Genomic DNA, 57,261 nt, shown 5'->3' with positions numbered 1-57,261 from the left:
AGCAGCAGGCTGTCGGAGTAATTCATGCGAAAGAACACCTCGTTGGGTTCCAGGGCAATGGCCCTTTCAAGGGCGGCGCGCATGGTCTGCTCGCTGGCCCCGGTGGCGAGTTTGATCAGTGAGCCGAGGCCCAGCGCCTGCGCGTGCCACAGGCCCAGCCCCATCCAGGCCCGCGCCTGCCTGGCGTTCAGCTCAGTGGCACGCTCGAACAGCCGCCGGACCTCCAGACCCGTGCGGGTGGCCTGCACCACGCCCACCCCCTGAAGTTGCAGCGCCAGCGCGTTTGCCAGTTCCACGTAGCCGTCGGCGTTTCCGGCGTCGGCGGCGATGGCGGCGCGGGCGGTGGCCTCGGACGCGGCGAACAGCTTTTTCTTGTCGGCCATGCGGTCCATGAAGACCGACTGGCCCACGTACCCACGGGCCAGCAGGGCCAGCGACGGCGCATCCTTGCGGCCACTGAGCAGACGGACCGTGATGTCGGGCTGCCCATTGTTCAGCGCGGCCAGGGCGTCGTCCACGGTGGCGGCCCGCACAGGAGCGGTCAGCAGCAGGACGGCAAACACAGTTTTCAGAAGGTCAGAGGTGGGCATATCGGGTCTCCAGATGTTTGGCCAGCCGCGCCACCACGGACCCGGCGTCGGAGCCCGCCGAGCGGATGGTGCCGGACGCGGCGGTGCGCTGACCGGGCAGTCCAACGAAATATAACCCTGGAAGCGCGGTGCTGACGCCCAGGCGTTGCTGCGGCTCGCCGCGTGCGTCCAGCGCCGCGCGTGGCAGGTACTCACCGTTCCAGCGGTAGCCGGTGGCGTGGATCACGCTGTCCACGGCCTCCTCCTGCCCGCCGGGCCAGCGCACGCCGGTGGACGTGAATGCCCCGAATATGGGGCGGAGGTCAGGATTGCCGCTGTGCAGCGCCGCCCGCAGGCCCGGCACGGCGATCACCGGCTGCACGTCCGGCACGCGCCCGAACGCACCCAGGGGAATTTTCTCCAGACCGGACCAGCCCAGCCAGTCGGTCAGGTCCTGCCCCAGCGGGCGCTGCGCAAACAGTGTTGGGGCGCGGCGCGCGGCCAGCGTGACCCGCGCCACGCCCCCCAGCTCGGCGGCGATCTGCGCGGCGGAATTGCCCGCCCCGACCACGATCACGCGCTGCCCGGCGAAGGGTTCGGGGCGACGGTACTGCGAGGAATGCAGCACCTGTCCGGCAAACGCCGATTCTCCCGGAAGGTCCGGCCAGTTCGGCTGCCCGAAGGTGCCGGAGGCGCAGACCACCGCCCGCGCCCGCCACTCCCGGCCATCCTTGGCGCTGACGCTGAAGATGCCGCCAGTGTTCCGAAGTGACATCACCTCTGCTGCACGGTCCAGCGGAAAGCCGAAATGGGCCGCGTAGGTTTGCAGGTAGGCGATCATCTCACCGCGCGACGGGTAGTGGTGCGGGTCACCGCCGAATGGCAAGCCTGGCAACGCGGAGTGGTTGGCCGGGGTAAACAGGGTCAGACTGTCGTAGTACGCGGGCCACGCGCCGCTGGCGGTGTCGCCCGCCTCCAGCACAGTAAATGTTAGGCCGCACTGCTGGAGCCAGTACGCGGCGGCCAGCCCGGCGGACCCAGCGCCGATGACCACGGCGTCTAGCACATGAGCCACCATTCAGGCGGGCGCGTTCTGGCCCGGAGCGGCAGCTTTTGGTTCGTCTGCCCGCCCTTCAGCCCGCCCAGCCCGCCTCTTGCCGAAGGCCGGGCTGTCCACCAGCAGGCCCAGGTAACTCTGGCGCACCGCCTCGCCAAAAGTGGGGTACGAGACGGGCAGTAGCGCGAGCTTGAGCGGATGAACATTCAGGCGGGGCGACAGGCTCAGGGTCTGGATCAGCTCCCCCGCGCGGCTGCCCACCACCTGCGCGCCCACCACGCGCAATCCCACGGGAGAGCCGAACAGGCCCTTCAAGGTGACGAGCTTCACAAATCCCGCCTCATGCTCGGTGTGGGCGCGGTCCAGGTGGGCAAAGTCGTAGTCCACCACCACCACGCGCCCTGCATACTTCTTGACGGCCTGCGCCTCGGTCAGGCCCCAGTGGGCGATCTCGGGTTCGGTGTAGGTGACCCAGGGAATGTCCTCCACGCGCGCGGCGGGCGCTCGCACGGCGGCCACGCCCTTGCCCCACCAGGCCAGCGCACCCAGTCCGGCCAGCGTGCCGCGCTCGGTCGCGCCGTGCGTGAACATCGGCCCGCCCACCACGTCGCCCGCGCCCCACAGGTACGGGCAGGTGGTGGACTGCATGCTGGCTTTAACCTTCAGCCCCTTCTTGTCGAACTCGGCCCCGATGATTTCCAGGCCCAGCCCCTGCACGCGCGGCGTCTTGCCAACGGCGACGAGCAGGTGCGTTCCCTCTACCGTTTGCCCACCTTTGAGGTGCAGCCTGACGCCCTGTTCGGTGCGCTCGGCCCGCACGGTGTCGGCATTCAGATGGACGGTCACACCGTCATCCCGCAGGACCTCCAGCAGCGCCGCCGACGCTTCCGGCTCGTCCCTGTCGATCAGGCGCTCGCCGTGTTGTAGCGTCGTCACGCGGCTGCCCAGGCGCACGAACGCCTGCGACAGCTCGCAGCCGATCGGGCCGCCGCCCAGCACCAGCAGGTGCGCGGGGCGCTGCGGCACGTCGAAGATGGTCTCGTGGGTCAGAAAGGGAATGTCGCGCAGCCCGTCGATGTCCGGCACCGTCGCCTCCGAACCCGTCGCCAGCACGAACCGCTCGGCCATCACCGTGCGGGACTGGCTGTCGCGGGTCACTTCCAGCACATGCGGCGACACGAAGGCGGCCTGCCCGCCTACCACCGTCACGCCGCGCGCCTCGATGGATTCGGGTGAGTCCACGTCCCTGAAGCTGTCGATGACCCGGTGCAACTCGGCCTGAATGGTGGTCCAGTCCGGCTCGCCGCTGACCTGTAAGCCCAGCGCGGCGCTCTGACGGGCGGCATGGACTTTCCTGGCCATCGCCAGCAGCGCCTTGGACGGAATGCAGCCGGTAAAGGTGCATTCGCCGCCAGTCCGCTCACGCTCGATCAGGATCACGCACTGGCCGCTGCTGGCCGCCATCAGCGCGGCGGTCAGGCCGCCGGACCCCGCGCCGATCACGGCCACGTCGGCTTTCAGGGGCGTATTGCCAGATTTGGGCGGGATGGCCCAGCCGTACCGCTGCGGGTCTGGCGGATGGAACGCGGGATCGGGATTGGATGTCATGCTGCCTCCGGCCCCCAGTCTGTCTGCCCGATGGGCAGGCAATTGTCAAAGGAGGTGCTATCCCCCGGTACGCGGCTGGGCCGCGCAGAGGTTCAATCCGGCTGGGCCTCGCCATCCCTCTGGGCCACACCCCCGCCCAGGTCCACCTGAAAAATCTGTCCCAGCGGCTTGCGCGCCAGCCGTGGCACGGTGGCGTCCAAGGCCGGGTAGCCCACCGGCATGACCACCAGCGCCTCCTCATTCTTCGGACGCTCCAGCAGCTCGGCCAGGAAGCCCATCGGGCTGGGCGTGTGGGTCAACGTGACCAGTCCGGCGTGGTGCAGGGCGGCGATCAGCAGGCCCACCGCAATCGAGGCGCTCTCCACCGTGTAGTAATTCTTGGTCCGCGCGCCGTCCGCGCCCAGGCCGTACTTCTCGCGGAAGACCACGATCACCCACGGCGCGTCGGTCAGGTGGGCCTTGACATAATCGGTCCCCAGCGGGGCCAGCGCCGCGCGCCACTCTTCGGGCATCCGTCCGGTGTAGGTCTTGTATTCCTCGGCCTCCACCGCCCCCCGCAGCCGCGCCTTGAGGGCCGGGTCCTGCACCGCCACAAAGCGCCACGGCTGACGGTGAGCGCCGCTGGGGGCCGTTCCCGCCGTCCGCACGGCCCACTCGATGACGGCCTGCGGCACCGCGTCGCGGCTGAAGTGCCGGGTGGTGCGCCTCCCGTTCATCTCCCGGTAAAAGGCTTCGGCACGCGCCAGCGTCTCTTCGGGCGGCAGGCGGCGGAAATCGAGTGGCTCGAACTGCGGTTCAGGATGACCGGGATAGACCTCTGCAAAGGTGGGCGGCGCGCTGCCGTCGGGTGGGAATGACATGACCCATCATAGGGAGACCCGGCAGTGTCTCGTCTTGGGACGGGGTGCCTGACCACCGGGGAAAGCGGAAAGGCCTTAGATTCCGGGCGCTTTAAAGAAGGTAACTTTCTTACGCCGAAACGATGTGAGGAGACACCAGAAAGCCCGCGCAGACGATTGAAGCTGGGACGTTAGCCATTGACGCTCACCGCAATGGCCGCGCTGCTGACGGGCCTCGCGGCGTTCCTGACAGAGGAAGAAGTGACGCCCTCTCGCCCCCAATTGCATCCTGACGCCGCCCTTTGGCCGAATTTCTTATTCCAGGAGCTGGAGCGCCAGCCCCAGCAACTCCTCTGGCGCGTTGAAGTGATGACGGCCCGGCAGCAGTTGAACGTCACCCGTGACATCCGGCCATGCGTCGGCCAGTTGCTGGGACTGCCACACGAACGCCTCGGACTCGTCCGCACCCACCGCCACGATGAAGGGCGAGGCACTGACCGGGACCAGGAACGCCGGGCTGAGGGCACCGGCCTCCTCCTGTGAGAGTTGAAGATTCGGTTGCAACTCGGTGCGGCGCAGCGGTCCCAGATCGTACAGCCCGCTGATGCCGATGCCGCCGGTCAATTTCACCGCTGGCAGACCCTCGGCGGCCCAGTCGGTGGCGTGGAGCATGGCGGCCAGATGGCCCCCGGCAGAATGCCCGGCCACGATCAGCGGCCCCGGAAACCGGGCGGCCACAAACGCCGCGGCCCGCCGCGCCTGCGAGACGATCCGGGCCAGCGTCACGGCGGGCGTCAGGCCATAGCTCATGACGGCCACGCGGATTCCGGCGTCCAGCAGCGGCGGGGCCAGGTACGAGAAGGTGTCCTTGTATAACGCCTGCCAGTAGCCGCCGTGAATGAACAGCAGGGTGGCCCGGACCCCAGTTTCAGGCCCGAACATGTCCAGCCGCTCGTGTTGGCCGCTGCCGTAGGCCAGTTCCAGCGGTGGACGCGCCTCCCTCACGGCGGCGCTGTCCCGCTGCCACGCCGCGACAATCTCATCGGCGTGCCGCACCCGGCGGCTGGGCATGTACTCGTCGTTGATGGCGGCGTCGAACAGGTCAGGGGGACGGGTCATGCTTCGGTTCTCCGGGTGGGCAGAGGCTCAGATTCGGGGGGTGGCGAGAGGGCAGCGGAAACGCAGCACGCCAGATACTCTAGAGTCACGGGACAGACGGGAAGGGGGTCAGCTTATGGACGAATCACAGGACATGCAAACGCTCTTGGAGCTGACGGACAACTGGCAGGGCGGCGACGTGGGCCGCACCGACCTGGTCTCGGCCCTGCGCCGGGTGGGTGGCGATTCCGGGGAACTGATCCGCGCACTGATCACGCAGCTCAGCCAGGGCGCAAAACAGGCCGGTCAGGGCGAGGAACACCCCGAAAATACCGACGCCTGGCGGCAGGAGCTGATGGCCTGCCGCGCCCGCTCGTGGCCGTACCCGCACGGGGCCGGGCTGCTGGTGGGGCCGCACGTACTGATCCTGACCGACGGCGAACAGGGCGTGCTGCTGCGTGCGGGCCGCCTGCGGGTGCTGACCTCCAGCGTCAGCGCCTCCCTGCTGCTGCTGTGCCAGACCATCGTGATGGCCCAGCATTCCCTGGACGGCAAGGTCGTGGGCCAGGCCAGAACCCAGCGCATCGAATCGGCCTCTACCTCACTTTCAGAAATCGACCCGGTCCGGTAGGGCGGGGCCGGGGGACCCTGGCAGGCGGCGGGTGGAGTTTTCTCCCCGCCGCCTCTTTGCTGGGGAGGTGGCGAGCGGCTGGGCTGGCCGCCGACCCAGTGCCTATGCCGATGCCCTAAAATTTGCAGGCCAACCACCTGTCCGGACCACGCCCCGCAGTCCCCCCAAGGAGTCACGCCCATGCCCAGTTCCTCCCGCCCGCAGTACATCCTGGCCCTCGACGGCGGCACCACGTCCAGCCGCGCCATCGTGTTCGATCACGCGGGCAACGTGGTGGCGCGGGCGCAGAGGGAATTCCGGCAGCTCTTTCCGCGTCCGGGCCTGGTGGAACACGACGCCCAGGAGATCTGGAGCACGCAACTGGGCGTGGCGCAGGAGGCCATCGCCGGGGCGCGGCTACGGGCCAGCGACATCGCCGCCATCGGCATCACCAACCAGCGCGAGACGGTGGTGGTCTGGGACCGCGCGACGGGGCAACCCATTCACAACGCCATTGTCTGGCAGGACCGCCGCACCGCTGGCCTGTGTGACCGTCTGAAGGCCGAGGGCAGAGAGGAAACCTTCCAGTCCAAGACCGGACTGATCCTGGACGCCTACTTTTCGGGGACCAAAGTGGCCTGGATTCTGGACCATGTGAACGGCGCACGCACGCGGGCCGAGCGCGGCGAACTGGCCTTTGGGACGGTGGATTCCTGGCTGGTCTACAACCTGACGGGCGGCGAGCTGCACATCACCGACGCCAGCAACGCCAGCCGCACGCTGCTGTACAACATCCACAGCGGCGAGTGGGACGACGGGTTGCTGGCCCTGCTGAACGTGCCGCGCGCCGTGCTGCCCGAAGTGCGCTCGTCGTCCGAGGTGTACGGCGAGACCGCGCCGGGCCTGCTGGGCGCGCAAATTCGGATTGCGGGCATCGCGGGCGATCAGCAGGCAGCCACCTTCGGGCAGGTCTGCCTGGAACGCGGTATGGCAAAAAATACCTACGGCACCGGCTGTTTCATGCTGATGAACATGGGGGGCGAGGCCGTGCCCAGCCAGAACCGCCTGCTGACCACCGTGGCGTGGCAGTTGCCAGATCAACAGGGCCACGGCCAGCGCACCTACGCCCTGGAAGGTTCGGTGTTCGTGGCGGGCGCGGTGGTCCAGTGGCTGCGCGACGGCCTGGGCATCATCCGCAGCAGCGAGGAGGTCGAGGAACTGGCGACACGGGTGCCGGACAGCGGCGGGGTGTATCTGGTCCCGGCCTTCGTGGGGCTGGGCGCGCCGTACTGGGACCCCTACGCGCGCGGAACCATCGTGGGCATGACGCGCGGCACCACCGCCTCCCATATTGCCCGCGCCGCGCTGGAGGCGGTGGCCTTTCAGAGCGCTGAACTGCTCTCGGCCATGCAAAAGGACAGCGGAGTGACCCTGAAGGAACTGCGGGTGGACGGCGGAGCCAGCACCAATGACCTGATGATGCAGTTCCAGGCCGACGTGCTGGGCGTGCCCGTGGTGCGCCCGCGCGTGACCGAGACCACCGCGCTGGGGGCCGCCTACCTGGCGGGGCTGGCGGTGGGCTTCTGGCACGATCAGGCCGAGTTGCAGGCCATGTGGCAGGAGGACCGCCGTTTCGAGCCAGCGATGGACGCCGATCAACGCGCTTTCAGGCTGGGGCGGTGGAAGAAGGCCGTGGAGCGTTCACGCGACTGGGAAGACGCAGGAGGCTGAGGCGAAAGCAGTTGTGTCTCGCCGAGCGGGTTCACCGCTGAGATTTCCTCCCGCGTGAACTTCTGAGACGCACTTGGACAGACATCGTCCCAGACGGAATTTTTGCCTGTCACTTTCGTAAGGATGGCGGGCCTGGCCCGTCCTGCGGTCAGACGATGAAACGACTCGCAGCGATTCATCTTTACTTCTCCGCCTCGTGCACCAGACCAGTCCAGGCGGCGCAAGCCTACAGAAAGGTTCACGCCCTCCACAGCCGCGCGGCCCCTCCTGGCGGCACTCTGGGCCATGCCCTCGCCCACTGTCCTCGGTCCACCACCTGCCGGGCCGCCCGCGCCCACCCTTTCCCCCGGCTTCCAGTCGCTGTACTGGGGCGGGTTTGAATGCAGCACCCAGCGGCGTCCCTCGGGGCGACGCATCGATGTGATCGACGCCACCGCGCACGACCGCTTTGCCGCGCAGGACTACGCCAGGCTGGCCGCCAGTGGGCTGCTCACGGCCCGCGACGGTCTGCGCTGGCACCTGATCGAGCGCACGCCGGGCGAGTACGACTTTTCCTCGGCGCAGGCGCAGGTCACGGCAGCGCGGGAGGCCGGGGTGCAGGTGGTCTGGGACCTGCTGCATTACGGCTTTCCGGATTTCGTGGACCCATTCGCCCCCGATTTCCCGGCCACCTTTGCCCGCTACGCGGCGGCGGCGGCGCGTTTTCTGCGCGGACACACCGACGGCGCGCTGTGGCTGTGCCCGGTCAACGAGATCTCGTTTACCGCCTGGGGCGGCGGCGACGTGGGCTACCTGAATCCCTTTGCGCTGGGGCGTGGGCTGAGCCTCAAGGCCCAACTGGTGCGCGCGGTGATGGCGGGCATGGACGCGGCGCGGGAGGTGGACCCGGGGGTGCGCTTCTTGCACGCCGAACCGCTGATCGGCGTGCAGACGCATCCCGAGCGCCCGGAAGACCGCGAGGGGGCCGCCCAGAGCCACGCCTCGCAGTTCGAGGCGCTGGACATGCTGCTGGGCCGCCTGCTGCCGGAACTGGGCGGCGCGGAGAGATACGTGGACGTGGTGGGCCTGAATTACTACCCCTACAACCAGTGGTGGCACCACCCCGAGCCGCATCTGCGCCAGGTCATCGCGCGGGATCACCCGGACCACCGCCCGCTGCGCGCCCTGCTGGCCGAGGTCCACGCCCGTTACGCCCGCCCGCTGGTGATCGCCGAAACAGGAGCCGAGAACCAGGACCGCGCCCCGTGGTTCGAGATGATCGCCCGCGAAACGCACCTGGCGCGGGAGGCCGGGGTGCCGGTCCACGGCGTCTGCCTGTATCCGGTGGTCAACCACCCCGGCTGGGACGACGACCGCCACTGTCACAACGGGCTGTGGGATTACCCCGGCTCGCTGGGTGACCGCGCCGTCCACGCCCCGCTGGCCGAGGTGCTGGCCCGCGCCCAGACCTGGAGGCTGGGGGAACAGGAGGGAGCAGGCCCTGTTCTCCTGCCCGAACCCGCCCCCCTGAGCGCTGTGCTGGCCCGCTTCGCCCGCGCCGCGCCCGCCATTGCCGCCGAGGCCGCCGCGCGCGATCAGGACGGGGCCTTTCCCGCCGCCTCCTTCACGGCGCTGCGGGAGGCGGGACTGTTCGCGGCCAGCCTGCCCCCGGAACACGGCGGGCTGGGGGTCTCGGGCACGCGGCTGCTGGCGCTGCTGCGCCGGGTAGGGCGCGCCAGCCTGCCGGTGGGCCGGGTCTACGAGGGCCACGTCAACGCCCTGCACCTGATCCTGAGCTGCGGCACGGCGCACCAGGGGGGACGGGCCGCCGCCGCCGCCCGCAGCGGCGAGCTGTTCGGCGTCTGGAACACCGAGGACGGGCCGGGGCTGCGGCTGGAGCGGGCTGAAAACGGTACCGAGTGGACGCTGGTGGGCGGCAAGACCTTTACCTCCGGGGCGGGGTCCGTCACGCGCCCGCTGCTGCCCGCCGAACTGCCCGGCAGCGGGGGCCGGGTGCTGGCGCTGCTGCCCCACGCCGCGCCGCCGGAGCGCTTTGACCGGGCTTTCTGGCAGCCGCTGGGCATGCGCCCCACCGTCAGCTTCCGCGCCGACCTGACCGGCCTGACGGTCAGCGAGGACGACGTGATCGGGAAGCCGGGCGACTATTACCGCCAGCCGGAATTCGGCGGCGGGGCGCTGCGTTTTCTGGCGGTGCAACTGGGCGGCGCGGACGCCGTGCTGGAGGCCGGGCGGGACGTGCTGCGCGGGCTGGGCCGCAGCGGCGACGACGCCCAGCGCCTGCGCTTCGGCGCGGTGGCGGCCCGGCTGGAGGCCGCCTGGCAGACCGTCCTGCGCGCCTCGGTGCACTTGGAGGGGGCAGGGAAGAATGACCTCCCGCGCGTGCTGGCCTATGTATCCCTGGCCCGCGAGGTCACCGAGGACGCCTGCCTGCTGGCCTGCGAGGCGGTGGAGCGGGCGGTGGGCGCACGTGGTCTGCTGGCCCCGCATCCCGCCGAACGGCTGCTGCGCGACCTGCGGATGTACCTGCGCCAGCCCGCCCCCGACGCCGCCCGCCTGCATCTGGGCAGCGCCGTGCTGGACGCCGCCGAGCTGCCGGGCGACGCCTACAGCCCGTGGGGAGACGAGGGGCTGTGAGACTGGACGCGCTGCGGCTGGACCCCCACACCCTGCCCGGCCCGGTCTGGATCGTCTCGCCGCACCCGGACGACGAGGCGCTGGGCTGCGCGGCCCTGACCGCCACGCTGAGCGGGCTGGGCCGCGAGGTTCACGCCCTGCTGGTCACGGACGGCGGGTTCTCTCACCCCAATTCGCGCGCCTATCCGCGCGCCCGTCTGGCCCGCACCCGCCTGGCCGAGTGGCGCGCGGGGCTGGCGGTGCTGGGCGTGCTAGAAACCCGCACCCACGCCCTGGGCCTGCCGGACGGCGGGCTGGACGCGCTGGACCCCGGCTCCATCCGGCGGGAAGTGGAACGGGCCTTCGCCACTGCACCGCCCGCCACGCTGCTGCTGCCGTGGCGGCGCGACCCGCACCCCGATCACCGCGCGACCTGGGGACCGGTCTGGAACGCGGCCCCGCCCGCTGCCCGGCGACTGGAATACGCGGTATGGCTGCCCGAGCGCGGGGGCGGCAGTGACTGGCCCACCGAACGCGAGGCCCGCGTCTGGACCCTGGCGGTGGGCGCGGCCCGGCCCCGCAAGGCGCAGGCCATCGCCGCCCACGCCACGCAACTGGGCGGCGTGCCCGACGATCCGGACGGCTTCACCCTGGCCCCGGAGATGGTGGAGCGGGCGCTGGACGGCCCGGAGCTGTATTTCGAGGCCGCAGGTCAACCCGCCCTGGAGATCACCGCATGACCCTGCCCGAGACCTATTTCGAGGACGTATACCGCGCCCGCGAGGACCCCTGGGACTTCGCCAGCAGTCCCTACGAGGCGGCCAAGTACGCCCGCACGCTGGCCGCACTGCCCCGCGAACAGTACCCGCAGGTGCTGGAGGTGGGCTGTTCCATTGGCGTGCTGAGCGGCCTGCTGGCGGGCAGGTCCGGACAGCTATGGGCCGTGGACCTGAACGAGCAGGCGCTCGCGCGGGCACGGGCGCGCAACGCGGGCCAGGTCAACATCGTCTTCGAGCGCCGCCGCCTGCCCACAGACCTGCCGGACGGCCCCTTCGACCTGATCGTGCTGTCCGAGGTGCTGTACTACCTCTCGCCCCAGGACCTGGAAACGGCGCTGGACATGATCCTGGCGCGGCTGAGCGCGGGCGGCACGCTGCTGCTGGTCCACTGGACGCCCCATGTCCACGACTACCCGCAGACCGGCGACGCGGTGCATGCCGCCGCCCTGGCTCGCGTGGGACACGGCCTGCGCTGGCGGCACAGCGAGCGCCACGGGGACGGGCAGCAGGGCTACCGGCTGGACGTGTTAACCCGGAGCGGCTGACGGGGGACAGGCACGGCGGTCCGGGCCAGCAGACCGCGCACCTCACCGAGGGCCTGGGCCACGGGAACGGGCGGATACAGGGCGGGCCAGTCCCCCGCCTCCCGCGCGGCGTGGGCCGCCTCCAGCGCCAGCCCGAGGGTGGGCGCGTGCAGGGCCGTGCTGAGCGGCGCGGCATCCGATCGCCACAGCCCAGGCAGATCAGGGTGCCAGCCGCCTGGATACGCCGCCCGCAGACCCGCCTCCGCGTGGGCTAACGCGGCGATTTCCGCGCCGCCGGGCACGAGCCAGGTGGCCGGACCGCGCCGCCACTCGGCCAGTTGGGTGGACAGCCCCACGGTTACCCGGCCCGACAGCCTGGCGCTGGTGTACACGCGGGCGTCGGGGGTATGGCGCAGCGTGCAGTCCGCGCGGCGCAGTTCGCGCACCAGCGCCAGATCCTCCAGGCACGGCACCTGCGGCACCCCGCCCACGGCGCGGTAGGCGCGCACGCTCAGGGCCAGGTTCGCGCCGAAATGCTGGTGGTGGCGCGGCCAGGGATCGGCGGGGTCCGGGTCAAGGCGGGCGCTCAGCTCGCAGGCCGCCAGCCGGTACAGGTCGTCAAGGTGGTGGGTAGAGCGGACCTCCGGGCACAGGGCGGCCCCATCCCCGGCCAGCAGGATGCGCCCTGCGGCGGCGTCGGCCCCGGCCAGAATGGGCCTGAGCAGCGCCCACAGCCAGTCGGGCGCGGCGCGGGTATCAGCGTCGGTGCTGACGATCACTCCGTCGTCCCCGGCCAGTTCGGCGGCGCGGTCCAGGGCGCGGCGGCGTGCGCCGACGACATTGGCCTCGCCGGGAGGCAAGGTGACCTCCTCGGTCCACAGCCTGAATCCCGGCGGCGCAGCCTCCCTAGCGCTGGCCACCGTGTCCCCGGAGCAGTTGTTGACCAGCAGCAGCACGCCAAAGTCCTGAAAGGGCTGCCCAGTCTCACCAATCTGCGCTCCCAGGGCGCGCAATGTCGCCCCAATCGCCTCCCCCTCGTCGCGGGCCGGGATGGCCACGATCACGCGGGGCTGCCCCTGGCCGGGATCGGCAGGTGGCCAGCAGAGGTCAGAGCGCGGCGGCATGCTGGCAGCAGCCTAGCGCCGGACGGCCCTCATTTTGGGTTTAGTTTTCAGCCTGCAATTCTTTAGCCAGAGGCCATCTGAGACGCAATCTAAGCCTATATCACGTTTGCGTTTCGGGGCTGGCTCATATAGTCCGGATGATCACCGTCAGGGGGCCGCCGCGAAGTCACAGCAAGGCTGGTCGCCCGCCGAGCCGTGGATTAACTGTCATCTTCTGTCGCCTCGTACACCCTGGGGGGGGAATTCCACCGTGTTACCACCGAATCAGTCCATCCGGCCCGGCGTGGCCACCACTCCCGCCCTGCTCGTGCTGGCCCATCTGCGCTGGGATTTCGTCTTTCAGCGGCCCCAGCACCTGATGACCCGTGCCGCCCGCGACCGCGCCGTGTACTACGTCGAGGAACCGATCTTTGGTGAGCGCCAAGATCACCTGAACTACCGCCGGGAAAGCTGCGGCGTGACGGTCTGCACGCCCCACATTCAATCGGGCCATTCGCCCGCCGAATCCCAGGCCCGTACCGCGCGCCTGCTGAGCGGGCTGGTGGAGGCCAAGGGCCTGCTGGACTACGACCTGTGGGTCTACACCCCGATGGAACTGCCCGTCACGGCGGGTCTGAGTCCGCGCGTGACGGTCTACGACTGCATGGACGAGCTGGCGAATTTCAAGGGTGCCCCGCCCGAGTTGCGGCGGCGCGAGAGCCAGTTGTTTGAGCGTGCCGGGGTGGTCTTCACCGGCGGCCAGCGGCTGTACGAGGCCAAATCCGAGCGCCATCCGAATGTTCACCCCTTCCCGTCCAGTGTGGAGGTTGGGCACTTCGCGCAGGCACGCGGCGGCCTGGGCGATCCGGCGGACCAGGCCACGCTGCCGCGCCCACGTCTGGGCTTTTATGGCGTGATCGACGAGCGTTTTGACACCGCCCTGATCGCCGAGGTGGCCCGCCGCCGCCCGGAGTGGCAGTTCGTGCTGGTCGGCCCAGTGGTCAAGATCGATCCCGCCGAATTGCCGCGTGCCGCCAACATCCACTATCTGGGCATGAAGGGCTACGCCGAGTTACCCGCGTATCTGGCCCACTGGGACGTGGCCCTGCTGCCGTTTGCGCGCAACGCCGCCACCGAGTTCATCAGCCCCACCAAGACGCCGGAGTACCTGGCGGCGGGCGTGGGCGTGGTGTCCACCGGCATCTGCGACGTGATCCGGCCCTACGGCGATCTGGAGCTGGCGCGCATCGCCGATGGTCCAGACGGCTTCGAGACGGCCTGCCAGGCAGTGCTGGACGAGGCGGGTACGGCTGCGGCGCGGCTGCGTCAGGAGCGGGCGGACCGCTACCTCAGCGCCCTGTCCTGGGACCACACCTGGGCGCAGATGGCCGGATTAATCGAGGACGCCGCCCCCACCGCCCATGCGCCGGCCCACGCATCTCACGTATTGCTGACAGGTTCCGATGACTGAAATTCCTGAACTGAATGACACGGCCTCTGCCGGTTTTGACTACCTGATCGTGGGTGCTGGCTTTGCTGGCAGCGTGCTGGCCGAACGGCTGGCGAGCGTGGGGCGGCGCGTGCTGCTCGTGGACCGCCGCCCCCATATCGGCGGCAACGCCTATGACCGCTACGACGACGCGGGCGTGCTGATCCACCCTTACGGCCCTCATATCTTCCACACCAACAGCGCCGATGTTTTTGCCTACCTGTCCCGCTTTACCGGGTGGCGGCCCTACCAGCACCGGGTCCTGGCCAGCGTGGACGGCCAGGAATTGCCCATTCCCATCAACCTCGACACCGTCAACCGCCTGTACGGCCTGAACCTGACCACCTTTCAGGTGGATGAGTTCTTCGCCTCAGTGGCCGAGCCGGTTGCACAGGTCCGCACCAGCGAGGACGTGGTAGTGGGCAAGGTGGGGCGCGACCTGTACAACAAGTTCTTCCGGGGCTACACCCGCAAGCAGTGGGGCCTGGACCCCAGTGAACTGGACGCCAGCGTCACCGCCCGCGTGCCCACCCGCACCAACCGCGATGACCGCTACTTCGCCGACACCCACCAGGCCATGCCGCTGCACGGCTATACCCGCATGTTTGAGGCGATGCTGCACAGACCGAACATCAAGGTCATGCTGAACACCGATTACCGCGAGATCGTGGACCTGATTCCGCACGGCCATCTGATCTACACCGGCCCGGTGGACGCCTTCTTCGATTATCAGTACGGCAAGTTGCCCTACCGCAGTCTGGAATTCCGGCATGAGACGCACGACACGGCGCAGTTTCAGCCTGTGGGGACCATCAATTACCCGAACGACTACGCCTACACCCGCGTCAGCGAGTTCAAGCACATCACCGGGCAGCGCCACGAGCGGACCAGTGTGGTTTACGAGTACCCGCAGGCGGAGGGCGATCCGTATTACCCGGTTCCGCGCCCCGAGAACGCCGAGCTGTATAAAAAGTACGAGGCACTGGCCAAGGCACAGCGGGACGTGACCTTCGTGGGCCGCCTGGCCACCTACAAGTATTACAACATGGACCAGGTGGTGGCCCAGGCGCTGGCAACCTTCAAGCGTTTGCAGGACCGTGAAGCGCAACGGACGAGTCTGGTGGAGGTGTAGATCGCGTCTTGAACTTTACCCGTCCATTTCCAATTCACCTCCAATCACGAATATGATCCGGCACCTGATCGTGAACTCGCTGCTGATTTCCCCGGCATTGGTTGCACGCGTGAGCATTCTGGATACAGACGTGAGCATCGAATTGCCCAGTGGGTTCGTGCCGATGCCAAGGGACGTGGTGAAGCTCAAATATTCGCGCGGCGGTCAGCCTCCCGTTCAGGTCTTTTCGACGCCTGGCCCGAACTGGGACGTGAATATCGCCGTCGCGCTGCGCGATTCAGCCCTGCCCGCCGGTGATCTGAATCCGTCCCGATTGACGCTGGAAAAGTCCGTCCAGGCGACGCCCGGTTTCCGCTGGGTCAAGCACGGCACCGAGAAGGTCGGAGGCCGCGAGTGGATCGTGCTGCAATTCTGGGTCGATGGACTGGACACGCCAATCTACAACCACCTGCGCGTGACCCGTCAGGGCGCAAAAACCCTCTTGGTGTCGGCCAACATGACCAAGGCTCAGCACCCCAGGTGGGCCAAAGTGCTGGACCAGACGATGCAGAGCATGAAGTAGGGCGGGAAAGAAAGCCAACGTCTCCCAGCCCCCTTTCCCCCAGGGCGGCCCCAGGTCAGCGCAGATCACTCCGCAGCAACTCGGCCATGCCCTTGACGGCGCGGTCCTGCATCCCCTTCAAATCGTCGGCGGTGGTTTTCTGAGCGGCCCGGACGGCGGCGAAATCGCGGGCATCGGCTCCGGTCAGGCGGGTTACATTGCTCTGGACGGTGAAATGCGTCTCCGGCAGGCTACTCAGATTGCGCTCGGCGTCCTTGTGGCGCGCACTCAAAAACGCTTGCAGCAGGCCGCCCTTGGCGCTGCGGTCCATCAACTCGCGTTGCAGGGCGCGGTCCTTGATGCCCTGAATGGCGTCCCAGGCAGCGTCGCCCAGCAGTTGGGGCGCGTTGACCGGCTGGGCGTACTCGGTGGTCGTGGTCTCCTGACCTTCCTCGGTGCGCCGCCAGATGCGCAGGAACAGGCCGCGTTCGGGGGTCCACAGCGTCTCGAAATCACGGGCGTCCTCAATCAGCACACGCAGTTGCGCCACGTTTTTGATCGGGGTGCGGTGGCCCTCGCCCAGCACGCTCCAGTCGCTCAGGCCATCGGCGTTCGGGGCGCTGAGGCTGGCGTAGCTGCGGGCCAGATGGTCGGCGTCCTCGCCCGTGCGCCCCACCAGGGTCTTACCCGCGAACAGCTGAATCTCGCCCGCATCGGTCAGCGCCGCGCGGTGCTCCAGGTGGTGCAGCCCGTGGCCCCAGCGGTCCAGCGCCTCCCGCAACAGGGCCGTCAGGCGGGCGTCGGCGGTGGCGGGTTCAGCCACCATCCCAGTTACGTCGGCGTCGATCTGGGCGGTGGTCAGCAGGCGCTGAAAACCCGTGGCATCGCTGGGCGTCGGGGCGGGCGTGTCCTTGCGGCGGCCTCCCGATTGGCGGCTGACGGATTGGCGGGCACTCGTTTCGCTCATACCGTAATTATAGAGGATCTGGGCGGCGGTGTCTGTGTGGCACGCGGTGGGGTGGGCCAGCACGGTCCTATGCACCACCTGAAATGCTCTCGCCCTAAGGGGCCAGAAATTCTCAGGTTTGCCCCCGCAGCCGGGGGTCCAGAATGTCCCGCAGGCTGTCGCCCAGCAGGTTGAAGCCCAGCGAGGCCAGCAGGATCGCCATGCCGCTGAATACGGCGGGCCACGGTTGCAGGGTCAAAAAGGTCCGCGCCTCCGAGAGCATCAGGCCCAGGCTGGGATTGGGGGGACGTGTGCCCAGGCCCAGAAAGGAGAGAGAGGCCTCCACCAGAATGGCCGTGGACAGCGCCAGCGAGGTCTGGACCAGCACCACCGCCACGATGTTGGGCAGGATGTGCCGGAAGACGATGCGGCTGTCGCTCGCGCCCAGGGCGTGCGCCGCGCTCACGTACTCGCTGCTTTTCAGGATCAGCGCCGGGCCGCGCAGCAGCCGCGCAAAGGTGGGGATGTACACCACGCCAATGGCCAGCGCCGTATTGAAGCTGCCCTGCCCCAGCACTGCCACCACCCCGATGGCGAGCAGAATCACCGGAAAGGCCAGCAGCACGTCCATCAGGCGCATCACGATGCGGTCAAACCAGCCGCCCAGGTAGGCCGCCAGAATCCCCAGCGTGCCGCCCACCAGCAGCGCCACGCCCACCGCGCCCACCGCCACCCCCAGCGAGGCGCGGTAGCCAAACAGGATGCGGGCCAGGGTGTCGCGCCCGAACTGATCGGTGCCCAGCAGGTGCCCCAGAGAAGGCCCGCCCAGCCGCCCCATGATGTCCTGCTCCAGCGGTCCCACCGGGGCGAGTTGTGTGGCGAACACGGCCATTATGGTCACCAGCAGCGTCAGCGACAGGCCGAACAGCCCCAGCGGACTGCGGACCAGCCGCGCCAGCAGGCCACCCGAGCGGCGGCGAACCGCAGGTGCAGAGGCGGCGGCGCTCACGAGTACTCCACGCGCGGATCAACCACGGCGTAGAGCAGGTCTACCACGAAATTGATCAGTACGAATCCGGCTGTCACGATCAGAATCGCCCCCTGGACCAGCGCGTAATTGCGCTCGTTGATGGCCCCCACCACCAGCCGCCCAAAGCCGGGAATGGCGAAGACCTGTTCCACCACGATGGCCCCGCCAAACAGGTAACCCGCCTGAATGCCCAGCACGGTCAGCAGCGGCACCATCGCGTTTCGCAGCGCGTGGCGGTACAGCACCCGCTGCTCGGTCAGCCCCTTGGAGCGGGCGGTGCGGATGAAATCCTGCCCCAGTACCTCCAGCAGCGAGGACCGCAGAATACGCACCAGTCCCGCCAGCATGGGCAGCGCCAGCGCGATGGTGGGCAGGATCATGCGCGACAGGTGCCCCGCCGGGTCCACGCTGAACGGCACGTAGCCGATGGTGGGCCAGTTCGGCGCGATCACAAAGGCCAGATAGATGAACAGCGTTCCCAGCCAGAAGGCGGGCGTGGTGATCCCGGCAATGGTCAAAAAGCGGATCATCTGTTCCACGCGGGAATTGCGCCACGCGGCGGTCAGGATGCCCAGCGGCACGGCCAGTACCGTGGCCAGGATCAGCGGCAGCACCGTCAGTTCCAGCGTGACCGGCAGCCGCGCCAGAATCTCGCCCGACACCGGCGCACCCGTCCACACGCTCTGGCCCAGATCGCCCCGGAAAGCGTCCGAGAGCCAGCCCACGTACTGCGTGAGGACCGGTTGGTCCAGCCCCAGCTTGCCGCGCAGCTCCGCGATCTGCTCCGGGGTCACCTCAGTGTTGGCCCCCAACAGGATCTGCACCGCGTCGCCCGGAATCAGTCGGATCATCAAGAAGACCAGCACCGAGACCCCGAACAGCACCACCACCAGATCGAGCAATCGACGCACGGCGTAATTCAGCATGGTTCACCCAGCATCTCGGTCCACCTCCAGAGGGGGCAATATGGGGACTCTCCAACCTGTTGTCAATAAGAGCGACGGCGGTTCAGGGCGTGGCAATTCAAAGCGCGTTTTAGAAGGGTCACCCTCAGAGTAGCCGATGACGGATTTGTAGCAGGTGTGGCGCACTGCCGGAGGATGGATGGCAGCGCCTTTTGTTCCGACTCTACAACGCCCGCCGCCAAGCACGAACCCAGTCTACTTGCATGGTCGTCTGTGCTGCCCAGAACGTGTCGGCGTTGGGACCACCGACCCAGTTGCCCGGCAAGTCCCGTCCGACCTCAACATTCAAAATTAGATAAAAGGGTGACTTCTGCGCCTTTAAGGCGTCTTTTCTCGTGATGCGTGCCTGCTCTATTCCATCGACAAAATAGATGATGTGCCGTGGCGTCCATGCTGCTCCGTAAATATGAAATCCGTCGCGCGGCCCCAATGGTTGCGCCGTTTTTGTTTCATGCTGCTCGCTGAGATCGTGGGGGTCGGTCCAGTGCACCGAAAACGAAACCTCTTCCGGTTGGCGTCCCCGGATTTCCATAATGTCAATTTCCGGCGGCCACCGCTCGTCTGCTGGCTTTCCCCAGAAGGCGCTCAGCAGGCCTGCACCGCGAGCCACGCGAATCCGCGCCTCGAAGTAGCCATACTCCTGCTGGAACTGACCTCGTGTATGAACTGCGGCCGTCGAGTACCGTTTCCGTCCCTCAGCGCAAACCGAATCGCTAGGAACATTTCCACTGGCCCTTAAAAGCAGTTGGCTGTTCCGTACGTTCACGTTGCGCGCCTCCACACAGCCGTCCGCCCACGCGTTCCCATTGTATCTGCCCCAGCCGTAACCGATGTTCCACTTCAACCGATCCAGCGTTGGAGTGTCGAATTCATCTTCAAAGGTCTGTACCCACAGACCTTTGGGCCCCTGTGGTTGAAGCCACCAGCGCCCAGGGGTGACAGTCAGCATAACGATCAAGAGAATAAGGCATGGAATGACCACGCGAATCAAACAATCAATTGCTCTTGCCCGTACGACGGGAGAGTACAAGATTGAAGGGTCAACAGTCATGATCTCGGTCCAAATAATGACGGCAAATGATACAAGCGATTATCGCATCCGTTTCGCAACCTGCTGGCCCCACCGCATAGCCGTCCGCTCCACGGTGTAATGAAACACAACGGACACTATAAATGTGAGGACAAGTGCGAGGCCCAGGATTCTGTCCAGCGGCCACCTTCCGTAGAGCAGATAAACACAGGTGAACAGCACGGTGCTATGCATCAGATACAAACTATACGAGATTTGACCCAGCAAGCGGAACACCGACACCTTGAGGATGCTGGCAACCCGAACTGAAAAAAGGCTGCACATGACGATGATCCCAGCACCGAAGAGGATTGGCCAGTCCTGAAATTCCCAGCCGGGAAGAATGAGGGCAATAGCGCGCCCATACAGGTAGAACAGGACGCCGCCGCCAGCCAGCCAAATCTTTTGCCGCCTGGTCAGGCGCTGGAAGGCGGCCTGCAAGTCATTGAGGTGACGCGCGATCAGAATTCCGACCACAAAAATGGAGAGGTAATGTAGGGTCAAAAAGTAGTCCACCCGACCTTCTGTCAAACGATGAAGTGTCATTCCGGTGATTGAAATAAACAGCGCCCCCATGAGATTGGCCCACAGAGGAAGTCGCAATACAGCTGCTACGACAAACGGGAAAATGATGGAGACACGCATCTCATGCACCAGAGACCAGATGGATGGATTAAACTGATCGTTATCGAAACTATTGAGCAGAAGAATGTGATTTACGACAGAATATGACGTAATTTGCCCTGTCCAAATTTGGTTGAACCAGTAACTGAGCGTAGAAATGCCATTGGTCGAACACAGGACCATCCCGTATATAGCAATGACGATTGCGAGCAGATACGGCAGATAAATTCGGAAGACGCGCTTCACAAGAAACTTTCGGAAGGGGATGTTGGCACCCCTGACGAAGGGCAAAGCGAGGACGAACCCGCTCAGCAGGAAAAATAAAATCACCGCTTCATGAGCAGCCGTCAGCGTGAATGCCGGGGTGTACTTGTACCACCGCACGTAACGCGCTATCTGCTCGAAAGGCCCTCCCCCTACCTCACCGAGAACCGGTATAACGTTCAGGAAGTGGCCAAAAACGACGCTGAGCGCAGCCAGCCCACGCATCGCGTCGAGCTGTTCAAAGCGCTGGCTGTCAAGAGAAGTTGGCAAGGCTTTTGCTGCTCTATCCGCCAAATGCATGACTTTGGTTGTCATGGGGACCAGCCCGCACCGTGCAGTACCTTTGGCAGCATGTACAGCGCCTCTGCTGTGTAGGCCAGCAGAAGACCGATTGAAAGGCCGGTCAGGCCGCCCAGGTGTCCGCCAAGCGCCGCCGCACACAGTTCGGTAACTCCACCGATAAGGACGACAACTGCCACATGGTTCAGGCGGCCCTGAATTCGTCCCAGCGCGATGTAGTGTGCCTTGACGATCACGGGGATCGAGGTCAGCGCCAGAATCCTCAGGCTGTCAGTGGCTTCAAGCCGATAGGTGGGGCCGAACATCCCAAGAAGCACGGGCGCAACTAGAACCAGAATCACAATACCGAAAGAGCAGGCCATGAAAGCCCACGTCAATGAGGACCGAAAACGTGTATGCAGGGCTGACGCATTGCCGGCATCCACAGCAGGAAGCACTGTGGCCAGTGCGTAGGGCACCATACCGACGAAGCCCGCCACCATCCAGGCTATGTAAAATCGGGCGTAGCTCCCAGAACTGAGTTGGCCTGCCACCAGCACAGGAAGAGCGAGGCCTGGAGCCTGCATGGCCAGGTTGAGTCCATGATGGCGGAGCCCTCGGTTGAACAGTTTGCTCATTCCCGGCCAGTCGGGCCTGGCCAGCAGGTGAAGGCGAGACGCCCAGGCCAGCCACCCCACGGCCACCATGGAAGCGACGTTCCCGGCCAGCCACGCGAAATAGACGGCCTGGTCGGTCGGAAATACCGAAACCAAACCGATCAAGAGGAGGGCGATGATTTTCACAGTCGCGGATAGACCGTTGCGCCACAACTGGAGATCGCCGCGCAACAACCCGATGATGGCCTGATCGAAAACGAGAGTGATTGTTGTGAAGACTATGCCACTTGCAAACAGCACGAAGTGTCCTGGACTGGCTGAAACCCAGGTAAACGCAGGGGCAAGATGCGGGAGCACCAGTGCAAAAGCTCCCGCAGCAAGCATCGAGACGACACCGCAAGTGATCAGGGCTGCACTCATCAGGCCCGCAGCCTCTGTTGGCCTGCTGGGAAGCTCGCTAATCAGGAGCGTGCCCAGACCCAGCATGGCCAAGGTGCTGATCAGCAACATGGCTGACACCACCGCCGAGCCAGCACCGACCAATTCGGCCGGTAGGAGGCGGGCCGCCGTCCACCAGAACACAAAGCCCAGTCCGGACGTAATGGCGCTGGTTCCGACAAGGCTCATGGCGTTGATGATCAAGCGGTCGCGGGCAGGCCGGAGGCGCGGGTTACTGTCCGTCGTGTTCATACGTCTCCTCCTGTACCTGTTTCTGACCGCTCCTACGGAACCCGTGGAAGTGCCCGGCAACCAACAACAGGGTTGCGCCCAGGATCAGGACTGAATGGGCAAAAACGGAACGCGGCCCGTACAGCAGTACCATCGACACTACGAAATCAACACTGAGGCTCACCAGAACCACCAGAGTCCAGGCGGCAGCAGCGCTCTTCATCCTCGCAACGGGTACGACAGCCAGTCCCGGGCCGACAGCGATCAGGGTCAACCAGATCACAAGATGTAAGAACGCAGGGAAATCAGAAATGAGTGTCAATCCAGCCGCAAGGCATATCCCCAGCAGAGCTACGGCCTGCGTGCGACCGGACAACACGGTTATTGCCTTCCCTCAGAGAGAGGGATTTCATAGATGACGGTCTGCTCCTTGCGGTAGAACACGCGGGCATCCGGGTCTTCACGGATAGACTGTGCGACGGAGTCAAATGCTCCCGGTGCCAGGAGCCTGAACTTCTTGCCGTACACCTTTTGGTCGTTCGAAATCACGAAATACACCGCTGGAGCGCCTGTATCGCGCCCGTATTGCAATACCCTGCGGTAGTCCTTCCCGGTCAGGACCCGATTTCTATCAAGTTGATCATCCACCAAGAACTGGTGATCGAATTCGGCGTAGTTTCCTTCCAGTTTCAGGGGAAAGTTGTTGATCGTCACTGTAGCAATAACGCTCTGAGGACGGGCGTGGGCGTACAGATATTGCGCAGCCCGAACGTCGTACGCCCCGACACGGTTGGTCAACTCGTTGCCGAATTGCGCGAAAAAGTATCCACAGAGCAGCACGGCCTGGAGCGCAAGCGCCGCCGCCGCCGAACGGTGGCCTGGTCGGGAGGCACCGGGCGAGAAGACTGCTGTGGCGGCCAGATAAGCCATAAACGGGAGTGAGAACAGATAGATGCGCAGCAGCATCTCGCCGCCGTAGGAGCCGAGCACCAGCATGGGAAAGGGGGTCAGTGCCAGCAGCACTGCCCGCCAGTCGAGTTGTTTCTGCCATAGACCCCTTAAACCCCCCAGGAAAGCCACTCCCCAAAGCAGCAGGGACATGACCCGGGTGATCGTCACGATCAGCAGATGATCCGCCGAATACTGATTGGTGCTGCTCACATTATGCTTAAGGTTCAGGCCCACACTGCCCAGCGAGGAGTACCAGTGGGAATACGCGGCCAGGTAGGGGCGCGCCATGAAGATGTCCCACAGCAGGGTACTGATGACCACCACCGCCAGCACAGGCCAGAGACGCCGCGAGCCAGCAACCATCAGGGCTATGAGTGCCGCCATCAACATGAACGGCGTGAGCTGGTGGCTTGCTGCGATAACCACCGCTGCAAGAATGACCGTCCCGTAAACGAGCCGATAGACCGTCCAGCCCTGCTCCTGTTCGGAGATTTTCAGGGGAGGTACAGCATGCGGTTGAATCCATGTGAGGCACGCGGCGATCACGAACAGAAAGAAGAGGTAGGCGAACGCCTGAGGGGCGAAATAATCCTGCGAGACCCAGTTTCCAAGGAAGAATAGCCAGACCGCCAGCCAGACCACATGTGCCTGACGGGTAAACGCCCGAAATATCAGCAACAGTGGGCCGACATAGAGCAGGTTAAAGGCCAGTGGGGCCCAGCGAGCTATTTCCTGGGCGTCGTGACTGCCAGACACGCGCACGAGTAACGCTGCGACGGCAAAAAAGCCTGGCCAATTGTGGTACGCGTCGATACTTGCGTCTACCGCGCCATTGCGGATGATGTAATCAACGACGCCGATATGCTTGTAAACCCAGGCAAATCGAGGGACGTCGTAAAGAATGGGCAGCGTCGCGTGCAGCATAAAGATCAGTGCGATGACATGCAGCAGCACGGTCCATTTATGTGGCGATCTCTGGCGGATGACGTGCCAAAAGCTCAAGGTCAGAAGAGATGGAGCGACGTAAAACAAAGGTGGCAGGGCCGAAACAAGACCGAGTTCGTCAATCCTGTTCAGTTCTACCAGGGGGAGAGACAATCTCCATAGTCCTAGGGACGCGGCCATCCAGACCAGTGGCAGATACGGCGCGTAGAGCTGCCCCCCAGCGCCTACTGTTTTTGAAGACAGGGCGCTCATCGTTCGGATTCTGGAATTTGCTTGAGATTGCGACCAGACCAGCGTACACAGCGAACCTGCCAGCAGCTCCGGGCGTAGGCAACTGGCCCGTACATCATGCCTCTGAACTCCAGACGGGTGAGTTCGGCAGGATAGGCTCCGCTTTTACGAACGTTCTTTTTCGATTTTGGGCTGAGGGCATACAGCATACCCACAGGCAGCTTGAGCAGTATCCGCCACAGGTGATATGGCCGGTCGAAGATGGTCTTCGTCAGGTAGGCAGTCAATCCTGCACCGTAGCTGTACATCTGACGCCGGAGCGCCTCGTACTGCTCGTGGTGTGCGTGATACAGAAAGGCAGCGGGCCGGTAGGCGATCTGGTGCCCCTCGGAGAGGAGACGCACGAAGAGGGCGAGTTCCTCTCCTCCCATGCCTGCTGTCCCTGCACCGAGCGCTGGATCGAATCCGCCAACCGCTTGGAGAACGTCCTTGCGGAAAGCGATGTTGGCACCCGAACCAAAGATCCCTGCCGCGTACGGATACAGACGGCTTGCCGGGCGGTGCTGATGCATATCGAATAGGTTAACCTCGAAGCCTTTATTGAATCCACCATACTGTTCAATCCATACCTGAGCCGACGTATCGAGGCGCATAGCAAGAATTGCGCCGGTCACGCAGCCCACCCGGTCACCAGCCCCGAATCCACGCGCAAGTTCCAGCAGCCAGTCCTTGTCCGGCTGCACGTCGTCATCGGTGATGGCCACGATTTCCCCCGAGGCCTGCATGACACCACAGTTGCGGGCATTCGACAGTCCCGGGGTGTCCTCACGGGCGTAACGCAGGCGGGGTTCACCCTCCTGCCTTGCACGGATCACCTGGAATGAGGACTCGTCGGCGGGCGCATTGTCTACCACGATCACTTCGTAATTGGGATAGTTCAGGCCAAGCAGGCTATCCAGTAATCGTGGCAACTGTTCTGGCCGGTTCCGGGTGGCCACGACAACGCTGACAAACGGTGCTTGGAGCAAAAATGCCCGCCGTTCTGATCGGCAGTGTGGTTCGCCGTGGTGCAGGATGCCCTCAATAGGAAGTTCGACCAGGCCGGCAAGACCATCATCCTCCAGATGCCTGTTGATGTCTGCCGAGAATGCTTGCCAGATCTGTAGCGAGAGATGCGCTTCGGTAAGCCCTTCTGGAGGCACCCTCACATCCAGTAATCCAAGCGGTTGACGGTGAAGCCGGATCAATGCCCGCACGGCTGGATAGCTCAGTCCCGTCGGGGACTCCGCTGGCATGAGCCTCGGGAGACGCTGGCTCAACTCAATTTCCATCACATGCAACGCCTCGAACGGAGGGGCCACAGGAGGCGACGCGGCCTCAACGGAAGGAGACGTCACCCTGTCATCCCTTCATCTTCGCCCAACGCGATGTGCGGGCGGGGTCCGGCGGACGGTTGGTAGGGGTGCACCTTTCCCACGAGGTAACCAGCGGCGGTGGCCGTGAAACCGAGCCAGATTGCCGCTCCCCGGGCCAGTCCCGTGATGTCCCCACGCGTCACATCACGCAAGCCTCTCAAAATGCCCCGCGGAAGCACGCGCAGAGTGTAGTTTCGTTCAGACGCGAGGGCAGGCCCCGAACCAACAAATCGGGCCACAGCACTTTTGGAATACCCTTCTGCCAAGCAGCGGGTCAAAAAATAATGCCAGTTGGCACGGGTGGTCGGGACACGGTGATGAACCACAGCACGTGGATCGTACAGCCAGAATCCACCGACAGACGCAGCAGCCGTCCGAATACAGAATTCGGTTTCTTCCCCTCCCAGTGGCACGCTGGCAATACGACCAAGTGAAACGCGAAACCCACCTGCTTCGCTGGCCACTGCTCGCCTGGTCGACATACTCGCTCCGATAACGTTCCGCACTGGCGAGGGTGTATCTGGCATTCCAGCATACGTACAACCCACGACCCATAAAAACTCTGGCGGGAACCAGCGGGGCTGGCCACCGTCCCACCGAGGCTCGATTCTGCCTCCTACGCCCAGAACCGCCGGATCGTCATATCCGGACAATAAACCTCGGAGCCAAGAAGGATTGGCCACGGCATCGTCATCAAGGAAGACCACGACGTCGCCTGTGGTACTTTGCAACCCGGTATTCCTCGCACCCGACAGACCCCTGCGCTGCGAATTAGGCATAACAGTCGCGCCTGCCAGAGCAATTTTGGCCTTCTCCAGCAGGTCCGGGTTGTGGTCTATGACGACGATAATTTCCTGTGCGGCAACTGTCTGCCTCTGCACAGACTGAACAGCGGCTTGCAAGTCATCCCATCGGCGCTCGCTGTACGCGCAGATCACGACTGAGGCGGACAGGACTGCCTTCACAAGGTAACCGTGTTAAGACGTCGGAGCAGAGGAGGCGTCGGCATCTTGAATGGGCGCTATCCGCTTCATAAAACGCTCTCGCAAGATGAGTCTAAAAATTCGCCAACCGTCACGGACGGCGTGAAGATTGCTCGTGCCGTGAATGCGTTCGTGCTCAAAGCTGTGTATCTCGACGATCTTCAGTCTGGCCTTGAGGGCGCGAATGCCCATCAGCGTCTCAATTTCAAAGCCGTTACAATCCAGGTCAAGCTTCGGCAGAACTGAGCGCCAGAACGCGTTGTAACCGTAACACAGGTCAGAGTAGCGTCCGCCGAACAATATCCGTACAGCCATGGTGATGCAGGCATTCCCGCCATTGCGAATACGCGAAATGTCGCTTGAACCAGCGCCTTGCAGGAACCGCGATCCCTTGACAAAATCGGCACCCGAGCGCAGATGGCGCACGAAGTTACCGATTTCGCCCGGATCGGTACTGCCATCAGCATCGATCATGACGATGATATCGCCCGTGGCTGCTGCGAACCCTTCACGCAGCGCATTGCCTTTACCACGGCCAGATTGCTTGACGATGCGGATATGGGGCAACAATGCCCTGGCAACATCCACCGTATTATCCTTTGAGTTTCCATCCACCAGAATGACCTCATCAACCCAGGCGGGAATTAAGGGCAGGACGTGTGGCAGGTTCCGTGCTTCGTTCATCGCAGGCACCACCACGGTTGTGGTCGGTCGGTGGATCGGCGTCATGACCTGAGGGACGAACGACAACGGTGATTTAGAGACGGTCACGGTGATGAGACTCCTTTCGATCCGCAGTAGTGCGTAATCGTAATCATTATTTCTTTTTCGATGGTTAAGGTCATTCTGCATGAGCAAATTGAGCACCGTAGCAGGGTCTGACGAGATGCCGACTAATGTAAAACTTATCACATGTTTAGTTAGATGCAAATATAGTGAGTGCGCCTTCATGTAACCCTTCGAAGGACGGATGGAGAGGCTGCTTTATGCGCGCTGGTAGCGGTTTTTTGACTGACTCCGGTTGCCTGCGCTCATACTCTGACGTTCAGGTGGTTCCTCGCTTCCACCATTCAACTCCACCGTTCGCATGTCGGCAAATCTCTAAATTTACGTGTGGCACATGCATTTTTCGGCAGGCTATGCACGGATCAGCGCTCCGGGCGTGTTTTAGCTGTGCCGCAGAGGCGATATACGGTTCTTTCCAGCACTTTCAGGAGGACGCCACATAGAAAGCGTTCAACGGCGGGTGAACCTGTGTCATGGGGCAGCCGGGTCTTGAGCTGGACCATAGATCTTGTTAAGAAACTGGCTGGACAACAGGATTTTGTGGTGCGGCCTCTCCGCTGGGTGGTGGAGCGGACCTTCGCGCGGAAAACCCGCTGCCGCCGGTTGGGCCGAGGTGACGAGGAGCTGCCCCAAATGACAGATACGTGGTTCTGCATCGCTAACATCCGGCTCATGCTGTGCCGCTTGGAACATGTGACCTGACCCGTTGAAATATACCCTCAGGGTTTCATCGCCGCAGAAATTTTGTTTGTTTCTTCAGTTGGGCAGCGCTGGGAGGGCGCTGTATGTTCACATTCCGAATTGTCGACAGCACTGCCAATTCAAATCAGAATCAGCGGTCCAGCCACGTCGTCTTGAGGCTGCTCAGCGAGCGCGTCGGGTTGGGCGCAAAGCCCTTGACGTTGGCGCGGGCCGCCGAGAACAGCGTGCCGTAGGCCAGGAACTGGATCGGACCCCGGCAGGCCAGCGACTTCTGAAGCTGCGCGTAGGTACGCACGCGGCTGCCGTTGCTGGTGGCACTGCGGCCCTCTTCGAGCAGTTTGTCCACCGCCGGATCGGCGTACTTGAAGACGTTGGTGGAGCCGCCCGAGATCAGGCCCCGGTACAGGTGGCCGTCGGGGTCCACCGAGCCGCCGTTCAGGGACACGAAGGCGTCGAAGTTGGAGTTGCGCCAGTTCTGCACGAAGCTGCCGAATTCCTGCACGTCCACCTTGGCCCGGAACCCCGCCTTGGCGAGCTGCGCCTGCAACACCTGCGCCGAGTCCGAGACGGTCTTGACGGTGGAAAAAGTCAGGATCGAGAAATCCACGCCGTTGGGATAACCCGCCTGTTTCAGCAACTCCCTGGCTTTTGCGGCGTTGTTGGTGTAGCACGCGAAATTCTCGGTGGGCGTGGCATACGACTTCAGCACGGGCGGCAGCGGTCCGGCGGGAACGGCGTCGCCGAAATACACGCCCTGGACCAGTTCGGGGCGGTTAATGGCATAATTCAGCGCCTCGCGCACGCGCGGATCATTGAAGGGTTTGCGGGTCACGTTGACGCCCATCAGGCTGTAGGCCAGGTCCTGGGATTTGAGCAGTTGCACGCCGGGCGCACCCTTGAGCGTGGCGGCCACGCTGGCGTCGATGTTGGGCAGGAATTGATAGGTGCCGCTCTGGAGACCGATCTGGCGGGTGGAGGCGTCCGGCACGATGTTGAACTTCAGGGCGTCCAGGTATGGCTGGCCCTTGCCCCAGTAGCTGGCGTTCCTGGACAGTTCGATAAAGGTATCCGGCACCCACTGCTTGAAGGCGAAGGGACCGGTGCCGACGGCGCTCCGTTGCAGATTGCCGCCGCCCTCCACGTACTTTTTATCCACGATGGAAATGGTGGCCACCTCGCTCAGAAACGGCGCGAAGGGCTTGGAGAGAACGAAGGTGACTTCCAGCGGTCCCGTCGCCTTGATGTCGCCCACCGAGCTGAGGCGGCTGGCCAGGGGTGAGGCGGTCTTGGGGTCCTTCACGCGGTCCATCGAGAACACCACGTCCTGCGCGCTCAGGGCGTCGCCGTTGTGGAACTTGACGCCGGAGCGCAGCGTGAACACGTATTTGAGGCCGTCGGCACTTTTGGTGTACTTGCTGGCGAGGAGCGGCCTGATCTTGAGGGCGGGATCGATGTCCAGCAGGCCCTCGTAAATCTGCCCGGTGACCACAAAGGTTGAAAAGGCCGTCGCGATATGCGGGTCCAGGCCCACTGGCGATTGATCGACAGCCAGTTGCAGCGTGCCGCCGCGTTCCACCGTTTGCGCGTCCGCCGGGGCGGCGACCAGCAGGGTCAGGGTCAGGGCAGCCGTCAAAAACGAGTTCACGGGATTTCTCTTCATGGCGTCTCCTGGCCTGCGGGGCAGGCAGTGCGGAACAGAGCAGAGGTATTGAGACGTGAATGTGACCACTTCACTGTAGCTGGTCCGCATCTGGTATGCAAGTGGTCTATAGTGCGGTCATGCAGACGAGTGAGCGACGGGGACGGGTGCGGCGGTGCTGAGGCGGGTCACCCTTGTTGCTGTGGCACGGAAGCCAGGCGGAGGTCAGGCGTGAGCCGCGCCCCCCGCCTGCTGGGGCTGATGAACGGCACCAGCGTGGACGGCATCGACGCCGTGCTGATTGAACTTCCGGGCTGGCCCGCTGTGGGTGCGGGGGGCCGCCCGCCCGAATTGGCCGGAGCCGCGCCGCGCGCGAAGGTGCTGGAACACCACTACACTCCCTTTGCTGATGATCTGCGCGCCGCTTTGCTGGCCGCCAACCGCGACGAGGCGAAGACCAGTGAGATCACCCAGCTTCATTTCTGGCTGGGGGAAGCGCTGGCCGACGCTGCCGCCGAACTCTCCGGCGGTGCGGATCTCATTGCCAGCCACGGGCAGACCGTCCACCACATTCCCGCGCCCGACGAGACGCGCGGCTGGCACACCCGCTCCACCCTCCAGATCGGCGAGGCGTCGGTGATCGTGGAGCGCACTGGCAAGCCGGTCGTCTCGGACTTCCGCCCGCCCGACATGGTGGCCGGGGGGCAGGGCGCGCCGCTGGTGCCCTTCGCGGACCGGCTGATGTACGCCGAATCGGGCGTCAAGCGGGCGATCCACAACCTGGGCGGCATCAGCAACCTGACCTATCTGCCGGGGTTGGACGAGGCGGGGGTGATCGCCTTCGACACCGGCCCGGCCAACGCGCTGATCGACGAGGCCGCCGAGCTGTTCCGCCAGCGATTCGACGACGGCGGGCGCATGGGCGCGAATGGGTATGTGGCCGATACTCTTATAGAAACGTGGCGGCAGGACGCTTATCTGGCGGCTCCGCCACCCAAATCCACCGGACGCGAACGCTGGAATCTGCAAAGGCTGCCCGGCGTCTTCGAGCTGAACGCCCACGACATCGCCGCCACCGTGACGGCCTTCAGCGCGCAGACGGTGGTGGACGCCTACGAGCGATTTATCGTGCCCCACGGCCTCGACGAGATCGTGGTGGCAGGTGGCGGCGCGTACAATCCCACCTTTATGGCGCAGCTCAGGGCGGCCCTCGCCCCCATCCCGGTGCTGACTTTCGAGGAACGCGGCTGGAATTCCAGCGCGCGGGAGGCGGCGGCATTTGCCATCCTGGGGTATTACGCGTACCAGGGCTGGCGCAACACGCTGCCACACACGACGGGGGCGCGCCATGCGGTGATCGCCGGGAAACTGTCGCGGCCAGCGGAAGAGGGCGGCTGATACAGATTGCGGCTAAAGTGCCAGCTTTCACCCGAGTGGAAGGAGAAGCAAGAAACACGCGTCGCGTGGAATGGAAGAACAATCTGGCACGGGCGTGTCCTGCGGGCAGAACTCGGCGACGGCCAGCGTGAGCTTGATAAAGCCCTCGTGGTATCCGGGCGCAGCCGCCCACAGGACATGATGGGGCCGCGGCGAAGGCAGGCGATCCGGGCCTAGCGGGGAAGGGGACCAGGCACAGTGCCGTGGAGACCACAGATTTGCAGGCCATCGCCGAACAGTTCGCTGCGGCGCTGAGCGTCAAGAGTATCTATGGCCACGTTCTCGCGTCGCCGCCTGGCACGCTGGAGGCCGGGGCCAGGGGGCTGGCCCAGCAGGAGGCGTGCAGCGATTCACTGACTGACGCGCCGGACCGCCGCGCGCTGGACGAGCACCTGATGCTGAGCTGAGTTGGCGCGTCTTCGGCGCGTCAGCAGAGCTCCTGGCTGCCCTGGAATTGCAGTCGATCGTTTGAATAGTTCATTCCGCATTTCTCTGATCTAATGCTTCTTAGGCAAGAGAACGGCTAGAATGGCGGAGTGAACCTGCGTCGACCCACCACCATCACCCTCTGGAGCCGGCCTGTGGATGGCCGTCGATGACGCTGGAGGTCTACCGGGGTGATCTGCTGTCCCGCACCCGCGAATGGACGGGGCTGCACGACGACGAGTTGCGCCGCCGCGCGGTCCGGGCCGCTGCCGACAAGGACGCCCCGGCCCTGGTATCGCTGACCGTCGCGTATCTGGCCCACGGCGGCGGCAGCGGCGTGCTGACCAGCCCACGCACGGTGGAGGCCTACGCGCTGGGCGTGCGGCAGTACGTGGAACATGCCGCCGCGCAGGCCGTGGGACTCCTGCGGCCCGGACGCCACGACGCGCAGGGCTACGTGAACGCCATGCTGGCGGCGGGGCGCAAACCCGCCGGGGTGGGCCTGAAAGTGGCGGCGGCCAGTTGCCTGTACCGCGCTCTGCGCTGGGCGGGGGCATCCGAGGCCGATCCTTTTGGGGACGTGCGCGTGCCCCGCGACCCCACCCCCGGCATCGTCAAACGCCCACCCTACTCCGAGGACGAGCTGGCCGACGTGATCGAATGTGCCGATGTGCTGGCCAAATTCTTGCTGTTCCTGACCGCCCACGCCGGTCTGCGGATCAGCGAGGCGCTGGCCCTGGAGTGGGCTGATCTGGACGAGACGACCCGCAGAATAAGCGTGCGCTCCGGCAAGGGACGCAAGGGGCGAATCGTCGCCATGAGCAGCAGCCTGGGCCGCGCGACCCGGCAGTACCGCGCGCTGTACGCCCCCGGCGGCCCGGACCACGGCGGCGGCAAGCGCACCACGCCCGCCGAGCGGGTCTTCCGCTACGCCAGCGTGATGACCGCGCGCTATCACATCGAGAAAGCGTTCAGGGCGGCGGGCGTCCGCTTCCGGGGCTTCCATCCGGGGCGCAAGTACGCCGGGACGCGCCTGCTGCGGCAGATCAAGGACTTTGGACGGGTAGCCGCGCACCTGGGCCACGCTTCGGTGGACACCACCCGCAAGGGCTACGCGCAACTGGCGGCAGATGACCTCAAGGACGATCTGGCGGGATGGTAATGGGGATGGTCCTAGGACCCCTCGGAAACGGTTAGAGGCCCCTTCCCGGCGGTCCTGTGAGGACGGAATTTCTGGAGCCTGACCGGAGAAGTTCGCCATGGCCGTGAACGCACGGGAAGTCCACATCAAGCCAGAGACTCGGGAACCGTCCAGCACGCTTCGGGCGGCACATGCAATGCCAGCGTCTCCCCCACTGTTGCTTTTATGGAAGGCGCAGCGTGCCAGATAAGAGGCCAACCGTTCACCTCCAGTTCGTAGTTCCGGAAGGTGCCGCCGAACGACGCGCCGCGAACCCGAGCGCGGAACGAGTTGGAGGCAGTCTCTCCCAACTCCAGCGCCTCCGGGCGAAAGGTCAGCGTGACCGGGCCGCTGTGCTGACGCGGCGTGACGAAGGGGCCGAGGGCGGTCTGTACGGTAGAGCCATGTTGCTGGCCCACAATGAAATTCTGGCCGCCGAAGAACCGCGCCACACTCAGGCCCGCGGGCCGCAGGAAGAAGTCTTCCGGCTCGCCCACCTGCCGCAGGCGTCCGGCTTCCAGAAAGCCGATGCGCCCGGCCACCGCCAGCGCTTCCTCCTGATCGTGGGTGACGAGCAGCAGCGTGGTCCCAGCCTGCCGCTGCAACTCCACCACCCAGCGCCGCATCTCCCGGCGCAGCGGCGCGTCCAGGGCGCTGAACGGCTCGTCCAGCAGCAGCACCTTCGGGTCCGTCATCAGCGCCCGTGCCAGCGCCACCCGCTGCTCCTGGCCGCCCGAAAGCTGATGTGGCAGGCGTTTGCCGAAGCCGCCCAGGCCCGTCTGAGACAGCATCTTTTCTACTCTGGGGGCCACCTCTCTGGCGGATGCGCCACGCAGGTTCAGGCCGAAAGACAGGTTCCTCTCCACATTCAGGTGCGGAAACAGCAGGGGTTGCTGAAAGACCAGCCCGATCTCGCGTTTCTCGGCAGGAACGCTGAGAATGCTCTTTCCGTCCACCTGCACGTCACCGCTCTGGGCCTCTTCCAGCCCGGCGATGACGCGCAGCAGCGTGCTCTTGCCACTCCCCGATGCCCCCAGCAGGACGAAGCGTTCACCCGAAACAAGGTCCAGATCGATGTGTTCGAGGACCGCTGGACCGTCCGCATACACCTTGCCTAGTCCGGTGATGCTCAGGCGGCTCAAGTGCGCCAGCCCTGCACGCGCGGCGCGATGACGGCGAACACAGCCAGTGTGGGCGCGATATACAGCAGGCTCAGTGCCCCCGTGATGGCGTAATCGCCGCCCTGCACGGCGGAAAACAGCAGCAGCGGCAGCGTCAGCACCTGCCCGCCGCCCACGATCAAGGTCAGCAGATACTCGCTCCAGGAGACCAGAAACGCGAACAGCAGGCTGACCAGCACGCCGGGCAGGATCACGGGCAGGGTCACGCGCCAGAAGACCTGAGAGCGGCTGGCCCCCAGCGTGCGGGCCGCCCCTTCCAGCCGCGCGTCGTAGCCGCCGAAGACGCCGCCCAGCAGCACCACTGCGTAGGGAACCACCGGAATCAGGTGCGCCAGCACCACGCCGGGGCGGGTGTCGGCCAGTCCCAGACGGATAAAGATCACCTGAATGCCCATCACGCTGGCGAAGGACGGCAGCACCAGGGGCGCGAGCAGCAGCGCCGAGAGCAACCCTTTTACCCGCACCGTACCCAAACTGAGTGCCCGCGCCGCCGGAAGCGCGATGGCCGTGCCCAGAACAGCCGTCACCGACGCCACCCACAGGCTGCCCCACAGGGCCGTCCATACCTGCGAGGTGGGAGAAAACACCGACTGCCACGCCCGCACACTCCACTCGGAAGGCCACAGGGCCGGGAAATACCAGCGCCCGGCGAAGGACCACACCGCCAACAGCACCACGGGCAGCAGCGCCGAGACACCCAGTCCCAGCGTCAGGGTGGATTTGAGAAGGGTCCGGCTCACCACAGGCCGCCGAATTCACCGTCTATCACGTTGTCCAGAAGGGTAGCACGGTCCAGACTCAATCGGCGTCGCCATGTTCCTGCGCCGCGCGCTGCGCGAAGGCCCGCCGCGCGGCCTCGATGTCCTCGCGGTAATGCTCGGCCCAGTGCCACACACCGCAGAACGCCGCACTGAGGCTTCGGCCCAGTTCGGTCAGCTCGTAGTCCACTTTTGGCGGAATCACCGGGTAAACCGTGCGCGTCAGCAGGCCGCCCTCCTCCATCTGGCGCAGGGTCTTGGTCAGCATCTTCTGGCTGATGCCGCCCACCAGTATTCCCAGCCGCGTGAAGCGCACCCGGCCATTCTCCTCCAGCGTTTCCAGAATGAGCATGGTCCACTTGTCGGCCACCCGCCCGATGATCTCGCGCACCAGGGCATCCAGCTCCGGGTCCGAACGTTCGGGCGGCACACCATAAGCCGAGGTGAAGTCCAGTTTTTCTGCTGTCACACAACACTCTCCAGTAGGTAAGTATAGAACTCTATGGTGCTTACTTCCTATTCAACCGCAATAAGTCTAGCATCGGGGCAAGGAGATCAACATGCAAACGACGGGCAATACCATTCTGATCACGGGCGGCAATTCAGGCATTGGGCAGGGGCTGGCGGCGGCCTTCCACGGCCTGGGAAATACAGTCATCATCACCGGGCGCAATCAGGCCACGCTGGACAAGACGGTCGCCGCGCATGCCGGCATGAAAGGGGTGGTGCTGGACGTGAGCGACGGGGCCGACATCACGCGTGTGGCTGCCGAACTCATCCAGGAATATCCTGCCCTGAACGCAGTCATCCACAACGCGGGCATCATGCAGGAGGAAGACCTGAAAACCGGCGAGACGAACACCGCCGAGGCGCACATCACCACCAACCTGCTCGGCCCGATCCGGCTGAATTCGGCGCTGCTGCCGCATCTGCTGAAGCAACCAAGTGCCACAGTCATGACCGTTTCCTCAGGGCTGGCATTTGTACCGCTGTCTCTCGGTCCGACGTACAGCGCGACGAAAGCGGCCATTCATTCCTACACCCAGGCCATGCGCTATCAACTGGCCGACACTAGTGTTCAGGTGATCGAACTGGTGCCACCCTACGTCCAGACGACTTTGCAGGGCGAGCGGCAGGCCAACGATCCCCACGCCATGCCCCTGGACGGGTTCATCGCCGAGACGATGGAGATCCTGACCCGGCAACCAGACGTGAAGGAGGTGCTGGTGGAGCGGGTCCACCCCCAGCGTTTTGCCGAGAAGAGCGGTGAGTACGACGCCTTTTTCCAGCGCATGAACGACATGCTGGTGGCGGCGCGTAAAGGCTAACCTCGTCCGCCTCGGCCCGTCGCTCGAACATAGCCCCAGACCAGCGCCCCGCCCAGGGCCGCCACCACCATGCTGATCGCCAACGCTTCGGCCCTAGTGCTCAGATCGGTGTCGGTAAAGGCGCGGTAGGCCAGCACCGGCAGTGTGGTGGGCGAGGTGGCCCCCAGCAGCGCCGGGACCTCAAACGACGACAGGCTGAAGGCGAAGACCAGAATCCCCGATGACAGCAGCGCCGGGCGAATCAGTGGCAGGGTCACGCGGACCAACCGGGTCCAGCGTCCGGCCCCCAGCGTCCGCGCCACCTCATTGAGACGCGGATCGAGCCGGGTCAAGGCGGCCAGCACATTCAGGCCGATAAAGGGCGTTTCCTTCCAGACCAGCTCCAGCAGAATGCCCAGGCCCCGGCGGTCATACAGCAGCGCCGGAAAGTCCTGCGGCCCGGACGTGATGCCCGCTGCCAGCGTCAGGCGCGACAGCAGACCGCTCTGCGAGATCAGCAGCAACGTGAGGACCGACGCCACCAGATGCGGAATGGGCAGCGTCAGGCCGAACAGAAAACGCAGGCGTCCGCCCGCCCCGGCCCGTTGCAGCAGCAGGGCAAAGGCCGTGCCGAACACCGCCGCCAGAAAGGTGCTGGCCGTCGCCACCCACGCGGTCAGGCCCAGCGCCGCCCAGAAACTGCGGTCCGCGAAGAGGTCCCGGTAGGCGTCCAGCTTCAGTGCGGTCTGCCCCAGCGCGGGCGCGTAGCCCAAGCTCTGCAACCCGCCCAGCAGCAGACCTCCGCCGAACAGCAGGGCAGTGACCACCAATGCAGGCAGGAAGGGCAGGAGTCGCACTGAATTTATTTTAGAATTTCCTTTTTAAACCCGTCCTGCACATTCTTGTCGTACTGGGCGTCCACATCGCTGAACGCCTTGCTGCTTAGCAGGGCCGGGTCCAGGGTATACGGTCCGACCTTCAGGGTGGCCTTGACCTGTTTCTGAAATTCCGGCCCCACCCGCGCCGGATCAATGCCCAGGCCATCGCCCCACAGGTTGCCCGACAGCTTGGCCAGTTGCAGTTCCGGCGTCAGCATCAGGTTCGCCACCACCTTGGCCCCGGCGGAGTGGGCCGAGTTGTACGGAATGGCGACGTAATGCGTGTCGGTCACGGTTCCAGCGTCGAAGATGAAGACCCGCGCCGTGGTGGGCAGCACGCCGCTCTTGACCTCGGCGGCGATTCCAGCGATGTTCTGCACGAAGGCGAAGTCGATCTCGCCGTTGGCGAACAGCGAGTACAGGTTGGGCACGTCGGCGGGGAAGGTCTGACCGCCGCGCCACAGGTTCGGCTGGATGGCCCTGAGGTAGGTCCAGAGCTTGGGCGCAGTTCTGGCCCACAGCTCCGGCCTGTACGCCCCGACGAACTGGCTCTGGCCGCCCGCCAGCTCGAACATGGCCTGGCGCAAAAAGCGGTTGCCCGAGAAGTTGGGCGGCGCGGGAAAGGTGAAGCGGCCCGGATGCGCCCCGGTCCACGTCGCCAGTTCCTTGAAGCTGCGCGGCAGATCGGCCTCCTTAACCCGGGAGCTGTCGTAGACATACTGCCACTGCGAGCTGCCCCAGGGCGACTCCGCGCCGTTGACCGGGAAGCCGAAATCGTTGCGGACCGCCGGACTCTTCCAGTTGACGTACTTGGCATTGGGCAGCGACTCGGACCAGCCGGTCAGCAGCAACCGGGCCTGGCTGGCGGTCTTGAAGTTCTCGCCGTTGATCCAGATCATGTCCACGCTGCCGCCCCTGTTCTTCCCGGCCTGCTTCTCGCCCAGCACCTTGTTGACGGCCTGCACGGTATCGGACACGGGGACGCGGCGCAATGTCACGCCCAGCTTCTTGGCGGCGGGGGCCACCACCGTGTCCACGTATTTATTGATGTCGTCCGAGCCGCCCCACATGTAAAAGTTGACGGTCTGGCCCTGGGCTTCTTTTTGAATGCTGGTCCAGCTCTGCGCGCTGGCGGATTGGGCGCTGGTGGATGTGGCGGTCAGGAGGGCGGATAAAATCAGAATACGTTTCATGCTGTACCTCTCCGGCGGTGCCGTCTAAGCTGTTCTTTTTAAGCGGTGCCTTCTAAGCGGTGCCTTTCAAGAAGCCCGCGCGGTGGGCTTCCATCTTGCGGGCCATCTCGGAAAAATCGGGGTCGATGTCCAGTTGGTAGCCGTCCCAGTAGCCGTCGCGGTCCGGGTCAAAGACGCGCGCGGGCGGGCTGCCGCCTTTCAGGGCCGCCGCCTTCATGGCCCGGCGGGTCCGCACGCGGATGGCCTCCAGGTTGCCCGTCTGAAGGTCATCAGCGCTGATGGGCGGCAGTACGGTCAGGGCGGCAGGCTGCCCGTACCGCAGCGTGGGCGCAAAGGGATGCTCCCAGACACGGTGCGTGCCGCTGATGGCGACCGGCAGGATCGGCGCACCCACGCGCCGCGCCACCTCGAACACGCCGCGCTGGAAGTCGCTCTGGATGCCCGCGATGGCCCCCTGCGGAAAGGTGACCAGGCTCTCGCCGCCCCCCAGGATGGTGGTGGCCCCGCGCCACAGGTCACGGAAGCCGCCCAGCGGATGTTCGGGATTGATCGAGAGGTGACCCAGCCGCGTGATCACCGGCCCGATTTCCGGCCAGGTAAAGATCTCGCGCCGCGCCACGAAGCGCATCGGCAGCGGCAATTGCAGCAGGCACAGCACGTCGGCAATCCCCTCATGCAGGGAGGCGATCAGGTACGGACCGTCTCCAATGTTCTCCAGGCCGCGCAGCTCCAGCCGCACGCCCAGATGTCCCAGCACGCGGCGGCTGAAGCGCTGCTGAATCTGAAAGCGCTGCGCCACGCTGAGATCATCCGGAACGCGCCCAGCTCGGCGCAGTTCGCCCCAGATCAACGGGCGGCCCAGCGCGGCAAATTTCAACTGCGCGGCTCGGCCTTCCGGCACGAAGTACAGCTCGACAGGATCGTCGGGATGGGGTGTGGGCGGCGGGATCAAGGGCACCTCGGAAAGCGGGGGGTGGGCTGAGTGTTGTTAACGGGGGTTCGTTCCAGAGGGTACGCAATTGGGCGGGAGATGGTTCGATGTGGCGTCACTCTCCCTGCTTTCTCCGATGAAGAGTGTGGGTTGACCGCAGGCTGTTGATCAGGAGACGGACCGCGTGTGTGTGGTGCCACCGCGAATGCCGGGAAGTCTGGACCGTTTCTGAAGGCTTCTCCCAGACAGTAAGGGGGCGTACCGCAGGCGTGTGGAGCTTTGTTCAGATTGCCGGACATGACCCAGCAAAACAGCAAGAAAGAGGCCTTTTACTCCATCACCGCCTCGGCTCACGGGGGCCGCGCCGGGCATGTGGACAGCGAGGACGGGCAACTGGACGTGCGCCTGGCAGTGCCGCAGGCCCTGGGCGGTGGCGGCGGCGCGGGCAGCACCCCGGAGCAACTGTTCGCCGCCGCGCTGGCCGCCAGCTTCGAGAGCGCGATGGGCGCAGCCGCCCGCGCCGAGAAGTATCCCGAATTCGGCGTAATGGAGGTCACGGCCACCGTCGGCCTGGTGGAAGACGGTGACGCCCATGACCTGAGCGTGGCGCTGGACATCAAGTTGCCGGGCCTGGAAAGGCAGCAGGCGCAGCACCTAGTGGACCGGGGCCGGGCCATCTGCGCCTTCAACCGCGCCATGAAGGGCCAGATCGAGTGCCGCCTGCACGACGCCTGAAGCTCAACCCCTCGCCCGGCCCACCACGGCATAGAGCGGATCGCCCGTCAACTGGCCCCGCGCTGAGCGGGGGCTGCGGTCCAGGGCAACGATGTCGGTCCAGTTGCCCGCCGCCTCCAGATACTGCTGGACCAGTTGCCGGTGACCCGCATCGTCCAGCGTGTGCCAGACAGCGACCACCTTGGTGGGAAAGCAGCGGTTGGAAAAACTGATCACCACCGGGCCGCCCGGCACCAGCACCCGCCCCAGATCACGCAGTACGGCCACCGGATCGGTCAGGTAGTCGATAGAGACGGTGATACCCGCCGCGTCGTAGCTACGGTCCGCGAAGGGCAACTCTGGCGTGGCGTTCAGGTTCTGCACCACCAACGAGGTCAGGCGCGGGTTGCGCTCCAGTTCGGCGCGGTTGAGGCCCAAACCCATCACCTCGCTGTACTGGACCTCGGGCGGCAGGTGGCTGACCCAACTGGACATCAGATCGAGGACGCGCCCGCCCGCCGGGAAATGCTCGCGGTACAGGCCGGTGACCGCCGCGATGGCCCCGGCGTCAATGTGGGTGACGAAACGCGGCTGGCGGTAAAACTGCTCGTCCGGCGTCTCGTCGGCGCGGCGAAAGGCGGCGGCGGGCAGCTCTGGTTGACGGTCCATAGGGGGCAGTCTGGGTGAACGGCGCGGCGTCCGCTGTGTGATGGGCTGCGCTCGGAACGGTCAATCTTGAGCCAGACCATCCAAACAGAAAACCGGGACGCTGGGTCCAATTCCCCAAGTCCCAACCCTCCGGCCCGCTCAGCTTCCGGCCATCGCCGCTCGCGCCTCCTCCTGCAAGGGCCGCCAGGCCACCTTGCCGGTGGGGCCGCGCGGCAGGCTGTCCATGAACTGATAGTCGCGCGGCACCTTGTAGCTGGCCATTTGCTCGCGCGCCCATTTCTCGATGTCCTCGCCCGTGGCCGTTGCTCCAGGCTTCAGCACGATCAGAGCGCGGGCGCGCTCGCCGCTGCGCTCGTCGGGCACGCTGATCACGCAGGCTTCCTGCACGGCGGGGTGGGCGTGCAGCTTGTTTTCCACCGCGGCGGGCCAGACCTTCATGCCCGACACGTTGACCATGCGCTTGAGGCGGTCCGTGAAGAAGAAATACCCCTCCTCGTCCACGTACCCCAGGTCTCCGCTGCGAAAAAACTGCTGGCCGTCAATCTCCATGAACGCCTCGGCAGTGGCCTCGGGGCGGTTCCAGTAGCCCTGCATGACCTGCGGGCCGCGCATGACGATCTCGCCGATCTGGCCTGCGGGCAGCTCCTGGTGGGTGTCCAGATCGATGATGCGCGAATCGACGTTGAACAGCGGCACGCCCAGACATTGCAGCTTCTGGCGGCCCTTGGGGTTGCTGTGGGTCTGCGCCATCGTCTCGGACAGGCCGTAGCCCTCCAGAAACAGGATGCCGGTCAGGTCCAGCAGTTTCTGACCCACGGCGGCGGGCAGGCTGGCCCCGCCCCCGGTGACGCTGCGCAGGGTTTTTAAATCCGCCGGATCGAAGCCCGGCGAGGCCATCATGTCGATCACCATGGTGGGTGTGTTGGTCCAGATGGTCACGCCATGCCCCGCGATCAGGGTGCGGGCGGCGTCCCGGTCCCAGCGCGACATGATCACGATCTGGCCACCATTGGTCAGGCCGGTGAGCAGGCTGTTGATAAAGCCGGTGACGTGGAAGTACGGCAGCGCGGCCAGGAAGATGTCCTCGATGGTGCCTTCCACCCACACGCCCGCGCCGAACACGTTGGCCTGCACGCTGTGGTGGGTGTGCATGCAGCCCTTGGGCAGCCCGGTGGTGCCGCTGGTGTAGGGCATCACGCACAGGTCGTCCGCGCCCACCTGCGCGGCGGGGGCGGGGTCCGCCTTCAGGGCATCTTCCAGCGTGATGTCGCCGCCCTGGAGTGTGGCTTCCACGTCCAGGCCGTCGGGCAGCGGCACTCCGGCTGCCGCCGCGTCGGTGCCGCGCATGACGTTGGCCACCACCGCGTGTTGCAGCCCGGCCTGCTTGGCCTTTTCGTACAGCTCCGCGCCCACGATTCCCACTTTGATTCCGGCGTCTTGCAGGAAAAAGCCGAATTCACGCGCCTGGAGCATGGGGGCCAGCGGCACCACCACCGCGCCCAGATGCCACGCGGCAAAGGCGCTGACCACCCACGCGGGGCTGTTCTGCATCCAGACCGCCACCCGGTCCCCTTTGCCCACGCCCCGCTGGGCCAGGTGCCCGGCCAGCCGCGTGGCCTGGTCATGCAGCTCGCCGTAGGTCACCGCGTGCCCGTAATGCCACAGCGCCACCTTGCCGGGATAGCGCTCGGCACTGACGCGCAGGTTGTGCATGATGCCGGTCTGCGGCAGAGTCAGCGTGCGGGGTTTAAAGGGCGGCCAGTACCCGCCCTGGCTGGCGGCGGGCGTGGACTGGATTGATGTGGACTGGCTCGATATGGACTGGTCAGCGGGCGGGGTTGGCTGGGTCATGAAAGGGGTCTCCTGGGTCCGCCGCACTCCGTGATGGCGCGGCAAAACAGTGAATTTTTGGTGCCCAGAGTGTAGCGCCTGGGGCCGCAGGCAGCGCTTTTTACGTGCACCACACCCCCAACGATCTTAATGAATGGGCTTTTGACGTGTACAACGGCCTCTAGCAGCACATCAGAAAAAGACCGTGTCAGACACTAAAATCCCCAATGGAATGGCAGTAAGAGCGTGCTGGCGGGCCTTAACCCGTTGCCCCCCCCTTCCCAAGCGCGATCTGATATGTCATGCTGCTCACCATGACTAAAAAGACTGCCAAGCCTGCCGCCAAGAAGCCTGCCGCCAAAGCTGCTCCCGCCAGCAAGGCTGCCTCCGTCGCCAGCAACAAGGTCGCCAAGACCCAGTTGGTGGAAATGGTCGCCGATAAGACCGGCCTGACCAAGAAGCAGAGCGAGGAAGCGGTCAGCGCCATGCTGGACGCCGTGGTCAGCTCGATCAAGGGCGGCCAGAGCGTCGGCCTGCCCGGTCTGGGCACCCTGAGCGTCAAGGACACCGCCGCCCGCACCGGCGTGCGCCCCGGCACCAGCGAGAAGATTCAGATTCCGGCGGGCAAGAAGGTAGCCTTTAAGGTTGCCAGCACCCTCAAGGGGACCCTCTAAACCATCTGCTAGCGCACGGCAGGGCGGGCTGTCTCCAGCAATGGAGGCAGCCCGTTCCCTTTTTCCTTGCGGGTTTTGGGCAGCGGGGTTGTGATACAGATTGAGACCGGTGGCGAATTCAAAGTTTCGCCTCTCTATCGGGAGATGCAGGTGGCGAAGTCGCAACTATCCGGCCAGAGCGGTAAGTCTAGAGACGCGCTTCGTTTTCCTCGGTGTTCCAGTCAACCAGCCCGCCAGGCGCTCTCCGTTGATCGTTGCTGAGAGGAGGTCCTGGTCTCCCTGCCACCAGCCGGAGTTCTGTGAGGGGCAGATTCAGGATTCAGCAGGCGGCGTCGGCTCAATTTTCGTCAGCCGCTCCAGCCACTCGCCCATCAACTGTCGTTCGGCCACTGAGAGGGTAGTCGAGGTCCCGTCAAGCACGGCGTGAAGAGCGACGGCGCGGACGGCCACCCGCGCGGTCTCAGCCTGGTCCTGGCAAGCGCTGTCCTGGTCCTGAGAGGTGATGACCGCGCCCAGCACCGCCTCACGCACAGCTATGGAGAGATGCAGGTCCCGTTCCTGCGGTGGGGTGCGGATCAGCGACAGCGTGACCCCTTCCCCGGCGGCAGCGATCATGGCAGCGGCCTGGAAGACGCCCACCCGCAGCCGCCCCGCCTGGGCCACACGGCTCACCAGCCGCTGCAAGATCGCCTGGCCGTCCCGCAACGCAGAAGGATCGGCCCCGCCGCTGTACATCAAGCCATACACCGCCGGATTGGTCAGCCCGAACGCCACATGATTATCCCAGCCGCGCCGCAAGTCCTCCAGGGGATCAGCCGACGTTTCATGGGTGGCCTTCTGCTGGATGTACGCCGCGAAGGTTTCGCGGGCCACCGCACTGAACAGCCCCTGCATATCGCCGAAGTGCCGGTAAATGGTAGGAGCCTGGACTCCAGCGGCGGCGCTGACCGAGCGGGTAGAAGCCGCCTCGCGCCCGCCCTGGCCCAGCAGCTCGGCGGTGGCCCGCACGATGCGCTCACGCACCTCAACGCTTTTCCCAGTCATGGTAGTGATGATAACGCCCGAATGTTATCGCGACTGCTAAATCGTTGGAAACAATGTAGTGTTAGCTCTGTTAACAGAAGACGGGGCAGTGAACGCTGGCCCCGCCAGCTCACCGCAAAGCGTTGAGTTCGATTCATTTAAAGGGAGCAACCCATGATCATCGTGACCAGAGCCACTGGACAGTTGGGCCGCATCGTCGTCGAGTAACTCGTGACCCGTGTCTCTGCCGATCAGGTCGGCGTCAGCGTACGTGACCCGCAGAAGGCCGACGATCTGGCGGCCCTCGGCGTTCGCGTTCGTCAGGGCGATTTCAGCGATCCGGCCAGTCTCTCACACGCGTTTGAGGGTGCTACGCAGATTCTGCTGGTGTCCTCCAATGCACGGGCGCACGGCGGCGATCCACTGGCGCAGCACGCGGCGGTCATCGACGCGGCCCGCACGGTGGGCGCGGGGCGCATCGTGTACACCAGTCAGATGGCCGCCAGCCCGACTTCGGCATTTGGGCCAGCCCTGGACCACGCTGCCACCGAGAAGATGCTCGCCGAGTCCGGCCTGGCCTGGACAGCGCTGCGCAACGGCTTTTACGCCTCCAGCGCCCTGGACATGATGGAAAAGGCGTTCAAAACAGGAGTGATGCCAACGCCCGTTGACGGTAAAATTGCTTGGGCAGCGCACGCCGATCTGGGTGAGGCGGCGGCCATCATTCTTGCCAGCGAGGGCCAGTACGATGGCCCCACACCGCCGCTGACCGGACCGCAAGCGCTTGACTTTGGTGACCTGGCTGCCATCGCCTCAGAGGTGCTGGGCCGTTCCATCCGGCACGAGACCTTCCCCGACGACGAGTTGGCCGCAAAACTGGGCGTTCCGGCGGGCGCAGCCAAATTCATGCTGGGCATGTATCTCGCCAGCCGGGCGGGTGAATTCGCTCCCGCCGACCCGACATTGGAGGGGCTGCTGGAACGTGCGCCGATGACCATGCGCGAGCTGATGGCACAGAATTTGCCGTGAAGTGAGACTGTTGACACCGGTTCGTCCGGGTTCCGTTTGTTTCGTGCATCACCCGGAAGTGCGCCGGTTCATCCACTCCATACCCGGAACCGCTTGCTCTCCTGCTCGCTGTTCTGTCCAGTGCAGCGCCTCCACCACTCCGTGAATCGTGCTGACCCATCTGCATCTCAACCGACTTCTCCACCTGTTCTCGAAAAACGCTGACTTCCCGCACCAGTACGGCTATTCATTCCGCCATACCAAGTGCAACTCCTGGGTACTGGCAACCAGGGCGGTCCTTCAGGCCACAGGTCAGGCACATCTGCCACGCCGCGTGGCCCAGCCACGGCGTCCACAACCCGGACTTCTGCGATACCGCGACGGTAAAGCCCGCTTGCCTGTACAGGCCCAGCGCCGCCCCGTTCTCGTCTGTGGTAGAGAGTTGCACGCCGGGAATATTCAGCTCTCGCAACTGCGCCAGGTAGGTTTGAAGCAGCCCGCGCCCCAGCCCCAGCCCCCGCGCCCGTGGCAGTAAATTCAGGTGAAGGTGGGCCGGAAACTCGGTTTCGGAGGCGTGCAGCGAGGGAGAGCGCAGCGTTCGCAGCAGGTAGGGAACGGCGGCGAGTGGCCGGGTGTAGCGCCGGGTCAGCAGGCCGGGCAGCACCGTGTCCGCCACCACCCGCGCCACTGCCCGCCGATACGCGGCCTCATTCACCGAGCCGACGATGTAGCCGGTCACCTCTCCGTCCACCTGCGCCACAAAGCCCACCGCAGCCGGCAGCCGGAAGTAGGCGCGCACCCACAGGTCCGCGAAAAGCTGGGGGTCCGGGAAATACCGCTCGGCGCTGTCGCCAAAAAATCCGGTCTGGTACGCGATCTGCCCCAGCCGCACCTCGTCGGGGGGCCGCATGGGGCGGATCAGCGGGCGGATCAAGGCGGTTCTACCTCTCGCCGCGCAGGTCCGTCACGCGCCGCAGCTTGCCGCCCTCGCTGCGGGCCAGGCTGCCGGGCACGCACAGCTCGCAGCGCACGGTCACGCCCACCTGGGTCTTGATCAGCCGCACGATCTCATCGCGCAGGGTCACGGCCTCGCTGTCGGCCTCCACCTGCAAGGTCAGGTCGTCCATCGCCCCCGTGCGGCTCAGGGTGACGTGGTAATGCGGGCTGACCTGGCCCAGGCTGACCAGCACGGCTTCCAGTTGGGTAGGGTATACGTTGACGCCGCGCAGGATGATCAGGTCGTCGCTGCGCCCCCGGATGATGTCCATGCGCCGCATGCTGCGCCCGGTGGTGTTCTCGCCGGGCAGCAGGCGGGTGATGTCCCCCGTCCAGTAGCGCAGAATCGGCAGCGCGCTGCGGCTGATGCTGCTCAGCACCAGCACGCCCCACTGGCCGTCCGGGACCGCCTCTCCGGTGTCGGGGTCCACGATCTCGGGATAAAAGTGGTCTTCCCAGATGTAACTGCCGCTTTGCTCGGCGGCGTCCTCGTTACTGACGCCGGGGCCGATGATCTCAGACAGGCCGTAGATGTTGGTGGCGGTCACACCCAGGCGCTTCTGGACCTCGGCGCGGGTCTTCTCGGCCCACGGTTCTGCGCCCAGCACGGCGTATTCCAGCGAGTGGTCCCCCGGCCCCAGCCCCTGCCGTTCCAGCGCCTCGGCCAGCACCAGGGCGTAGCTGGGGGTGCAGGCGATCACCTGGGGCGCGAGGTCCTGGATCAGCCCCACCTGCCGCTCGGTGCCGCCGCCCGAGACGGGCACGGTACACAGGGCCAGCCGCCGCGCGCCGCCGTCCAGACCCAGCCCGCCGGTGAACAGGCCGTAGCCGTAGGCATTGTGGAAGACCATGCCGGGCCGCGCTCCGGCGGCGTACAGGCTGCGGGCCACCACCTCGGCGAAGATCTCCAGGTCGCGCTCGTCGTAGCCCACCACCGTCGGCTTGCCCCCGGTGCCGCTGCTGGCATGCAGGCGGCGCAGGGTGTCACGCGGCACGGCGCACAGGCCCAGCGGGTAGTTGTCGCGCAGGTCCACCTTGCGGGTAAAGGGAAAACGCGTCAGATCGTCCAGCGTTCTCAGGTCTTCCGGCCCCACGCCCGCCGCGTCAAACTTTTCGCGGTAGGCAGGGACGTGCTCATACTGCCGCGCCACCATGTCCTGAAAGCGCTGGAGTTGCAGGGCGCGCAGTTCGGGGCGGGGCAGGGCTTCAAACTGGGGTTGAAACACGGGGGGACCTCCTGGGGTGGAGGTCAGTTTAGCCCGTGGGGGAGGACCGGGATTCAGAACCGTCTACAAAACCGCAGGGGAGCCAAGCAGCCCCCCGAAGTTCACGTCCCCAACGGCCCTATCTGCCCACCGGCTCTATCTGAATGTGCATATCTGGCTCAGGCCGGGCGGGTTGCCATCGTCTCCCGGCCCGTTGCCTCTGCCGCAAGGACGCCCCCCGGCAGCATGTACCCCGCCGCCAGTTCCCGGTACGCCTTTACCTGCGCGGTCTGCCACGCCCTGTCCTGGCCCAGTTCCCCGGCCATGATGGCGGCCACGCGCGGCGCAGCGTCGGCACTGGCGCGGGCGTTCAGCAAGATGGCGCGGGTGCGGCGGGCCAGCACGTCCTCCACGGTGCGGGCCTGTTCGTTCTGAACGGCCCAGCGCACCTCGGCCTCCATATAGGGCAAGTCGGGGTGCAGCCTGGTAGTCGCGCCGGGCAACGCCTGGATGCGCTCGGCATCGGTGCCGTAGACCTTCCAGGGTTCGAGCAGGTGTTCGGCGGTGGCCCCGTGCAGTTTCAGCCCCTCGGTCAGGCTCATGCGCGCAGGCAGCCCGGCCAGTTCGGCGGCGCGGTTGATGGTGTCCGCGCCCATGCGGCGGTAGGTGGTCCACTTGCCGCCGGTCAGGGTGATCAGCCCGCCCTCCGAGATGCGGATGACGTGATCGCGCGACAGGGCCTTGGTGTCGGTGCCCTCGGCGGCCCTGACCAGCGGGCGCAGGCCCGCATAGACGCTCCGCACGTCGGCACGGGTGGGAGCCGGGTCCAGATACTGCGCCGCCGTCCCCAGAATGAAGTCCACCTCTTCGGGCAGAGCGCGCGGTTCCCAGGACACGTCGGGGACGGGCGTATCCGTCGTGCCGATCACCACATGGTCATGCCACGGCACGGCGAACAGCACGCGGCCATCGTCGGTGCGGGGGACCATCAGCGCACTCTCGCCGGGCAGGAAGCGGCGGTCCACCACCACATGCACGCCCTGGCTGGGCGAGAGCATGGGCCTGACCTGCGGGTCTTCCATGCGGCGCAGATCGTCCACGAAAACGCCGGTGGCATTGATGACAGCCTCGGCGCGGGCCTGGTGCGTCCGGCCCGTTTCCTCGTCGCGCCAGCTTGCGCCCACCACCCTGCCGCCCTCCAGGATCAGGCCGGTCACGGGCGCGTGGTTGACGGCCACGCCGCCGTGGTCCTCCAGCGTCCGCAGCAGCGTGATGGCCAGGCGGCTGTCATCGAACTGGCCGTCGAAATACAGGATGCCGCCGCCCAGGCCGGACTTCTTGAGGGTGGGGATGTTCTTGAGGGCCTGCGCCCTGTCAATGTAGCGGCTGGCCTTTAAGTTCAGTTTTCCGGCCAGCAGGTCATACATCTTCAGGCCGATGCCGTAGAACGGCGCGGACCACCACTTGTAGGCGGCGATCAGGAAGCCCTGATCGCGCACCAGATGCGGCGCGTTCTTCTTGAGCAGGCCGCGCTCGTGCAGCGCCTCGCGCACCAGGGACACGTTGCCCTGGGCCAGGTAGCGCACGCCGCCGTGGACCAGCTTGGTGCTGCGGCTGCTCGTTCCCTTGGCGTAGTCGTGGCTTTCGAGCAGCAGGGTGCGGTAGCCGCGCGTCGCCGACTCCACCGCCGCGCCCAGGCCGGATGCGCCGCCCCCGATCACCAGAATGTCCCACGGTTGCGGCCCGCTGGCCGCTGCAATGCTGTCTTGACGCGTCATAACACTTCCTGTTGGAGCGGGGAAAAAGGGAGGTGAGACCCACCTCGAACGTTTGTTCAGTCTATTTGAACATATGTTCGGAGGCGGGGCAAGCGGAAGCTGGTGGGTCAGCGTTCATATTGCCGAATCTGTGGTCCGGCGACGGGTGGACTGCCCGAAGCTTCAGGGGGAATTGAACCAGAAGCCGTTGAACTTGCGCTGGTCAGCCAGCGTCTCTCCAACGCACGGAATGAGGGGCTAAACTCCGTCTGCGCAACGAATTTTATCTTGCAGATCGGGCGTCCTGTGGCGGGAGGATCGACAGCACTACCGGGAGAGTCGGTCAGGATCAGCGCTCCCCCGTTGTGGGTCAGGCTGTGTGGATCACGTCCACCGGGCGATGAAGCTGAACCGCCGTGCCCCTTGCCGGTCGATTAAAATATCTGCGAGAGGTAGACACTTGCGAACCGATTTCAGCGCCGTCCTGACCCCCCGCCCGCTCCACCCTGCCGAGGGGACGCTCACCGTCGGGCCGTGGCAGGTGGACCTGGATGCCGCGCCAGCCAGCGTTATCCACGACGCGGGACTGACCGCCGTGGTCAAGGGGCAGTTCTACGATCTGGACGGGCCGGGGCTGCTCCGCCTGTACCGCCAGCACGGGCCGGACTGTTTCCGGCACCTTGACGGCGCGTTCTCGGCGCTGCTGCTGGACAAAGAGGCAGGCACGGCGCTGGCCGTCACCGACCGGGCGGGCACCCACAAGCTGTACGCCGCGCACGACCAGGGGGGCATGGCGCTGTCCACCCTGCCGGACCACCCGGACTTTGCCCGGCGGCCCTACACGCTGGGCGGCGTGGCCAGCGTCATGATCAGCGGCAGCCCCATGAACGGCCTGACGCTGTACCAGGGCGTGAGCAGCCTGGAAGCGGCCAGCCTGCACCACCTGCGGCCCGGCGGCACCGTGCGGCAGGCGTACTGGACCCCCGAGCCGCCCGACTGGCCGGACACCCGCCCCGAGGCCGAGTTGCGCGAGGAATTTGCCGCGCTGCTCGTGCGCGCCGTGCGCCGCCGGGCCGGGGGCCTGGACGGTCCGGCCCACCTGTCGCTGAGCGGCGGCCACGACTCGCGCGGGCTGCTGAGCCTGCTGACGGGGGCAGGCGTCGACCTGCGGACCTTCTCCTATGCCCAGGGGCCGCAGGCGGCGGGCAGCGACATCCGGGTGGCCGACGCGCTGGCCGGGCAGTACGGCACCCCGCATCAGGAGGTGCAGGCTTATCAGGGTGACCTGCTGGCAACGATCCGCCGCAACGCCGGGTGGGGGCGCGGCGTGGCCAACTTCTGCGACGAGGCCGACGCCTGGGCCGCCCTGTCTCAGCAGCCGATCACCGACTTTTTTGCGGGCGAGCAGATCCACGACGCCCACGCCCGCCCCCTGCACGACGTCTCCGAACAGCTCACCAAACGCCACCTGCGGCCCTTCGACACCCTGGGCCAGTTGACCGCCAGGCTGGACCCACAGGTGCTTCGGGGCATGCAGGCCGCCTGGAACGCCGAGATCGCGGAGATTCGCGGCGGGTTGGCCCGTATCACGGACCCCAGTCGGCAGGAATTCCTGCTGCTGGCCCGGCAGGTCATGCCCTACCGCCTGCTGCCGTGGCGCGAGCAGTACGCGGGCCGCTTTGCCGCCGTCCACCTGCCGTACCTGGACGCGGCGGTGATGGACTTCGTGGCCCGCCTGCCCCCCGCCGCGCTGGCGGGCAAGCGGCTGTTCAAGGAGACCCTGCGCGCCCTGGACCCGGACATCTACCGCGTACCGCTGGCCCGCTCCCAGGGCTACGAGACCGACTGGCACGCCGAACTGATCCGGCACCGGGAGGCGATCAGGGAAGAGCTGCTCTCGGGCCGCAGCCGTCTGGACGCCGTGATCGACCCGCTGGCGATCCGGGCGGTGCTGGACCAACTGGCCGCGCCCGCTGCCGGACGCCCAAAACTGAAGGGGCAGCTCCGGCAGGCGCTGGGAGCCTTCCGGCACAGCGACCTGGGACAACAGGTGTTCGGCCAGGCCCGATTGAGGGCCGCGCCCGTCCGCCCGGCCACCTGGCTGCTGCGGGTGCTGACGCTGCGGGCGCTGGACGCCGGGAAGTCGGGCGGCTGACCGCGCCCCGGATGAGGCGAGACGGCGGCCCGTGATCGGTGGCGGCCTGCCTGCTGGCCCCCCCCTTTCAGCCTCCCCCGTACGCGGAAGAAGCCAAAAGACCACCCTCACCAGCGCGTGGAGCGCCGGGCCATCTGAGCGCCGATCAGCAGGCCGGGCAGGGCGGGCAGGATGTACAGCAGCAGGAAGCCCGCCAGCGTCGCGCTGCCCAGGACGTGGCCCAGCGGGCGGCCCAGCGCGGCGGACAGCGGACTGCCCAGCCACGCCACCGCCGTCCACAACCCACCGTCCAGCCCGAAGTCCTGCACCGTCCGGGCGGCCCAGCGTGCGCCCAGCAGCAGCGCGGTTTGCAGGGCCAGGGCCGGAAGCAGCGCCGCTGCGCCCCGCCCGCCCGGCGCGGCCCGTCCCGCCAGCACGCCCAGCAGCAGCGGCCCCAGCACCGGCACCCAGCCCAGCAGCAAGGCCACCAGCAGCAGCATGGCGGCGTGAATCCACAGCGGCCCGCCCCCCCGGTTCATCTGTTAACCCGGCTCATCTGCTGCCCCGGTTCATCCGGGCGTCACCCAGCCTGGCAGCATCAGGTAGCCCTGGCGGTACAGGTCCAGAGAGCGCGGCGTGGACGTCCCGTCGGTAAACACCTCGCTGACCCGCCGCTCGAAGACATACGCGCCGCCCTCGTCGGCGGTGGACACGTCCGGGCGCGGCACCCCCAGCAAACCGCACAGGTCATTCAGAAACGACGCGTCATTGGCCCGCTCGTTGCCGCCCGATCTGGACCAGTGAGCGATAAAGGCTTCGGGGCTGTTGGCGGGAGCGTAGGCCATGTGGGGTTCAGTATGGCGTCTGGGGAAGGGTTGATCGCTGAAAAGAAACCCCTCAGTCGGCTGCGCCGCCAGCTTCCGGGGGGAAGGAGCCGAGAACTGCGCCGGGACGGGCCATTCCGCAACTCTTGCCTCCCATTGAGGGAAGGTGCCCCGAAGGGGCGGGGGGGTCAAACGGGCAGGGCCACCCCAAAACCTGAGCTGGCGATAATTCCGTTCGCATTACATGCAAGCTAAAACCCCCACCGTGAGGCGGGGGCGGTCAGATGCAGGACGCGGCGGGGACAAAAGGGCTTATTTCAGGGCTGTAAGAAGGGCCGCCCCGCGCTTGACCCCCCTCCGGCCCGCCGTATGCTGACCCTACGCATGGCCCACGATCCCGCCCCCCCCGAGCGTCCGCCCGAGAGTCGGAACGTGCAGGCCGTGCAGGTGGCCCGGCTGTACTACGTGCAGGGGCTGACCACCGACGCGATTGCCACGGAACTGGGCCTGTCGCGGCCCAAGGTCTCGCGGCTGCTGTCTCACGCGCGGCGCAGCGGTCTGGTGGAAATCCGCATCCATGACCCCGAGGGCCAGGCGCAATCGCTGGAGACCCGGCTGCACGCGCGCTACCCCTTCTTGCACGCGCAGGTGGTCAGCGTGCCGCAGGGCAGCCCGGAAACCCTGTGGCTGGAGCGCACCGCCGCCGCTGCCGCCGCCGCGCTGACGGGGCTGCTGCGCCCCGGCATGACCGTGGGGCTGGCCTGGGGCACCACCCTGAACGCCGTGGGCCACGCGCTGACCCCGCGCCCGGTGCCGGGGCTGACCTTTGTGCAGCTCAACGGCTCGGCCAACGCCGCCGATTTCATGAGCGGTTTCGTGACCGAGACCATTCTGCGGTTTGCGCGCAACTTCTCGGCGGGCGCACAGTTGTTCCCGGTGCCCACCTTTTTCGACGATCCGGCCACCAAGCGGGCCATGTGGCGCGAACGCAGCGTGCGGCATGTGCTGGATTTGCAGCAAAAGGCCGGACTGCTGATCTACTCGGTGGGCAGCGTGGACGCCTCTACCCCCAGCCACGTGTACAGCGCCGGGTATCTGGACGCGGGCGACCTGGCCGCGCTGAACGCCGGGGGCGCGGTGGGTGACATTGCCACCGTCTTCTACCGCGCCGATGGCAACGACGCGGGCCTGTCGCTGAACGCCCGTGCCAGCGGCCCGCCGCTGTCGCTGATCCGGGACGCCAGTCAGTCGCTGTGCGTGGTCAGTGGGCTGGGCAAGGCAGCCGCGCTGCACGCCGCCCTGGCCGGAAAGCTGATGCGCCGCCTGATCGTGGACGAGGTGACGGCGCGGGCGGTGCTGGAATTGGGAGACAGGGCTGGGGCTTGAATCGGCTGGGGCTTGAATCGGCTGAGAGTTAAATCGGTTGGGGACTGGATGGGCTGAGAGCTGGGGGCGCTGGAGCCGGTGACCTCCGGCCCGATACCATGAAAGAGTCTGAGGCATGAAAGCGGTCGTTTACGAGCAATTTGGAATGCGCCCCGAACTGCGGACCGTGCCGGACCCTGTCCCGGCGGCGGGCGGCGTGGTGCTGCGGGTGGAGGCGTCGGGCGTGTGCCGCAGTGACTGGCACGGCTGGATGGGCCATGACCCCGATATCGCCCTGCCCCACGTTCCGGGCCACGAGATCGCCGGAACCGTGGTGGCGGTGGGCGCAGGCATCACGCGCTGGCGCGAGGGGGACCGCGTGACATTGCCCTTCGTGTCGGGCTGCGGGCGCTGCCCGGAGTGCCAGGCGGGGCAGCAGCAGGTCTGCCGGGATCAATTCCAGCCGGGCTTCACCGCCTGGGGATCGTTTGCCGAATACGTGGCCCTGCGCTTTGCCGAGGGCAATCTGGTGCGCCTGCCGGACGGTCTGGACTTCGTGACGGCGGCCAGTCTGGGCTGCCGCTTCGCGACGTCCTTCCGGGCGGTGGTGCAGCAGGGCCGGGTCAGGGGCGGCGAGTGGGTGGCCGTTCACGGCTGCGGCGGCGTGGGCCTGTCGGCGGTCATGATCGCCCGCGCACTGGGCGCACGGGTGATCGCGGTGGACATCGGCGCGGACAAGCTCCAGCGGGCCGCGCAACTGGGGGCGGAGGTCACCCTCGACAGCCGGGAAGGGGACGTGGTGGTGGCCATCCGCGAGGCCACGGGCGGCGGCGCGCACCTGTCGCTGGACGCGCTGGGGCACGCGCAGACCTGTGCGGATTCCATCCTGTGCCTGCGAACCCAGGGGCGGCACGTGCAGGTGGGCCTGCTGGTGGCCGAGCACCGCCGCCCGCCGCTGCCGATGGACGCCGTGATTGCCAGGGAACTGCAAATTTACGGCAGCCACGGCATGGCCGCCCACGCCTACCCCGAGATGCTGGGCATGATCGAGAGTGGCCTGCTGCGCCCGGACCGCCTGATCGGCGCGCGGCTGACGCTATCCGAGTCCATCGACGCGCTGACCGGGATGGACAGTTTCAGCGCCACGGGTGTTCAGGTGATCGACCGCTTCGCTTGAGGGGAACGGCGCTTTTCACCCGATGAATGCGGTTGGGCGGGCTGCGGCGTGCCCGTGGTGGGCTGACCCACGCCCCCAGCCGTTCCAGTCCCTATCCTGCCCACCCCCACACCCCTGGAAATCTCCCCGGCACGCCGTACAATCGCGTACCAGGACAGTCCTGAAAGAATTGAACCCAAGGGGGGCGCATATGCTTTGTAACTTCGTGATACCGGGCGGGTCAGACTCCGCCGCGCGTCGGTCCAGATGAAGGCCGCTCCACGCCTGAGCGCGGCGCTGGGCACTGGCACCGGAGGGCGGCCCCCACCCCGGCGGGGCGGCTCGATGCGGCGTCACCAGACCCGCACGGCCTACACCTTCCTACTGATCCCGCTGGTCTTCTTTCTGATCGTGCGTTTTTTGCCCACCTTTTCGGCATTGCGCCTGAGCCTGTTCGACTGGAACATCCTCAAGGACCAGCAGCCCTTCGTCGGCACTGAGAACTACCAGCGCCTGTTCGCGGACGAGAAATTCGGTCAGGCCCTGCGCAATACCGCGCTGTACACCGTGATCGGCGTTCCGGCTCAGATCGCGCTGGGGCTGATCGTGGCGCTGATGCTCAACAAGATCCGCGCCCTGCGCGGTCTGTTCCGGGCGCTGTACTTCGCCCCCTACGTCACCCCCATCGTGGCCGCCGCGTGGGTCTGGCAATGGCTGTTCAGCCCGCAGTTCGGCCCGGTCAACACCTTTTTAATCTGGCTGCACATCACGCCGCAGAACTTCCTGAATTCACCATCCCAGGCGCTGGCCACCACGGCGGCGCTGGTGGTGTGGCAGAACCTGGGCTTTCAGATCGTGCTGTTCCTGGCCGGGCTGTCGGCCATTCCGCGCAGCTATTACGAGGCCGCAGAAATCGACGGCGCGAACGGCTCGCAGGCGTTCTGGAAGATCACGCTGCCGCTGCTCAATCCCACCATCGTCTTCAGCGTGGTGACCGGCACCATCTCGTACCTGCAACTGTTCACGCAGGTGGTCAACCTGAACTTCACCGATCAGGGGGGGCCGCTGGGCAGCACGACGACCGTGGCGCTGTACATCTACCAGATCGCCTTCGGGCGCTACCAGATGGGCTACGCCTCGGCCATCACGGTGGTGCTGTTCGTGATCATCCTGGCCATCACCCTGTTCCAACTGCGCTTCCTGACCCGGCGGTACGACATATGAATCACAGTCTGATCCAGAACCGCAACGTACGTCTGGGCACCCGGTCGGTGGCCGGATGACCACCACTCTGCCACAACCCCAGGCCCGTGAAACCGCCGGCGATCCGCGCCCGCGCCGCCGCCTCAACACCCCCATGCTGCTGGCCTATCTGGTGCTGACCGTGGGCATCGTGGTCACGCTATTCCCCTTTATGTGGATGCTGCTGACCAGCCTCAAGAGCTTTCAGGAGCTGTTCAACCTGGCCTTTTTGCCCACCGCCCCCACCCTCGACAACTACCGGCAGGTCCTGACCGAGACCAAATTCGTGCAGTGGTTCGCCAACAGCCTGCTGGTGGCCGGGGTGACCACCGCCACCGTGCTGTTCTTCGACTCGATGGTGGGCTATACCCTGGCCAAGTTCGACTTCCCCGGCAAGAACCTGATCTTCATCCTGATCCTGTCCACGCTGATGATTCCCACCGAGATGCTGGTCATCCCGTGGTTCGTGGGCGTCAGCGACCTGCAACTGACCCGCAGCGTGCCGGGGGCATATTTTGCGATCATGTTTCCGGGGCTGATGAGCGCTTTCGGGGTCTTCCTGATGCGCCAGTTCTTCGAGACGCTGCCCGATGACCTGCTGGAGGCCGCGCGCATCGACGGCATGAGCGAATTCGGGATCTTCTGGCGGATTGCGCTTCCACTGGTCCGCCCGGCGCTGGCCAGCCTGGCGATCTTCACCTTTCTGGGCAACTGGAACGCCTTTTTGTGGCCGCTGATCGTGATCCAGAAGCCCGAGTTCCGCACCTTGCCGGTGGGGACCGCGCTCTTTAATGGCGAGGCGGGGACGCAGTGGGGGCTGATCATGGCGGCCAGCAGTCTGGCGGTGATCCCGGTGCTGATCGTCTTCGCCATCTTCCAGAAGCAGATCATCGAAGGAATCGTGCTGACAGGGATGAAGGGGTAGGAAGAGGGACATGTTGAATGACATGTTGGGCGTCGTCCAGCAGCAATGACCCGGACGACGCGCGTAGTTTGATCGGTGGTGGCTGACGTGAGCGGTAGGAGCGGAGGCCAAGTCATTCGGACTCCAATTGAAAAATGTTGAAAATACCTGGACGACCGAGCAGGCATCCGAGCGTCTGCACAGATTCCGAGCGTCCGCACAGGCGCTGCTCTGGACAGAACAGCGCGCAGGAGAACAGAGGGTTCCGGGCTTGGAGTGGATGAGGGCGGCGCACTTCCGGTTGATGCACGAAACAAACCGCATCCGTATGGGCAATGGTTCGGACACTTTTGGCGAAATCAACACGTGATCTAAAAAACGGGTCTCCAGTAGGGTGAAGTTCTCAAGACCACACCCAAGGAGACCCGATGTCGATCTTACCTGTCCTGCTCACTCTGCTGGCCTTTCCTGCTCACCAACAGCGTTTTCTTCTCCACCTGATGCCCTTGTGGCAGGCCATCCCTGGCCGTCTGAACGCGCTCAATCTCAGCCGCTACAGCGGCTGGAATGAGCGCACTTTCCGCCGCTGGTTTCAAGCGTCATTGCCCTGGATGCTGCTTCACTGGAGTCTGGTGCAGTTGCTCATTTGTCTGGGTGTCCT

General features: G+C 65.5%; 51 protein-coding genes and 1 pseudogene (1 of these 52 only partly in view). 21 read left to right on the top strand and 31 right to left on the bottom strand.

The window, feature by feature from the left end; all coding sequences use genetic code 11:
* The 5 genes from Q322_RS0105140 to Q322_RS0105120 all read right to left on the bottom strand — a co-directional run.
* Positions 1-590, bottom strand: partial view of a hypothetical protein gene (locus Q322_RS0105140; RefSeq protein WP_029476604.1) — the 5' portion only. 148 nt of this gene lie to the left of the window's left edge; only the first 590 of its 738 coding nucleotides appear in the window; it begins with the start codon at positions 588-590; its stop codon lies beyond the left edge, outside the window.
* Complete coding sequence (locus Q322_RS0105135) at positions 577-1,635, bottom strand: flavin-containing monooxygenase (RefSeq protein ID WP_245593145.1); 1,059 nt, start codon at positions 1,633-1,635, stop codon at positions 577-579. The genes Q322_RS0105140 and Q322_RS0105135 overlap by 14 nt, the downstream gene beginning before the upstream one ends.
* 12 nt (positions 1,636-1,647) lie before the next feature.
* Positions 1,648-3,234, bottom strand: a complete 1,587-nt coding sequence (locus Q322_RS0105130; RefSeq protein WP_051668232.1) for a dihydrolipoyl dehydrogenase family protein — start codon at positions 3,232-3,234, stop codon at positions 1,648-1,650.
* Between the two features lie 92 nt (positions 3,235-3,326).
* Positions 3,327-4,094 carry a nitroreductase family protein gene (locus Q322_RS0105125; protein ID WP_051668231.1) on the bottom strand — a complete coding sequence of 256 codons (768 nt, stop codon included), beginning with the start codon at positions 4,092-4,094 and terminating at the stop codon, positions 3,327-3,329.
* A gap of 294 nt (positions 4,095-4,388) precedes the next feature.
* Positions 4,389-5,192, bottom strand: coding sequence for an alpha/beta hydrolase (locus Q322_RS0105120; protein ID WP_029476596.1), 804 nt, complete (start codon positions 5,190-5,192; stop codon positions 4,389-4,391).
* A 115-nt stretch (positions 5,193-5,307) separates the two neighbouring features.
* Here Q322_RS0105120 and Q322_RS0105115 point away from each other — a divergent pair, with 115 nt between their 5' ends.
* From Q322_RS0105115 to Q322_RS0105095, 5 genes are all read left to right on the top strand, one after another.
* Complete coding sequence (locus Q322_RS0105115) at positions 5,308-5,802, top strand: hypothetical protein (protein WP_029476594.1); 495 nt, start codon at positions 5,308-5,310, stop codon at positions 5,800-5,802.
* Between the two features lie 180 nt (positions 5,803-5,982).
* On the top strand, positions 5,983-7,512 hold the full coding sequence (gene glpK, locus Q322_RS0105110) for a glycerol kinase GlpK (protein ID WP_029476592.1): 1,530 nt from the start codon (positions 5,983-5,985) through the stop codon (positions 7,510-7,512).
* 285 nt (positions 7,513-7,797) lie between these two features.
* Complete coding sequence (locus Q322_RS21570) at positions 7,798-10,146, top strand: acyl-CoA dehydrogenase family protein (protein ID WP_084147803.1); 2,349 nt, start codon at positions 7,798-7,800, stop codon at positions 10,144-10,146.
* The gene (locus Q322_RS0105100) at positions 10,143-10,865 is read left to right on the top strand and encodes a PIG-L deacetylase family protein (RefSeq protein WP_029476589.1); all 723 of its coding nucleotides are present in this window, start codon (positions 10,143-10,145) and stop codon (positions 10,863-10,865) included. The genes Q322_RS21570 and Q322_RS0105100 overlap by 4 nt, the downstream gene beginning before the upstream one ends.
* Positions 10,862-11,449: a class I SAM-dependent methyltransferase gene (locus Q322_RS0105095; RefSeq protein WP_029476587.1), complete on the top strand. Its 588-nt coding sequence runs from the start codon at positions 10,862-10,864 to the stop codon at positions 11,447-11,449. The genes Q322_RS0105100 and Q322_RS0105095 overlap by 4 nt, the downstream gene beginning before the upstream one ends.
* Here the strand turns inward: Q322_RS0105095 and Q322_RS0105090 are convergent.
* The gene (locus Q322_RS0105090; protein WP_051668229.1) at positions 11,416-12,552 is read right to left on the bottom strand and encodes a glycosyltransferase family 2 protein; all 1,137 of its coding nucleotides are present in this window, start codon (positions 12,550-12,552) and stop codon (positions 11,416-11,418) included. The genes Q322_RS0105095 and Q322_RS0105090 overlap by 34 nt on opposite strands.
* Positions 12,553-12,802: 250 nt before the next feature.
* Between Q322_RS0105090 and Q322_RS0105085 the strand changes: the two genes are divergently transcribed.
* From Q322_RS0105085 to Q322_RS0105075, 3 genes are read left to right on the top strand one after another with little or no spacing between them, the layout of a single operon-like run.
* On the top strand, positions 12,803-14,002 hold the full coding sequence (locus Q322_RS0105085) for a glycosyltransferase family 1 protein (protein WP_029476583.1): 1,200 nt from the start codon (positions 12,803-12,805) through the stop codon (positions 14,000-14,002).
* Positions 13,995-15,152 carry a UDP-galactopyranose mutase gene (gene glf / locus Q322_RS0105080; protein WP_034417648.1) on the top strand — a complete coding sequence of 386 codons (1,158 nt, stop codon included), beginning with the start codon at positions 13,995-13,997 and terminating at the stop codon, positions 15,150-15,152. The genes Q322_RS0105085 and glf overlap by 8 nt, the downstream gene beginning before the upstream one ends.
* 52 nt (positions 15,153-15,204) lie before the next feature.
* The gene (locus tag Q322_RS0105075) at positions 15,205-15,714 is read left to right on the top strand and encodes a hypothetical protein (RefSeq protein WP_029476578.1); all 510 of its coding nucleotides are present in this window, start codon (positions 15,205-15,207) and stop codon (positions 15,712-15,714) included.
* Between the two features lie 55 nt (positions 15,715-15,769).
* On the opposite strand, the gene Q322_RS0105070 is transcribed toward Q322_RS0105075, so the two are convergent.
* The 11 genes from Q322_RS0105070 to Q322_RS0105015 all read right to left on the bottom strand — a co-directional run bounded on the left by Q322_RS0105070 (position 15,770) and on the right by Q322_RS0105015 (position 29,829).
* Positions 15,770-16,660, bottom strand: coding sequence for a DNA repair protein (locus Q322_RS0105070; RefSeq protein WP_156952894.1), 891 nt, complete (start codon positions 16,658-16,660; stop codon positions 15,770-15,772).
* 112 nt (positions 16,661-16,772) lie between these two features.
* Positions 16,773-17,648, bottom strand: coding sequence for an ABC transporter permease (locus Q322_RS0105065; protein WP_211248869.1), 876 nt, complete (start codon positions 17,646-17,648; stop codon positions 16,773-16,775).
* The gene (locus tag Q322_RS0105060) at positions 17,645-18,595 is read right to left on the bottom strand and encodes an ABC transporter permease (RefSeq protein WP_029476572.1); all 951 of its coding nucleotides are present in this window, start codon (positions 18,593-18,595) and stop codon (positions 17,645-17,647) included. The genes Q322_RS0105065 and Q322_RS0105060 overlap by 4 nt, the downstream gene beginning before the upstream one ends.
* 202 nt (positions 18,596-18,797) lie before the next feature.
* Entirely contained in the window at positions 18,798-19,583 is a 786-nt protein-coding gene (locus Q322_RS21565) for a glycoside hydrolase family 16 protein (protein ID WP_162176587.1), read from the bottom strand.
* Between the two features lie 141 nt (positions 19,584-19,724).
* Positions 19,725-20,906 (bottom strand): acyltransferase family protein, encoded by a 1,182-nt coding sequence (locus Q322_RS0105050; RefSeq protein WP_084147801.1) that lies wholly within the window; start codon positions 20,904-20,906, stop codon positions 19,725-19,727.
* Positions 20,903-22,177, bottom strand: a complete 1,275-nt coding sequence (locus Q322_RS0105045; protein ID WP_029476568.1) for a lipopolysaccharide biosynthesis protein — start codon at positions 22,175-22,177, stop codon at positions 20,903-20,905. The genes Q322_RS0105050 and Q322_RS0105045 overlap by 4 nt, the downstream gene beginning before the upstream one ends.
* A 360-nt stretch (positions 22,178-22,537) precedes the next feature.
* A complete protein-coding gene (locus tag Q322_RS0105035) occupies positions 22,538-24,304 on the bottom strand; it encodes a hypothetical protein (protein WP_029476564.1) in 1,767 nt (588 codons plus the stop codon).
* Positions 24,301-25,539, bottom strand: coding sequence for a glycosyltransferase family 2 protein (locus Q322_RS20625; RefSeq protein ID WP_162176586.1), 1,239 nt, complete (start codon positions 25,537-25,539; stop codon positions 24,301-24,303). The genes Q322_RS0105035 and Q322_RS20625 overlap by 4 nt, the downstream gene beginning before the upstream one ends.
* A 137-nt stretch (positions 25,540-25,676) precedes the next feature.
* Positions 25,677-26,636 (bottom strand): glycosyltransferase family 2 protein, encoded by a 960-nt coding sequence (locus tag Q322_RS24940; protein ID WP_425388216.1) that lies wholly within the window; start codon positions 26,634-26,636, stop codon positions 25,677-25,679.
* A 39-nt stretch (positions 26,637-26,675) separates the two neighbouring features.
* Entirely contained in the window at positions 26,676-27,632 is a 957-nt protein-coding gene (locus Q322_RS0105025) for a glycosyltransferase family 2 protein (RefSeq protein ID WP_245593144.1), read from the bottom strand.
* 667 nt (positions 27,633-28,299) lie between these two features.
* Positions 28,300-29,829 carry an ABC transporter substrate-binding protein gene (locus Q322_RS0105015; protein ID WP_029476556.1) on the bottom strand — a complete coding sequence of 510 codons (1,530 nt, stop codon included), beginning with the start codon at positions 29,827-29,829 and terminating at the stop codon, positions 28,300-28,302.
* Between the two features lie 210 nt (positions 29,830-30,039).
* Here Q322_RS0105015 and Q322_RS0105010 point away from each other — a divergent pair, with 210 nt between their 5' ends.
* The 3 genes from Q322_RS0105010 (at position 30,040) to Q322_RS0105000 (ending at position 32,833) form a co-directional block, all read left to right on the top strand.
* Positions 30,040-31,206: an anhydro-N-acetylmuramic acid kinase gene (locus Q322_RS0105010; protein ID WP_245593143.1), complete on the top strand. Its 1,167-nt coding sequence runs from the start codon at positions 30,040-30,042 to the stop codon at positions 31,204-31,206.
* A gap of 242 nt (positions 31,207-31,448) precedes the next feature.
* A complete protein-coding gene (locus tag Q322_RS0105005; protein WP_029476554.1) occupies positions 31,449-31,652 on the top strand; it encodes a hypothetical protein in 204 nt (67 codons plus the stop codon).
* Positions 31,653-31,840: 188 nt separating this feature from the next.
* Entirely contained in the window at positions 31,841-32,833 is a 993-nt protein-coding gene (locus Q322_RS0105000) for a tyrosine-type recombinase/integrase (RefSeq protein ID WP_029476552.1), read from the top strand.
* Between the two features lie 125 nt (positions 32,834-32,958).
* Here the strand turns inward: Q322_RS0105000 and Q322_RS23800 are convergent, their stop codons facing one another.
* Genes Q322_RS23800 through Q322_RS0104985 form a run of 3 tightly spaced genes read right to left on the bottom strand, consistent with a single transcriptional unit; the run spans position 32,959 to position 35,259 of the window.
* Complete coding sequence (locus Q322_RS23800; protein WP_029476550.1) at positions 32,959-33,993, bottom strand: ABC transporter ATP-binding protein; 1,035 nt, start codon at positions 33,991-33,993, stop codon at positions 32,959-32,961.
* Positions 33,990-34,772 (bottom strand): ABC transporter permease, encoded by a 783-nt coding sequence (locus tag Q322_RS0104990; protein ID WP_162176585.1) that lies wholly within the window; start codon positions 34,770-34,772, stop codon positions 33,990-33,992. The genes Q322_RS23800 and Q322_RS0104990 overlap by 4 nt, the downstream gene beginning before the upstream one ends.
* A 58-nt stretch (positions 34,773-34,830) precedes the next feature.
* A complete protein-coding gene (locus Q322_RS0104985) occupies positions 34,831-35,259 on the bottom strand; it encodes a winged helix-turn-helix transcriptional regulator (protein ID WP_051668218.1) in 429 nt (142 codons plus the stop codon).
* A 91-nt stretch (positions 35,260-35,350) separates the two neighbouring features.
* On the opposite strand from Q322_RS0104985, the gene Q322_RS0104980 reads away from it, so the two are divergent.
* Positions 35,351-36,118 carry an SDR family oxidoreductase gene (locus tag Q322_RS0104980; RefSeq protein ID WP_029476545.1) on the top strand — a complete coding sequence of 256 codons (768 nt, stop codon included), beginning with the start codon at positions 35,351-35,353 and terminating at the stop codon, positions 36,116-36,118.
* Here Q322_RS0104980 and Q322_RS0104975 read toward each other — a convergent pair.
* The 3 genes from Q322_RS0104975 to Q322_RS0104965 are packed head-to-tail and all read right to left on the bottom strand — an operon-like array spanning position 36,115 to position 39,120.
* On the bottom strand, positions 36,115-36,954 hold the full coding sequence (locus Q322_RS0104975; RefSeq protein WP_051668216.1) for an ABC transporter permease: 840 nt from the start codon (positions 36,952-36,954) through the stop codon (positions 36,115-36,117). The two genes, Q322_RS0104980 and Q322_RS0104975, sit on opposite strands and share 4 nt — an antisense overlap.
* Before the next feature lie 5 nt (positions 36,955-36,959).
* Complete coding sequence (locus Q322_RS0104970; RefSeq protein ID WP_029476541.1) at positions 36,960-38,168, bottom strand: ABC transporter substrate-binding protein; 1,209 nt, start codon at positions 38,166-38,168, stop codon at positions 36,960-36,962.
* Positions 38,169-38,220: 52 nt separating this feature from the next.
* Positions 38,221-39,120 carry a lysophospholipid acyltransferase family protein gene (locus Q322_RS0104965; protein ID WP_162176584.1) on the bottom strand — a complete coding sequence of 300 codons (900 nt, stop codon included), beginning with the start codon at positions 39,118-39,120 and terminating at the stop codon, positions 38,221-38,223.
* A 276-nt stretch (positions 39,121-39,396) separates the two neighbouring features.
* Here Q322_RS0104965 and Q322_RS0104960 point away from each other — a divergent pair, with 276 nt between their 5' ends.
* Entirely contained in the window at positions 39,397-39,834 is a 438-nt protein-coding gene (locus Q322_RS0104960) for an Ohr family peroxiredoxin (protein WP_051668212.1), read from the top strand.
* Between the two features lie 3 nt (positions 39,835-39,837).
* Here the strand turns inward: Q322_RS0104960 and Q322_RS0104955 are convergent, their stop codons facing one another.
* Both Q322_RS0104955 and Q322_RS0104950 read right to left on the bottom strand, forming a co-directional pair.
* Positions 39,838-40,482 carry a methyltransferase domain-containing protein gene (locus tag Q322_RS0104955; RefSeq protein ID WP_029476536.1) on the bottom strand — a complete coding sequence of 215 codons (645 nt, stop codon included), beginning with the start codon at positions 40,480-40,482 and terminating at the stop codon, positions 39,838-39,840.
* A gap of 138 nt (positions 40,483-40,620) precedes the next feature.
* Positions 40,621-42,333, bottom strand: a complete 1,713-nt coding sequence (locus tag Q322_RS0104950) for a long-chain-fatty-acid--CoA ligase (RefSeq protein ID WP_084147799.1) — start codon at positions 42,331-42,333, stop codon at positions 40,621-40,623.
* A gap of 281 nt (positions 42,334-42,614) precedes the next feature.
* On the opposite strand from Q322_RS0104950, the gene Q322_RS0104945 reads away from it, so the two are divergent.
* A complete protein-coding gene (locus Q322_RS0104945; RefSeq protein ID WP_029476532.1) occupies positions 42,615-42,986 on the top strand; it encodes an HU family DNA-binding protein in 372 nt (123 codons plus the stop codon).
* Between the two features lie 312 nt (positions 42,987-43,298).
* Here the strand turns inward: Q322_RS0104945 and Q322_RS0104940 are convergent, their stop codons facing one another.
* Complete coding sequence (locus Q322_RS0104940) at positions 43,299-44,030, bottom strand: TetR/AcrR family transcriptional regulator (protein ID WP_034417640.1); 732 nt, start codon at positions 44,028-44,030, stop codon at positions 43,299-43,301.
* A 210-nt stretch (positions 44,031-44,240) separates the two neighbouring features.
* On the opposite strand from Q322_RS0104940, the gene Q322_RS20620 reads away from it, so the two are divergent.
* The gene (locus tag Q322_RS20620; protein ID WP_245593142.1) at positions 44,241-45,038 is read left to right on the top strand and encodes an NAD(P)H-binding protein; all 798 of its coding nucleotides are present in this window, start codon (positions 44,241-44,243) and stop codon (positions 45,036-45,038) included.
* Between the two features lie 226 nt (positions 45,039-45,264).
* Here the strand turns inward: Q322_RS20620 and Q322_RS0104930 are convergent, their stop codons facing one another.
* The 3 genes from Q322_RS0104930 to Q322_RS0104920 all read right to left on the bottom strand — a co-directional run bounded on the left by Q322_RS0104930 (position 45,265) and on the right by Q322_RS0104920 (position 48,996).
* Positions 45,265-45,951 carry a GNAT family N-acetyltransferase gene (locus Q322_RS0104930; RefSeq protein ID WP_245593141.1) on the bottom strand — a complete coding sequence of 229 codons (687 nt, stop codon included), beginning with the start codon at positions 45,949-45,951 and terminating at the stop codon, positions 45,265-45,267.
* Between the two features lie 7 nt (positions 45,952-45,958).
* Complete coding sequence (locus Q322_RS0104925; RefSeq protein ID WP_029476527.1) at positions 45,959-47,239, bottom strand: AMP-binding protein; 1,281 nt, start codon at positions 47,237-47,239, stop codon at positions 45,959-45,961.
* Between the two features lie 158 nt (positions 47,240-47,397).
* Positions 47,398-48,996 (bottom strand): glycerol-3-phosphate dehydrogenase/oxidase, encoded by a 1,599-nt coding sequence (locus tag Q322_RS0104920; protein WP_034417637.1) that lies wholly within the window; start codon positions 48,994-48,996, stop codon positions 47,398-47,400.
* A gap of 439 nt (positions 48,997-49,435) precedes the next feature.
* Between Q322_RS0104920 and Q322_RS0104915 the strand changes: the two genes are divergently transcribed.
* On the top strand, positions 49,436-51,130 hold the full coding sequence (locus tag Q322_RS0104915) for an asparagine synthase-related protein (protein ID WP_029476523.1): 1,695 nt from the start codon (positions 49,436-49,438) through the stop codon (positions 51,128-51,130).
* A gap of 107 nt (positions 51,131-51,237) precedes the next feature.
* Here Q322_RS0104915 and Q322_RS0104910 read toward each other — a convergent pair whose 3' ends face one another.
* Both Q322_RS0104910 and Q322_RS0104905 read right to left on the bottom strand, forming a co-directional pair.
* Positions 51,238-51,648, bottom strand: coding sequence for a hypothetical protein (locus tag Q322_RS0104910; RefSeq protein WP_245593140.1), 411 nt, complete (start codon positions 51,646-51,648; stop codon positions 51,238-51,240).
* Between the two features lie 30 nt (positions 51,649-51,678).
* On the bottom strand, positions 51,679-51,954 hold the full coding sequence (locus Q322_RS0104905) for a type IIL restriction-modification enzyme MmeI (RefSeq protein WP_029476520.1): 276 nt from the start codon (positions 51,952-51,954) through the stop codon (positions 51,679-51,681).
* 363 nt (positions 51,955-52,317) lie between these two features.
* On the opposite strand from Q322_RS0104905, the gene Q322_RS0104900 reads away from it, so the two are divergent.
* The 5 genes and pseudogenes from Q322_RS0104900 to Q322_RS0104880 form a co-directional block, all read left to right on the top strand.
* Positions 52,318-53,319 carry a sugar-binding transcriptional regulator gene (locus Q322_RS0104900; protein ID WP_029476518.1) on the top strand — a complete coding sequence of 334 codons (1,002 nt, stop codon included), beginning with the start codon at positions 52,318-52,320 and terminating at the stop codon, positions 53,317-53,319.
* A gap of 115 nt (positions 53,320-53,434) precedes the next feature.
* Positions 53,435-54,475: a zinc-dependent alcohol dehydrogenase family protein gene (locus Q322_RS0104895; protein WP_029476516.1), complete on the top strand. Its 1,041-nt coding sequence runs from the start codon at positions 53,435-53,437 to the stop codon at positions 54,473-54,475.
* A 246-nt stretch (positions 54,476-54,721) separates the two neighbouring features.
* Positions 54,722-55,678: a carbohydrate ABC transporter permease gene (locus tag Q322_RS0104890; protein WP_051668210.1), complete on the top strand. Its 957-nt coding sequence runs from the start codon at positions 54,722-54,724 to the stop codon at positions 55,676-55,678.
* A 55-nt stretch (positions 55,679-55,733) separates the two neighbouring features.
* A complete protein-coding gene (locus tag Q322_RS0104885) occupies positions 55,734-56,621 on the top strand; it encodes a carbohydrate ABC transporter permease (RefSeq protein WP_084147797.1) in 888 nt (295 codons plus the stop codon).
* 407 nt (positions 56,622-57,028) lie between these two features.
* Positions 57,029-57,261, top strand: a pseudogene (locus Q322_RS0104880) (IS4 family transposase); the annotation flags it as partial.

Source organism: Deinococcus frigens DSM 12807 (genome assembly GCF_000701425.1).
Taxonomy (GTDB): Bacteria; Deinococcota; Deinococci; order Deinococcales; family Deinococcaceae; genus Deinococcus; species Deinococcus frigens.
The sequence above is the reverse complement of the archived record's forward strand: the minus strand, read 5'-3'. Positions and strand labels throughout refer to the sequence as shown.

Bases quoted from the DNA above. Each gene is read 5' to 3' on its own strand.
- Q322_RS0104980 (WP_029476545.1), top strand. From the start codon at position 35,351: ATGCAAACGACGGGCAATACCATTCTGATCACGGGCGGCAATTCAGGC.
- Q322_RS0105075 (WP_029476578.1), top strand. From the start codon at position 15,205: ATGATCCGGCACCTGATCGTGAACTCGCTGCTGATTTCCCCGGCATTG.
- Q322_RS0105015 (WP_029476556.1), bottom strand. From the start codon at position 29,829: ATGAAGAGAAATCCCGTGAACTCGTTTTTGACGGCTGCCCTGACCCTG.
- Q322_RS0105050 (WP_084147801.1), bottom strand. From the start codon at position 20,906: ATGACAACCAAAGTCATGCATTTGGCGGATAGAGCAGCAAAAGCCTTG.
- Q322_RS0104920 (WP_034417637.1), bottom strand. From the start codon at position 48,996: ATGACGCGTCAAGACAGCATTGCAGCGGCCAGCGGGCCGCAACCGTGG.
- Q322_RS0105025 (WP_245593144.1), bottom strand. From the start codon at position 27,632: ATGAAGGCGCACTCACTATATTTGCATCTAACTAAACATGTGATAAGT.
- Q322_RS0105000 (WP_029476552.1), top strand. From the start codon at position 31,841: ATGACGCTGGAGGTCTACCGGGGTGATCTGCTGTCCCGCACCCGCGAA.
- Q322_RS0105090 (WP_051668229.1), bottom strand. From the start codon at position 12,552: ATGCCGCCGCGCTCTGACCTCTGCTGGCCACCTGCCGATCCCGGCCAG.
- glpK (WP_029476592.1), top strand. From the start codon at position 5,983: ATGCCCAGTTCCTCCCGCCCGCAGTACATCCTGGCCCTCGACGGCGGC.
- Q322_RS0105130 (WP_051668232.1), bottom strand. From the start codon at position 3,234: ATGACATCCAATCCCGATCCCGCGTTCCATCCGCCAGACCCGCAGCGG.
- Q322_RS0105115 (WP_029476594.1), top strand. From the start codon at position 5,308: ATGGACGAATCACAGGACATGCAAACGCTCTTGGAGCTGACGGACAAC.
- Q322_RS0104955 (WP_029476536.1), bottom strand. From the start codon at position 40,482: ATGGACCGTCAACCAGAGCTGCCCGCCGCCGCCTTTCGCCGCGCCGAC.
- Q322_RS0105095 (WP_029476587.1), top strand. From the start codon at position 10,862: ATGACCCTGCCCGAGACCTATTTCGAGGACGTATACCGCGCCCGCGAG.
- Q322_RS21565 (WP_162176587.1), bottom strand. From the start codon at position 19,583: ATGCTGACTGTCACCCCTGGGCGCTGGTGGCTTCAACCACAGGGGCCC.
- Q322_RS0104885 (WP_084147797.1), top strand. From the start codon at position 55,734: ATGACCACCACTCTGCCACAACCCCAGGCCCGTGAAACCGCCGGCGAT.
- Q322_RS0105035 (WP_029476564.1), bottom strand. From the start codon at position 24,304: ATGAGCGCCCTGTCTTCAAAAACAGTAGGCGCTGGGGGGCAGCTCTAC.
- glf (WP_034417648.1), top strand. From the start codon at position 13,995: ATGACTGAAATTCCTGAACTGAATGACACGGCCTCTGCCGGTTTTGAC.
- Q322_RS0104890 (WP_051668210.1), top strand. From the start codon at position 54,722: ATGAAGGCCGCTCCACGCCTGAGCGCGGCGCTGGGCACTGGCACCGGA.
- Q322_RS0105120 (WP_029476596.1), bottom strand. From the start codon at position 5,192: ATGACCCGTCCCCCTGACCTGTTCGACGCCGCCATCAACGACGAGTAC.
- Q322_RS0105070 (WP_156952894.1), bottom strand. From the start codon at position 16,660: ATGAGCGAAACGAGTGCCCGCCAATCCGTCAGCCGCCAATCGGGAGGC.
- Q322_RS0104960 (WP_051668212.1), top strand. From the start codon at position 39,397: ATGACCCAGCAAAACAGCAAGAAAGAGGCCTTTTACTCCATCACCGCC.
- Q322_RS21570 (WP_084147803.1), top strand. From the start codon at position 7,798: ATGCCCTCGCCCACTGTCCTCGGTCCACCACCTGCCGGGCCGCCCGCG.
- Q322_RS0105125 (WP_051668231.1), bottom strand. From the start codon at position 4,094: ATGTCATTCCCACCCGACGGCAGCGCGCCGCCCACCTTTGCAGAGGTC.
- Q322_RS0104970 (WP_029476541.1), bottom strand. From the start codon at position 38,168: ATGAAACGTATTCTGATTTTATCCGCCCTCCTGACCGCCACATCCACC.
- Q322_RS0104910 (WP_245593140.1), bottom strand. From the start codon at position 51,648: ATGAACCGGGGGGGCGGGCCGCTGTGGATTCACGCCGCCATGCTGCTG.
- Q322_RS0104905 (WP_029476520.1), bottom strand. From the start codon at position 51,954: ATGGCCTACGCTCCCGCCAACAGCCCCGAAGCCTTTATCGCTCACTGG.
- Q322_RS0105045 (WP_029476568.1), bottom strand. From the start codon at position 22,177: ATGAACACGACGGACAGTAACCCGCGCCTCCGGCCTGCCCGCGACCGC.
- Q322_RS0104895 (WP_029476516.1), top strand. From the start codon at position 53,435: ATGAAAGCGGTCGTTTACGAGCAATTTGGAATGCGCCCCGAACTGCGG.
- Q322_RS0104940 (WP_034417640.1), bottom strand. From the start codon at position 44,030: ATGACTGGGAAAAGCGTTGAGGTGCGTGAGCGCATCGTGCGGGCCACC.
- Q322_RS0104950 (WP_084147799.1), bottom strand. From the start codon at position 42,333: ATGACCCAGCCAACCCCGCCCGCTGACCAGTCCATATCGAGCCAGTCC.
- Q322_RS0105060 (WP_029476572.1), bottom strand. From the start codon at position 18,595: ATGCTGAATTACGCCGTGCGTCGATTGCTCGATCTGGTGGTGGTGCTG.
- Q322_RS0104945 (WP_029476532.1), top strand. From the start codon at position 42,615: ATGCTGCTCACCATGACTAAAAAGACTGCCAAGCCTGCCGCCAAGAAG.
- Q322_RS0104900 (WP_029476518.1), top strand. From the start codon at position 52,318: ATGGCCCACGATCCCGCCCCCCCCGAGCGTCCGCCCGAGAGTCGGAAC.